Origin of the sequence: Nitrosospira sp. Nsp18 (genome assembly GCF_900103145.1) — a bacterium.
GTDB lineage: Bacteria > Pseudomonadota > Gammaproteobacteria > Burkholderiales > Nitrosomonadaceae > Nitrosospira.
Genome location: NZ_FMWY01000031.1, coordinates 1 through 43622, shown reverse-complemented (window position 1 = coordinate 43622; position 43622 = coordinate 1). Strand labels below are relative to the sequence as shown.

40 protein-coding genes are annotated in these 43622 nt (G+C 51.2%); 12 read left to right on the top strand and 28 right to left on the bottom strand.

Annotated elements, in window-relative coordinates; translation table 11 throughout:
* Positions 1-275: 275 nt before the first annotated feature.
* The 13 genes from BLS94_RS12420 to BLS94_RS12360 all read right to left on the bottom strand — a co-directional run bounded on the left by BLS94_RS12420 (position 276) and on the right by BLS94_RS12360 (position 12193).
* Positions 276-665 carry a hypothetical protein gene (locus BLS94_RS12420; RefSeq protein WP_072768336.1) on the bottom strand — a complete coding sequence of 130 codons (390 nt, stop codon included), beginning with the start codon at positions 663-665 and terminating at the stop codon, positions 276-278.
* Positions 666-727: 62 nt separating this feature from the next.
* Positions 728-1615 (bottom strand): succinate--CoA ligase subunit alpha, encoded by an 888-nt coding sequence (gene sucD, locus BLS94_RS12415; RefSeq protein ID WP_072768337.1) that lies wholly within the window; start codon positions 1613-1615, stop codon positions 728-730.
* Positions 1616-2806 carry a malate--CoA ligase subunit beta gene (locus tag BLS94_RS12410; RefSeq protein ID WP_072768338.1) on the bottom strand — a complete coding sequence of 397 codons (1191 nt, stop codon included), beginning with the start codon at positions 2804-2806 and terminating at the stop codon, positions 1616-1618.
* Positions 2807-3172: 366 nt separating this feature from the next.
* On the bottom strand, positions 3173-4123 hold the full coding sequence (locus BLS94_RS12405; protein ID WP_090961508.1) for an HpcH/HpaI aldolase/citrate lyase family protein: 951 nt from the start codon (positions 4121-4123) through the stop codon (positions 3173-3175).
* Positions 4124-4397: 274 nt separating this feature from the next.
* On the bottom strand, positions 4398-5387 hold the full coding sequence (gene mltG / locus BLS94_RS12400) for an endolytic transglycosylase MltG (protein WP_072768340.1): 990 nt from the start codon (positions 5385-5387) through the stop codon (positions 4398-4400).
* A gap of 378 nt (positions 5388-5765) precedes the next feature.
* Complete coding sequence (gene fabF, locus BLS94_RS12395) at positions 5766-7013, bottom strand: beta-ketoacyl-ACP synthase II (RefSeq protein WP_072768341.1); 1248 nt, start codon at positions 7011-7013, stop codon at positions 5766-5768.
* A gap of 34 nt (positions 7014-7047) precedes the next feature.
* Positions 7048-7284, bottom strand: coding sequence for an acyl carrier protein (acpP, locus tag BLS94_RS12390; protein WP_011380423.1), 237 nt, complete (start codon positions 7282-7284; stop codon positions 7048-7050).
* A gap of 159 nt (positions 7285-7443) precedes the next feature.
* Complete coding sequence (gene fabG, locus BLS94_RS12385; RefSeq protein ID WP_176767872.1) at positions 7444-8184, bottom strand: 3-oxoacyl-ACP reductase FabG; 741 nt, start codon at positions 8182-8184, stop codon at positions 7444-7446.
* An 82-nt stretch (positions 8185-8266) separates the two neighbouring features.
* The gene (gene fabD, locus BLS94_RS12380; RefSeq protein ID WP_072768343.1) at positions 8267-9217 is read right to left on the bottom strand and encodes an ACP S-malonyltransferase; all 951 of its coding nucleotides are present in this window, start codon (positions 9215-9217) and stop codon (positions 8267-8269) included.
* 198 nt (positions 9218-9415) lie between these two features.
* Positions 9416-10375, bottom strand: a complete 960-nt coding sequence (locus BLS94_RS12375) for a beta-ketoacyl-ACP synthase III (protein WP_072768344.1) — start codon at positions 10373-10375, stop codon at positions 9416-9418.
* On the bottom strand, positions 10372-11433 hold the full coding sequence (plsX, locus tag BLS94_RS12370; protein WP_072768345.1) for a phosphate acyltransferase PlsX: 1062 nt from the start codon (positions 11431-11433) through the stop codon (positions 10372-10374). The genes BLS94_RS12375 and plsX overlap by 4 nt, the downstream gene beginning before the upstream one ends.
* 57 nt (positions 11434-11490) lie before the next feature.
* On the bottom strand, positions 11491-11670 hold the full coding sequence (gene rpmF, locus BLS94_RS12365; protein ID WP_072768346.1) for a 50S ribosomal protein L32: 180 nt from the start codon (positions 11668-11670) through the stop codon (positions 11491-11493).
* A 25-nt stretch (positions 11671-11695) separates the two neighbouring features.
* Positions 11696-12193 (bottom strand): YceD family protein, encoded by a 498-nt coding sequence (locus BLS94_RS12360; RefSeq protein WP_072768347.1) that lies wholly within the window; start codon positions 12191-12193, stop codon positions 11696-11698.
* A 227-nt stretch (positions 12194-12420) separates the two neighbouring features.
* Between BLS94_RS12360 and BLS94_RS12355 the strand changes: the two genes are divergently transcribed.
* Both BLS94_RS12355 and BLS94_RS12350 read left to right on the top strand, forming a co-directional pair.
* A complete protein-coding gene (locus BLS94_RS12355) occupies positions 12421-13017 on the top strand; it encodes a Maf family protein (protein ID WP_176767871.1) in 597 nt (198 codons plus the stop codon).
* Complete coding sequence (locus BLS94_RS12350; RefSeq protein WP_090961502.1) at positions 13014-13721, top strand: SAM-dependent methyltransferase; 708 nt, start codon at positions 13014-13016, stop codon at positions 13719-13721. Before BLS94_RS12355 ends, BLS94_RS12350 begins: the two co-directional genes overlap by 4 nt.
* 19 nt (positions 13722-13740) lie before the next feature.
* On the opposite strand, the gene BLS94_RS12345 is transcribed toward BLS94_RS12350, so the two are convergent.
* Complete coding sequence (locus BLS94_RS12345) at positions 13741-14697, bottom strand: S49 family peptidase (RefSeq protein WP_072768349.1); 957 nt, start codon at positions 14695-14697, stop codon at positions 13741-13743.
* Between the two features lie 182 nt (positions 14698-14879).
* Entirely contained in the window at positions 14880-15899 is a 1020-nt protein-coding gene (locus BLS94_RS12340) for an RluA family pseudouridine synthase (protein WP_371130296.1), read from the bottom strand.
* A gap of 416 nt (positions 15900-16315) precedes the next feature.
* Between BLS94_RS12340 and BLS94_RS12335 the strand changes: the two genes are divergently transcribed.
* Positions 16316-19144 carry an Rne/Rng family ribonuclease gene (locus BLS94_RS12335; protein WP_090961496.1) on the top strand — a complete coding sequence of 943 codons (2829 nt, stop codon included), beginning with the start codon at positions 16316-16318 and terminating at the stop codon, positions 19142-19144.
* A 181-nt stretch (positions 19145-19325) separates the two neighbouring features.
* On the opposite strand, the gene BLS94_RS12330 is transcribed toward BLS94_RS12335, so the two are convergent.
* The 5 genes from BLS94_RS12330 to glnE all read right to left on the bottom strand — a co-directional run bounded on the left by BLS94_RS12330 (position 19326) and on the right by glnE (position 25661).
* The gene (locus BLS94_RS12330; protein WP_090961493.1) at positions 19326-19823 is read right to left on the bottom strand and encodes a low molecular weight protein-tyrosine-phosphatase; all 498 of its coding nucleotides are present in this window, start codon (positions 19821-19823) and stop codon (positions 19326-19328) included.
* A 221-nt stretch (positions 19824-20044) separates the two neighbouring features.
* Positions 20045-21421 carry a phosphomannomutase/phosphoglucomutase gene (locus tag BLS94_RS12325; protein ID WP_090961491.1) on the bottom strand — a complete coding sequence of 459 codons (1377 nt, stop codon included), beginning with the start codon at positions 21419-21421 and terminating at the stop codon, positions 20045-20047.
* Positions 21422-21543: 122 nt separating this feature from the next.
* A complete protein-coding gene (locus BLS94_RS12320; protein WP_072768354.1) occupies positions 21544-21750 on the bottom strand; it encodes a zinc-finger domain-containing protein in 207 nt (68 codons plus the stop codon).
* A 38-nt stretch (positions 21751-21788) separates the two neighbouring features.
* Positions 21789-22709, bottom strand: coding sequence for a branched-chain amino acid transaminase (locus BLS94_RS12315; protein ID WP_072768355.1), 921 nt, complete (start codon positions 22707-22709; stop codon positions 21789-21791).
* 162 nt (positions 22710-22871) lie between these two features.
* Positions 22872-25661 carry a bifunctional [glutamate--ammonia ligase]-adenylyl-L-tyrosine phosphorylase/[glutamate--ammonia-ligase] adenylyltransferase gene (gene glnE, locus BLS94_RS12310; protein WP_090961488.1) on the bottom strand — a complete coding sequence of 930 codons (2790 nt, stop codon included), beginning with the start codon at positions 25659-25661 and terminating at the stop codon, positions 22872-22874.
* 219 nt (positions 25662-25880) lie between these two features.
* On the opposite strand from glnE, the gene BLS94_RS12305 reads away from it, so the two are divergent.
* The 3 genes from BLS94_RS12305 (at position 25881) to tldD (ending at position 32560) form a co-directional block, all read left to right on the top strand.
* On the top strand, positions 25881-29714 hold the full coding sequence (locus BLS94_RS12305) for a YhdP family protein (RefSeq protein ID WP_256325423.1): 3834 nt from the start codon (positions 25881-25883) through the stop codon (positions 29712-29714).
* Positions 29715-30201: 487 nt separating this feature from the next.
* Positions 30202-31065 carry a carbon-nitrogen hydrolase family protein gene (locus BLS94_RS12300; protein ID WP_090961485.1) on the top strand — a complete coding sequence of 288 codons (864 nt, stop codon included), beginning with the start codon at positions 30202-30204 and terminating at the stop codon, positions 31063-31065.
* 34 nt (positions 31066-31099) lie between these two features.
* Positions 31100-32560, top strand: coding sequence for a metalloprotease TldD (gene tldD, locus BLS94_RS12295; protein WP_072768359.1), 1461 nt, complete (start codon positions 31100-31102; stop codon positions 32558-32560).
* Between the two features lie 121 nt (positions 32561-32681).
* On the opposite strand, the gene BLS94_RS12290 is transcribed toward tldD, so the two are convergent.
* From BLS94_RS12290 to BLS94_RS12275, 4 genes are all read right to left on the bottom strand, one after another.
* The gene (locus tag BLS94_RS12290; protein WP_256325422.1) at positions 32682-33161 is read right to left on the bottom strand and encodes an RDD family protein; all 480 of its coding nucleotides are present in this window, start codon (positions 33159-33161) and stop codon (positions 32682-32684) included.
* 67 nt (positions 33162-33228) lie between these two features.
* Positions 33229-33615: a DUF3106 domain-containing protein gene (locus BLS94_RS12285; RefSeq protein WP_090961482.1), complete on the bottom strand. Its 387-nt coding sequence runs from the start codon at positions 33613-33615 to the stop codon at positions 33229-33231.
* The gene (locus BLS94_RS12280) at positions 33597-33965 is read right to left on the bottom strand and encodes a DUF3619 family protein (RefSeq protein ID WP_090961479.1); all 369 of its coding nucleotides are present in this window, start codon (positions 33963-33965) and stop codon (positions 33597-33599) included. Before BLS94_RS12280 ends, BLS94_RS12285 begins: the two co-directional genes overlap by 19 nt.
* A complete protein-coding gene (locus BLS94_RS12275) occupies positions 33962-34534 on the bottom strand; it encodes an RNA polymerase sigma factor (RefSeq protein ID WP_090961514.1) in 573 nt (190 codons plus the stop codon). Before BLS94_RS12275 ends, BLS94_RS12280 begins: the two co-directional genes overlap by 4 nt.
* Before the next feature lie 761 nt (positions 34535-35295).
* On the opposite strand from BLS94_RS12275, the gene BLS94_RS12270 reads away from it, so the two are divergent.
* The 6 genes from BLS94_RS12270 (at position 35296) to BLS94_RS12245 (ending at position 39126) form a co-directional block, all read left to right on the top strand.
* Positions 35296-35781, top strand: a complete 486-nt coding sequence (locus BLS94_RS12270) for a thioredoxin domain-containing protein (RefSeq protein WP_090961476.1) — start codon at positions 35296-35298, stop codon at positions 35779-35781.
* 16 nt (positions 35782-35797) lie between these two features.
* Positions 35798-36442 (top strand): energy transducer TonB, encoded by a 645-nt coding sequence (locus BLS94_RS12265; protein WP_090961473.1) that lies wholly within the window; start codon positions 35798-35800, stop codon positions 36440-36442.
* 3 nt (positions 36443-36445) lie between these two features.
* Positions 36446-37210, top strand: coding sequence for a MotA/TolQ/ExbB proton channel family protein (locus BLS94_RS12260; protein WP_072768365.1), 765 nt, complete (start codon positions 36446-36448; stop codon positions 37208-37210).
* Entirely contained in the window at positions 37210-37629 is a 420-nt protein-coding gene (locus BLS94_RS12255; protein WP_072768366.1) for an ExbD/TolR family protein, read from the top strand. The genes BLS94_RS12260 and BLS94_RS12255 overlap by 1 nt, the downstream gene beginning before the upstream one ends.
* Positions 37630-37733: 104 nt before the next feature.
* Positions 37734-38252, top strand: coding sequence for a FecR domain-containing protein (locus BLS94_RS12250; protein WP_072768435.1), 519 nt, complete (start codon positions 37734-37736; stop codon positions 38250-38252).
* Positions 38253-38409: 157 nt separating this feature from the next.
* Positions 38410-39126 (top strand): type 1 glutamine amidotransferase, encoded by a 717-nt coding sequence (locus tag BLS94_RS12245; RefSeq protein ID WP_090961471.1) that lies wholly within the window; start codon positions 38410-38412, stop codon positions 39124-39126.
* A 14-nt stretch (positions 39127-39140) separates the two neighbouring features.
* On the opposite strand, the gene BLS94_RS12240 is transcribed toward BLS94_RS12245, so the two are convergent.
* The 4 genes from BLS94_RS12240 to BLS94_RS12225 form a co-directional block, all read right to left on the bottom strand.
* Positions 39141-39626: a YajQ family cyclic di-GMP-binding protein gene (locus BLS94_RS12240; protein WP_090961468.1), complete on the bottom strand. Its 486-nt coding sequence runs from the start codon at positions 39624-39626 to the stop codon at positions 39141-39143.
* Between the two features lie 76 nt (positions 39627-39702).
* Positions 39703-40944: an argininosuccinate synthase gene (locus tag BLS94_RS12235; protein ID WP_371130293.1), complete on the bottom strand. Its 1242-nt coding sequence runs from the start codon at positions 40942-40944 to the stop codon at positions 39703-39705.
* Positions 40945-41008: 64 nt separating this feature from the next.
* Entirely contained in the window at positions 41009-41932 is a 924-nt protein-coding gene (gene argF / locus BLS94_RS12230; RefSeq protein WP_072768437.1) for an ornithine carbamoyltransferase, read from the bottom strand.
* Positions 41933-42020: 88 nt separating this feature from the next.
* A complete protein-coding gene (locus BLS94_RS12225) occupies positions 42021-43193 on the bottom strand; it encodes an aspartate aminotransferase family protein (protein ID WP_090961465.1) in 1173 nt (390 codons plus the stop codon).
* Between the last annotated feature and the right edge of the window lie 429 nt (positions 43194-43622).

The window sequence follows — 43622 nt, the reverse complement described above, 5'->3', positions numbered from 1 at the left end:
TGTCTTTTCTGTAAAACCCCCAGGACTATCCCCAAGGCCTCCCTAAAACACCGCGTAGCCTAAACGTACAACTACTTCGTGTCAAGAAAATTGAGGGCGACGTAGCGAACAAATAAATTGTCCGCGCCTGTACAAATGATCTGTCCGAGCCTGTCATTCCGAAAAAAAGCGCGAACAAACGGCTGGAGTAGCCGCGAGAGATATGCAATACGAAGTTGGAAAAATCACAGGAGGAAAAAGATGCAGGTTTAGAGGAAACGTTCAAGACCCGGACATTATCTCGTCGCCAGCCAGAATACGAAACCGGCCAGCACGCCAACCAATGAAATACATGCAATCAGCAGAATCTTTACCCGGACCCGAAAAACTTCGATAGCCTCAACGACAAGTGCATTCTGTTCGGCGAGCGATTTGATCAGCTCAGCAGACGACCTCTGTTCATTGCTCAATTCGATGATTTTTGCCTCTAACAGACGAACCCGTTTATCCAGCTTATCCGGATTAACCGACCCGTCGCCCATTGGCGAGCTTGAAGCCTCCGCAAAACTGCCCGGATCGGACTTTGCCGCGGAAAAAACCTGTTTCGCCGCTTTGACGATATGGGGCGCGGATTCCAGCACGCTTCCCCAGGGAATGATTTTTAACGCCGTTATCCAGATTGCCATTTTTAAACCTCGCTCTCAATCACATCTGGCAATACCATGATTCGCCATGATTCGCGTAGAAGTTACATTCTGGACAATACCGCTGCAACTGTTTCACCAATGGCAGAAGGCGTCGGACAGATTGTGACACCAAGGTCTCTCAGCATAGCGACTTTTTCTGCCGCACTTTCGCCCGGAGATGAGATAATCGCGCCGGCATGCCCCATGCGACGACCTTCAGGTGCGGTCAAGCCTGCGATATAGGCAATCACCGGCTTGCTCATATGATCTCTGGCAAAAATACCGGCTTGAACTTCCTGCGGCCCCCCGATTTCGCCAATCATGACGACTACTTCGGTTTCAGGATCTTCTTCAAATTTTTCCAGGATATCACGATGGGAGCTGCCTATAATCGGATCTCCGCCAATGCCTACCGACGTAGATATGCCGATACCCAGAATCCTCATCTGGTCCGCTGCTTCATAACCTAGCGTTCCAGACCGCCCGATAACCCCGACTTTACCTTTCTTATAGATGTGCCCGGGCATGATCCCCAGCATTGACCGGCCTGGGCTGATCGTACCGGCACAATTCGGGCCTGTAAGCACCATCCTATCTTCGATAGAAAAACGCCGCAAAAAGTTCTTGACCGTCATCATATCCTGTGTGGGGATCCCGTCAGTAATAGCCGCACAATATCTGATACCGGCCTCCGCCGCTTCCATGATCGAGTCCGCTGCAAACGCGGGTGGCACAAATACGATGGTGGCGTCGGCGTCGACTTGTTCCACAGCTTCCTTTACCGTATTGAAGACGGGTAGACCCAGGTGTTGCTGTCCGCCCTTGCCGGGGGTTACGCCTCCCACCACGTTTGAACCGTAGTTGATCATGTCCTGCGCATGGAAAGTACCAGTTTTACCTGTAAAGCCCTGAATTATAATGCGCGTGTTTTCATCAATTAAAATAGCCATTTACATTCCTTTACATTCTTTCGCAATCACCTCATTACGGGCCTGGACAACTTTATCCGCAGCTTCCGCCAACGTTTTCGCCGTGATAATGGGGAGGCCGCTCTCAGCAATGATGCGCTGACCTTCCTCAACATTTGTACCTGATAAGCGCACAACCAGCGGGACTTTAATACCAATATTGTTTACGGCATGCACGACGCCTTCCGCGATCCAGTCGCAACGGTTGATCCCGGCAAATATATTGACCAATATTGCCTTAACCCCTTTATCGGCCAATACCAGACGAAAGGCCTTTTCTGTACGCTCAGCAGATGCACCCCCGCCAACGTCAAGAAAATTTGCTGGCTCTCCGCCAGCCAACTGAATCATATCCATGGTAGCCATGGCCAGACCGGCGCCGTTAATCACGCAACCGATGTCGCCATCCAGTCCGATATAACTCAGTCCTTGATCGCCAGCCGCCATCTCCCGCGGGTCTCCCTGAGTTTTATCGCGCAATTCAGCAACTTCATGACGTCGAAACAGGGCATTGTCGTCAAAGCTCATTTTTGCATCCAGCGCGATGAGTTCGCCGCTAGCCGTAACAACCAGGGGGTTGATTTCCAGCATATTCGCGTCGAGATCGCGTAACGCGCGATAACAACCTTTTATCGTTTTGACAGCATGGGTTAATTGCGAAGCTTCCAACCCTAGCGCAAAAGCCATCTCCCGCGCTTGAAAATCCAGGAGACCGACAGAGGGCTCAATGTAAACTTTTTTTATGGCATCAGGATCTGTTTCAGCCAACTCCTCGATTTCCATTCCGCCTCGGGCAGAACCTATCATGACGACCCGCTCTGAACTCCGATCGATCAAAAAGCAAAGATAGATTTCTTTGGCAATTTGCGTCCCTGCTTCAACGTAAACCCTTGAGCAAATTTTACCCATCGGCCCGGTTTGATGAGTTATCAAATATTTTCCCAATAATTCTTCCGCAGCCGCTTTAACTTCATCATGCGTGTTGCAGATCTTGATACCACCGGCTTTACCGCGCGCTCCTGAATGAATTTGTGCTTTTACTACCCAAACATTCCCGTCAATTTCTCTAGCCCGCTGCACGCTTTCATCCGGGCTGTAAGCCAGACCGCCTTCCGCGATCTTAACGCCATATTTCGTCAGAATCTCTTTCGCCTGATATTCGTGTATATCCAAAATGCATCACCTTATTTTATTGTCAAATAGTTTTATCCGGTTATCTCATGAGGCTGTTCAGCAGAACACACTACGCCAATCGATGAGAACCATGCCCGTCTTAACGGTCCCGGTGCTGAATTGATCACTTTTGAAGGCACGAACCACCCCTACGATGCTGCCACAGCCGAAACAAAATAAGATTCACGGGCACCACCCTCTTAACGCGCTATCATACCGGGCAATGATGGCTGGAAACTGGCCATGTACAGATGGGACTTCGGTGCAGCTACTGTTTTCAATAGAAATGGTTTCCCGCAATTCCATAACCTGATAAATCAACGACCAACAAAGAAAAAGGCCGCTAAACGCGGCCTCGAAAGTGCATTACACGCCTTTAGCGCGCATTGCCTCCGCCATTTTGACTACGTTGTTGGCCATCCTTGCGGAAGCGGCGTCGATAAGTCGGCCATCCAATGCAGCTGCGCCTTTACCTTGAGCGGCCGCCTCTTTTAAAGCATCCAGAATTCGTTGTGCTTTTTCGATTTCCGCAGCAGGCGGCGTAAATACATCGTTGGCGAGTGCGACTTGAGAAGGATGGATAGCCCATTTGCCTTCACAACCTAATGCCGCGGCTCTTCTCGCCGCTAATTTGAAGCCATCCGGATCTTTTATATCACCAAACGGGCCATCGATAGGACGTAACCCAAAGGCACGGCACGCCACGGTCATGCGGCTAATGGCGGCATGCCATTGATCACCCGGGTAGTCCGGATTGAGCCCCCCAATATTTGTCGTCCTGGCGCGATTACTGGCAGCATAATCAGCCACCCCGAAATGTAGTGCTTCAAGGCGGCCTGTGGCGCCGTTACGTGCAATATCTTCTACATTTGCCATTCCTAAAGCGGTTTCGATCAACGCCTCAATACCAATTCTGTTTTTTAGCCCTTGTTGCATTTCCAGCTGGTTCAGCATGGCTTCAACCATATAGACATCAGAATAAACTCCTACCTTCGGAATTAATATGGTATCCACCTTATCGCCTGCTTTCTCGACCAGATCCACCACGTCGCGCACCATGAATTGCGTGTCCAGACCATTTATGCGTACCGAGACGGTAATGCCGTGCGCTTTCCAGGCCAGATCATTGAGCGCTTCGATAACGTTTTTGCGCGCGGTCAACTTGTCGTCGGGAGCAACTGCGTCTTCAAGATCGAGGAAGATGAAATCCGCGCCACTTTTCAACGCCTTTTCAAACATGCCGGGGTTCGAACCGGGAACAGCTAATTCGCAGCGTTGGATGCGCAAGACGGACGCTTCATATAATGTATGACTCATTAATCTTCCTGATAGAATTTAATTGATTTGGAGGCGGAGTTGGGGGAGAGCTGCGGTATTTTCAATGTTCAGCCGAGGTTGAACATTGCAACCTGGCCCCATTTTGTTGTTTATTGATAACTCGCCATTCTACTTTTGAAGATGGTAATGTCAATTTACTTTTAATAAATAGAGGAAATCATCGACCGGAGTCCAGGCAAGCATTGGATGGACCGTCAGTTCCACCGTATTTTTTTCCGCGATTAAATACATTATGAATGAGCGCGTTCTGGCGCTATTGTTTTTGATATCTTGATACCGCGCGGTTATGCTCCGCCAAATCATTGGAGAAGTGCGATTCGCCCTTTCCTTTGCCGACAAAATAGAGCGCTTTCGTCGTGGCGGGATTGAATACAGCCTGAATGGAGGCCAGTCCCGGCAAAGCGATGGGCGTTGGCGGTAAGCCGCGGCGAGTATAAGTATTGTATTCCTGATCAGTTAAAAGGTCTTTTTTTCGGAGATTGCCATCAAATTTGTCACCAAGACCATAAATAACGGTGGGATCGGTTTGCAGCAGCATGTTTAGTCTCAACCGGTTGAGGAAAACACCAGCCACCAGGCCGCGATCACTTTCCTTTCCGGTTTCTTTTTCGACGATTGAAGCGAGAATCAAGGCCTCGTAGGGGCTTGCCAGCGGCAGATCTGCCGAGCGCTCGGCCCACGCTTTGGCCATATGGTTCTGCATCACGTGATAGGCGCGTTTCAAAATTGCCACGTCACTGCTGCCACGTGCAAAAAAATAGGTATCGGGAAAAAACAATCCTTCCGCTGCGGTTTCGGTTGCGCCGATCAGTTGCAGAATTTCGCCGCTGGTCAAACCGGCAGTGTCGTGCCGAAGAGCCGGATGCTCATCCAGCGTCTGCCTGAGCTGAGAAAAGGTCCAGCCTTCTATGAATCTGATCTCGGTCTGATTGATGTCACCACTGGTGATACGTTCAAGCAATTGCAGCGGCGAAATACTGCGACCAATCTCATAATCGCCCGCCTTGACCGATGATGCAACTCCCATTACCCGCGACAGCAAGACAAAGGACCACATGTCCGGCAAAATGCCTGCATCGGCTAATTGCTTTGCGATGCTTTTTAAACTGCTGCCCGGCTTGATGGAAAATTCGTAAGGGACCGTAGGGGGCTGAACGGGGACATTAAGTTGGTAAGCGAGCCATCCAGTGAACAGCAAGACTCCGGCAAAGGCAAGAAAGATCAAGCGTTTTAGCGTACGCAAAAGAACCTCTGAATAAGTCCATGAAGCGCTCGGCCGGCAGCTCGGTTGGCAAAATCGGGATGATCGCAAACGCGTGAAGCGAGCGAGGGAGGGCCAGGAGTATGACGGAGTGGATGGACCATTTTACCGTAACCGAAAGACAAGTAACTTACGGACGGCGTTGCCAGCTCGATGCCGAAAGGACACTCCTTGACGCTGCACGAGAGGTCCGCGAAGCACGATAGCAAATCTGGATGCGGTTGCCGGGCTTCTGGAGTTCGCTTTTCCCCCGGGATGGCGCCTGCTTCGAAAGGCATTACTCCGCCTGCACGATCTGGCCCACTTTTATAGATTCCTTCGTTTATAGATTCCCTGGTTTAGATTCCTTAGCCGGGAAAATCAGGCTTTACGGAAAATGAGTGTACCATTTGTGCCGCCAAAGCCAAACGAGTTTGACATTGCCGCGTTAATTTCCATTTTCCGAGCGGTATTGGGAACGCAATCCAGATCACACTGGGGATCCTGATCGAAAATATTAATAGTGGGCGGCGCCACCTGGTGATATAAGGCCAAGGCGCTAAATATGGCTTCGATCCCGCCAGCGGCGCCGAGCAGATGTCCGGTCATCGATTTTGTAGAGTTCACTACAAGTTTTTTCGCGTGTTCGCCAAAGCAGCGCTTCACCGCGACAGTCTCCGCTATATCTCCCAATGGCGTCGAGGTGCCGTGCGCGTTGATATAGTCCACTTCTGTGGAATTCATCCCTGCATTTCTAAGTGCATTATTCATACAGCGCGCGGCACCTTCTCCATCTTCCGAGGGTGCTGTCATATGGTAGGCGTCCGCGCTCATGCCAAAGCCGGCTAGCTCAGCGTAAATTTTGGCGCCGCGACGTTTGGCATGCTCCAGTTCTTCCAGAACCAGGATCCCGGCGCCTTCCCCCAGAACAAAGCCATCCCGACCCTTGTCCCATGGCCGACTGGCGGTAACAGGATCGTCGTTGCGGGTCGACAGCGCCCGCGCCGAGGCAAAGCCGCCAATAGCCAGTGGCGTAACACATGACTCAGCACCACCCGCCACCATCACATCCACATCTCCATACTCGATCAGCCGAGCTGAGTCGCCGATGCAGTGGGTGGCGGTGGTACAGGCAGTGACAATGGCGAGATTCGGTCCTTTGAAGCCAAACATAATGGACAAGTTACCCGCAATCATGTTTATGATGGTGCTGGGAATGAAAAATGGAGAGATCTTGCGCGGACCGCCAGCGTGATAAACATCGTGCGTGGCCTCGATCATCGGTAAACCGCCGATGCCGGAACCGATATTGACACCAACACGCTCGGCATCAAGACGGGTACTGGCTATATCGTCAATACCTGCGTCCCGGACCGCCTGGATTGCTGCCGCCATACCGTAGTGGATGAAGATATCCATACGACGCGCGTCTTTAACGGAAAGATACTCCGTAACGTCAAAATCCTTTACTTCTCCAGCTATCTGAGAAGCAAATGCGGAAGCATCAAAACGAGTAATTCGTGTAATGCCGGATTTTCCAGCGAGAACGTTAGTCCACGCATCTGAGACGGTGTTACCGACAGGCGAAATCATGCCCAGTCCGGTGATAACTACCCTACGCTTGGACAAGGTGGCTCCGATTAGGATGTGCTTGAAGCAAAAATTAATTGCTGTGGGAATTGATGTAGTCGATAGCCTGCTGAACAGTATTGATTTTCTCTGCCTGTTCATCAGGGATTTCGCACTCGAATTCTTCTTCCAGTGCCATAACCAGCTCTACGGTGTCAAGCGAATCGGCACCCAGGTCATCCACAAAAGAAGATTCACTCTTGACGTCGGCCTCATTCACTCCTAACTGCTCAGCCACTATTTTTTTTATACGCTGCTCTACATTTTCCATCTAAATACCTCTTCCGGTAAGAAAAACGCCGTCATTCTAGCAAGTTTTTGGCATTAATAAAATCTGAACGCTTTGAAGCTCAAAAGTAATCAACCTGGTTCATAAAGGGGTTTCCTTGGTAATTTACGGTTGAATGGCAAAAAATTTATGGATGCCCTATTAATCCATATACATTCCGCCATTCACATGAAGAGTTGCGCCGGTAATATACGCTGCGCCTGGCGACGCAATGAAAGCGACTGCAGAAGCGACTTCTTCCGGACGCCCCAATCTGCCCAGAGGGACTTGCTGGAGCAGAAGTTGCTGTTGTTTTTCGGTGAGAGAGCGTGTCATGTCAGTCTCTATGAAACCGGGTGCAATACAATTGACAGTAATATTGCGGCTACCCACTTCACGCGCTAAAGATTTGCTGAAGCCAGATATGCCGGCTTTGGCAGCGGCATAGTTAGCCTGACCCATATTTCCGGTAGAGCCTACTACAGAGGAGATATTGATTATGCGCCCATAACGGGCCCTCATCATGGCTCTAAGCACAGCGCGGCTCAAACGGAATACTGATTTGAGATCCGTTTCCATGATTTCATCCCATTCCTCATCTTTCATTCGAAGAAGTAAGTTGTCGCGAGTGATGCCGGCATTATTCACCAGGATTGCGATATCGCCAAATTCCTCTTGTACAGCTTTAAGAACGCTTTCAATCTGCGCAGCATCGTTTACGTTCAATATCATGCCCGCGCCCTTGAGGCCCGCCTCCTTGAGGTAGCCGCTAATGACCTGAGCCCCTCCCTCAGTGGTGGCGGTGCCTACCACAACGGCATCTTGTCTAGCCAGCTCAAGCGCAATGGCCCGCCCTATGCCCCGGCTGGCACCAGTTACGAAAGCAATTTGATTTTGCAGCATTATTCTCCAGTTCGCCCAGTCAAATCAACAACGATAACCTCTGCGCTATAAAAGCCGCAAGGCTCATCAATGGTATTGCAACCTACAACAATATGTCGGCCGCATGGTGAAGCGCTACGCTATCGGCGAGCGCCAGGCTCTGCAAATTTGCATCTATGCGTTTATTAAGCCCAGACAGCACTTTTCCTGGCCCACACTCCACCACGTGGGTAACGCCGGAGGAAGCAAAAGAACGAACGGTTTCGGTCCAGCGCACCGGGCTGCATAATTGCCGTATCAGAATTTTTTTAATGCCTTCCGTATTTTCGTGCCGCTGCGCATCAGCATTATGCAACAGTGGAGTTTCCGGCGACTGGAGCATGAGCGGTTCTAACCGCTTATGCAGCTTGTCAGCCGCCAGGCTCATCAGGGAACAATGCGACGGTATGCTTACAGGCAACATCAGCGCCCGCTTTGCGCCTTTAGACCGGGCCAGTTCCATCCCGCGCAGCACCGCACTTTTGTGGCCGGCAATCACTATCTGCCCAGGTGAATTAAAATTTGCCGGCTCCAGCAATTCTCCACATGAAGAGTTTGTGATTTCGTCGCAAAGCGCTTCCACCACCTCATCGTCAAGTCCGAGAATTGCCGCCATGGCACCCGTACCTTCCGGTACGGCCTGTTGCATTACGTCAGCTCGAAAACGCACCAAGGGCAGCGCATCCGAAAAAGCCAGGGCGCCCGACGCCACCAGGGCGGTATATTCTCCCAAGCTATGGCCGGCCATGAGTACCGGGTTCACGTTCCCCAGGCTCCGCCAAGCTCGATACACCGCGATCCCGGCCATCAGCATCAGCGGTTGAGTATTAACCGTCAGATTAAGCTCATCGGACGAACCATCATTGACCAGCGTCCAAAAATCCTGCCCGAGCACAGAAGATGCTTCGTCAAAGGTTTCACGCACAACAGGAAAATCAGCATAACCTTTCATCATGCCTATTGATTGCGAGCCCTGCCCAGGAAAAACACATGCAAATTTTACGGAAGCAGTCATTGTTGCCCGCATTCATTTGAACAGAATCGGCTGATAATTCCTTGATATCTTTGGATGGGAGTAAAATCGGGATAATAGTGCCGTATTAAATTAGGGAATAGCATTCTTCTAGTGCCTTATTGCGACAAACAATAAAAGCGAGGGATAATCAGTTGGTAAAAACAAGCTTCTTGTGATTTACGCAGAGGTTAGCAGCTTCTACCATGAAATTAATACCGCTCCCCAGGTAAATCCTCCTCCTACACCCTCCAGCAGTACATGCTGACCGGATTGAATGCGGCCATCTCGGACGGCAACATCCAATGCCAACGGAATGGAGGCGGCTGAAGTATTGCCATGCTTGTCTAGCGTGGCAACCACCTTCTCCATTGGTATACCCAATTTTTTTGCAGTGGAAATAATGATACGGATATTAGCCTGGTGGGGAATCAACCAATCAATATCGGACACCTCCAGATTGTTTTCCGCCAAGGCCTCGCGTACCACATCTTCCAGAACTTTTATAGCAAATTTGAAGACTGCATTGCCTTCCATCATAACAAACGGGCTGCCTTGAATCCTGCCACGAGAAAAACTCCCAGGCGCCGTCAGAATATCTTTATAGCTTCCGTCCGCATGTAAGTGGCTTGAAATTATTCCCGGGCGATCGCTCCGGGTGAGTACAACAGCACCCGCGCCGTCGCCAAATAGCACGCAGGTACTGCGGTCGCTCCAGTCGAGTATGCGTGAGTAGACTTCGGCCCCTACGACCAAAGCCGTACGATATTTTCCTGCACGAATAAACATATCGGCGGTGGCAAGCGCATAGATAAAGCCGCTGCACACCGCCTGTACGTCAAATGCGGCGCAATCCTTCACACCGAGCTTATCCTGCAGAATGCAGGCTGTACTGGGAAAAATTACGTCCGGCGTGGTGGTGGCAACAATAATCAGATCGATCTCTCCAGCATCAACCTTCGCTGCCTTCATTGCTTCACGGCTGGCATTGAGCGCAAGATCGCTCGCCATCTGGTCATCCGTAGCGATGTGCCGCTGCGCGATACCGGTGCGACTGCGTATCCACTCGTCGCTGGTATCCACCATTTGCTCAAGATCACGATTGGTGAGAATTTTTTCGGGCAGATAGCTGCCCGTCCCGATGACCCTGGAGTACATCATGCGCGCTTCTCTTCTGCCAGGGGCCGAGGATATGAGGATGAGTTTTCCGGATGATGTGGCAGTTGCGCAACGCGTTCGCTGATGTGATTCAGCATTCCGCCGCGAACCTCATCCACCGCCCGGGCAATAGCAAAACCAAACGCGTGACTATCAGCCGAGCCATGGCTTTTAATGACGACCCCACGCAATCCCAGCAAGCTGGCGCCATTGTACCGGCGGTGATCCACTCGACGCTTGAATGCATTAATGACTGGCGAGGCAATGAGTCCCGCAAATTTCGTGAACAGATTGCGCCTGAATTCCTCACGTAAGTAAGTGGAAAGCATTTGCGCCACCCCTTCCGACGTTTTCAGGGCCACATTCCCCACGAATCCGTCGCACACAACCACATCGGTTGTTCCTTTATAAATGTCGTTACCCTCGATATTGCCGTAAAAATTAAGTCCGCTGTTACGTAGCAGCTCTGCTGCCCGCTTCACTACCTCGTTGCCCTTGATCTCTTCCTCGCCTATATTCAGCAAGCCGATGCTGGGCTTCTCGTTATTTTCCACGGAAGAAACCAACGTGGCCCCCATCAACCCGAATTGAAGCAGATGCTCCGCGTTACAATCCACATTGGCGCCTAAGTCGAGGACATATGTGTGTCCCTTTATGGTGGGCAATACCACAGCCAGAGCCGGTCGATCGATTCCAGGAAGTGTTTTCAGCACGAACCGGGAAGTTGCTATCAATGCGCCGGTGTTACCCGCGCTGACACACGCCTGTGCTTCACCGCTCTTTACCAGATTGATAGCAACTCGCATCGAGGAGTTTTTCTTGCCGCGTAACGCCAGCGCCGGCGACTCGTCCATGCCCACTACTTCACTTGCGGCCTGAATCCTCAACCGGGGGCCAAGTGCAGCCTTGGCGACGCGCAATTCAGCTTCGATAACGTCGGGCAGCCCTACCAGAATGATGTCACTTCCGGTGTTACGATGGAGATACTCGACGACTGCAGGAACCGTCACATGAGGGCCGTGATCGCCACCCATGCAGTCTACAGCTACGGTGATATTCAATTTTGGGACGCCCTTGAGATGGGGATAAATTTAATATCCCCTGAACGGCGGGGCGATTTAATCTCCTTTTGATTTGACGACCTTTCTGCCCCGGTAATAACCCGTCGGACTGATGTGGTGACGCAAATGTACTTCGCCAGTGCCGGGATCTACCGTCAACGGCGAACTGGTCAGAGAATCATGCGAACGGTGCATGCCGCGCTTGGATGGGGATTTCTTATTCTGTTGGACTGCCATGGTATTCAGCTCCTTAAATATATTTTCAATGCAGGTTTTTCAGTGCCGCCAGTGCAGCAAAAAGAGATCTTTCCCCTGCCGTGTCCTTACTATCCTGCTTGATCGAACATTCACTTTCCCCGTGACGTGGGGAAGTTGGCAAACTCAGGATTATTTCATCCTCAATCAGCGCCACAACATCCATGTCGGGGGTCGCCAGAACACACTCGACTGATTCATCTTCATCAAGGCGACACAGCTCATTTTCATTTTGCGCCAGCAGCAGATACGCCTGCAAATCCAGCACATATCCGTATTCCCCCAGACAACGCTGGCAACGGAGATTTATCGACCCCTGAACATCTATTTTCAGGAGCGGCCTGGCATTTATGTCTAGCGCGCCAGTAATCGCGTACTGCAACTCGCCGCCCCCGGACGTCAGATAATCCTGTAACCGCTCGAACTCGGACAGTGCGATTTTACCATGATGCGCTTCGGCATTACGGGCAAAATCGAGAGCATCAATGATGAGCCGTACCGCCATAAGAGTAGAAATCTTTTTTATAAAATGAAAATGTGAATATTCTCTTTTGCGTATCGCCCGCTACGCTGCTTCAATTTCATCCGTCAATGCTGTTCAATTGATAAATTTGCGTATTTAAGATTAAAATCTCGCGGGCATGTATTTTTGTGTGCATGTATGTATACGGTATACGGCGCGCATAATATATTTTTTGCCTCTGAGTGTCAAAAACCTGATAAAGATAAACTTTGAAAACACAACAAATTGCCCAGCCACTTGTATTGGGATCCAGTTCCATATATCGCCACGAACTGCTTCGGCGCCTGCAAATTCCATTTGAAGTTTATAATCCGGAAATAGATGAAACTCCGCTGGCTGGAGAGAGTCCTGACACTACTGCCTTGCGCTTGGCGGCCGCAAAGACTCGCATGGTTGCCGTAAGTTACCCTGGTGCCTTGATCATAGGCGCTGACCAGGTGGCGGTATTGGGAGGGATTCAACTCGGCAAACCACTCAATCATGCAAATGCCACCCAGCAGTTGCGCCTCATCCGCGGAAAAGAGGTAGTGTTTCATACTGCATTGAGCCTTCTTAATAGCGATAAAGACAATATGCAGATACGGCTCGTCTCGTCCCGCGTCAAATTCCGAAAATTAAGCGACCAGCAAATTGACAACTATCTCGATAGAGAACATCCATATCACTGCGCCGGAAGCGCCAAACTGGAAGGATTGGGGATAGCGCTGATCGAACATATAGTAAGCGAGGATCCCAGTGCACTGATTGGGTTACCGCTGATTGCACTGGTGGAAATGCTGACGCGCGAAGGGATAGAGATAGTGTGAATTCCGGTACTCTCTATCTCATTCCCGCTCCCTTGGGCCCATGTGATATCACCTGGATAATCCCCCCCGCTGTCCGGCAATGCATAGCGGCGCTGGATCATTATATTGTCGAGCATCCAAAAACCGCGAGGCAATTTCTGAAACAAATCGGTTGCGTCCTGCCATTACAGCAAATCAGCATGCAGGTATTGGATGAACACACTCACGCCAGGGAATATGAAAAACTGCTTGCACCCCTCCTCGAAGGTAGCGACATCGGACTTTTGTCTGAAGCGGGTTCTCCGGCGGTAGCGGACCCTGGGGCGGGATTAGTGCGCCTTGCTCATCAAAAAAAAATCCGGGTGATGCCACTGGTAGGACCATCCTCCATACTGCTGGCTTTGATGTCGTCGGGATTGAACGGTCAGCGCTTCACTTTTCACGGTTACCTTCCCGTTGAAAATAACAGGCGCGCCAAAAAAATAGCTGAGCTGGAAAAAGATTCGATAACTGGCGATCAAACCCAGATATTTATCGAAACGCCATATCGCAACCAAAAGTTACTGGAATCCATTCTTTTTAACTGCCGCGATGACACTGCTCTTTGCATCGCCTGCAATCTGACCTTGGCAAATGAATTCATTTCAACCAGAACAGTCAAAGAATGGAAACATACTTTACCCGATATTCATAATAAACCCGCTATCTTTTTGCTGCAGGGTTGACTGACAGGCAAAATTGTAATCACCGCAACCCTCCACCGATTCCCGTGGTAATCAGCGCCTCCGCCGCTACAGCGCCGAAACGGCGAGCGAGGCGCTCGCTGAATCCTTCCCGGGTCGTGTAATCCACAATGCGTTCGGCCTTGATAATTTCCCGCGCGACGTAGTCCGCACTGCCCATTGCGTCGACGAGCCCCAGCTCTATGCTTTTTTCACCCGTCCAGACGATGCCGCTGAATATCTCGGGCGTTTCCTTCAGGCGCACCCCCCTTCCCTCCTTCACCACCTGGATAAATTGTTCGTGGATATCGTTGAGCATTTTTTTGGCGTATTCCTCCTGGCTGGGGTTGGTAGGCGAAAAAGGATCAAGAAAGCCTTTGTTTTCCCCTGCCGTGAGCAACCGCCGTTCGACGCCAAGCTTTTCCATTGCGCCGGTAAAACCGAATCCGTTCATCAGCACGCCGATGGAACCGACCATACTGGCCTTGTCCACGTAAATTTTATCGGCGGCGACGGCGACATAATAACCACCGGATGCGCAGATATCTTCTACCACGGCATAAAGAGGAATTTCAGGATACTCGGCACGCAGACGGCGGATCTCATCATTGATGTAGCCCGCCTGTACCGGACTCCCCCCCGGGCTGTTGATACGCAGAATCACACCCTGCGTTTTTGCATCCTTGAATGCATGTTGCAAGCCGGCATTAATATTATCAGCGCTGCTAACGCTATCGGGGGAGATGACGCCCCGCAACTCGACCAGGGCAGTATGTTTACGGGACATGGACATATCGTCCCCACCGAACCAGCCAGAAAAGATGAATAACAAAATAAACAAATAGATAAATGTAAGCGATTTGAAAAATACGCTCCATTGACGCGCCTTGCGTTGTTCCTGCAAAGAAGACAGCGCTAATTTTTCAAGCACCTGCTTTTCCCAACCTTCGGTGCGATTTTCTGATTCTGAATCTGCCATGTTATTTCAACCCTTCAAATGAAGTGATATAGCGAACTGCGCGGAACCGGGCCTACCAGAAACGTTACGCTTTCTCATCTATTTCCGCAAACCCATACTTTTCCTCTTGCATGAGTCAGCGATAGAATCCTGGCAGGCTCCATCTGTCGAAAAAATCAGGTATATCGCTCCCGCCGAGCCTATTATGGGCACAAAGGGGTGGTATCGGCATCCAGCTCAAGCAAAAACTTGCTTAGATCTTCCGCCAGCGGCGCTTCAATACGAAGCTTTCTCCCGGTTACCGGATGCGTAACTTCGACTGTAAACGCATGCAGGAACATGCGCTTGAGACCTCGTTCGGGACCGCGCTTCATCAACTCCCTGTTCAACGCGAAGTCTCCATACTTATCGTCGCCCGCAATGGGGAAACCCAGATGAGCGAGATGCACGCGAATTTGATGAGTACGGCCCGTTTTTAACTCCGCTTCCAGCAAACTGAAATTCTGCCAGGATTTTTTCAGATTAAAAACGGTGTGAGCGCTCTTTCCCTCTTCGCTTCCCTTCCCCTCGGCAATCACCACCACGCGCCGTTCGCCTGCGGGCGTCACGTATTTCTTGAGAAACAGCTTGACGCTTTGTCTTGTGTTGTGCCACTTGCCTTTTACCAGCGTCAGATATCGCTTTTCCATCATCCCTGCACGGATTACCCGGTGCAGTTCAACGAGCGCAGCCCGATTCTTGGCCAGGAGCAAAATCCCGGAAGTCTCCCTGTCGAGACGATGGACCAGTTCCAGAAATTTCCAGTCGGGATGCTGAGCACGCAATTGCTCGATGACACCGAAACTTACGCCGCTGCCTCCATGTACCGCAACTCCCGCAGGTTTATTGATGACGACAAGGGCTTCATCCTCAAATAAAATTTCGAACGGAATAAACTGGCTTTCAGCTACTTTCTTTTTGAGTGGAGAATTTCTTTCCGCCATCCTCACCGGCGGTATACGTACCATATCGCCCAGTTGAAGATGGCAATCCGCACTGATGCGCTTGCTGTTAAGTCGCACCTGCCCGCTCCGCAATAGCTGGTAGATATGACTTTTAGGCACGTTTCTAAGGCGCTTGATCAAGAAATTATCGATACGCTGGCCTTTACTGTCCTCGCCTATAATTTCTGTAACTGCCGGACTCAGAGGAAATTCTTTGCCTAAATCCTTAGTTCTACTTATACTTGTCAATTCGGGGTTCCAGCCTATCCTTTATCCGGTGCGTGAAGTGGCGCTGTTGATGGGATTTTTTCCGAGGTATAAGAGCCAATCCCGAAATCTGGTTAACGTCGCTCACCACTAAAGTAGCGATAGTAATGGATTTACGCGCTCGAAGCACACGTCGATTTCAGTTTTCAGTTTCGTAGCGCCCGCTTGCGGGCAGCCATAGTCGAAGCCTGATTGAAACTTAATTTCCTGGTTCTGCTTGTCAGAAAAGCAGGGCCACTGTGACAAGCCAGAGAAATAGTCATCTTACACCAGCAGCCCGACATACATGACAAAGTTGCCTGACTAAAAGCTCTCGTATACGCTGCGTCGGGGACTTTCCCCTTTGCGCGTAGGCTATCTACCCGTGACCAGAGCGCGGGGGGCATAAAATGAAACGCATGCTATTTAATGCGACACAGCCGGAAGAACTGCGTGTCGCCATTGTTGATGGTCAAAAGCTTATTGACCTCGACATTGAATCTGCCGGCAAGGAACAACGCAAGAGCAATATCTACAAAGCAGTTATTACCCGCCTTGAGCCGAGCCTCGAAGCCGCTTTTGTCGAGTACGGCGGCGAACGGCATGGCTTTCTGCCATTCAAGGAAATTTCCCGCTCCTATTTCAAGGAAAATGCAGACCCGGCACGCGTTCGCGTCCAGGATGCGCTTCGTGAAGGCCAGGAGCTCATTGTTCAGGTGGACAAGGACGAACGCGGAACCAAGGGAGCTGCACTAACCACCTATATTTCCCTGGCTGGTCGCTATCTGGTCCTGATGCCCAACAATCCTCGCGGCGGAGGCGTATCGCGCCGCATAGAGGGCGAAGACCGCGCGGAACTGCGTGATGTCATGGCGCAACTGAGCATTCCTTCCGGCATGAGCATTATAGCCCGTACTGCTGGAATAGGGCGAAGTGAAGAAGAATTGCAGTGGGATCTTAATTATCTGCTGCAACTGTGGCGTGCCATTGAAGATGCTTCCAGCAGCCAAAGCGGCGCTTTCCTGATTTATCAGGAAAGCAGCCTGGTAATCCGCGCCATACGAGATTACTTTCATCAGGAGATCGGCGAAATCCTGATTGATACTGAAAGTATCTACGAGCAGGCGTGCCAGTTCATGAGCCACGTCATGCCGGCCAATGTCAATCGGGTCAAGCTTTACCGCGACGATGTGCCGCTATTTTCGCGTTTTCAGATTGAGCACCAGATCGAAACCGCTTATTCGCGTCAAGTCACACTACCCTCGGGCGGTGCGATCGTTATTGATCATACAGAAGCGCTGGTATCGGTTGACGTAAACTCGGCGCGCGCCACTCGCGGTTCGGATATCGAACAAACTGCGCTCAACACGAACCTGGAAGCCGCCGAAGAAATCGCTCGGCAACTGCGCCTGCGCGACCTGGGCGGACTCGTAGTCATTGACTTCATCGATATGGAAATCGCTCGTAACCAGCGTGAGGTGGAAAATCGGCTGCACGATGCGTTGCGTTATGACCGCGCACGCGTGCAGATGGGCAAGATTTCCCGTTTTGGTCTGCTTGAATTATCGCGTCAGCGCCTGCGTCCTTCGCTGGGTGAGAGTAGTTATATCTCCTGCCCGCGTTGCCACGGTACCGGACACATCCGCGGCACTGATTCCTCTGCATTGCATATTCTAAGGATAATTCAGGAAGAAGCGATGAAAGAAAATACCGCCGTGCTTCACGCTCAGGTACCAGTTGATGTAGCCACCTATCTACTAAATGAGAAGCGCGCAGAAATTCATGCAATCGAAGCCCGATTAAAGGTAAGCGTAGTACTGATTCCGAACATTCATCTCGAAACGCCAAACTACAACATCACCCGCTTGCGTCATGACGATGTGAAACTGGGTGAAATTCAAACCAGCTATCAAATGGTGGAGAAACCGGCCACCGAAATTGCGTTACCGTCAGCTGCGCAAGAGGCCAAGCCGGCACGGCAACAAGCTGCCGTCCGAGGTATTACTCCGCCGCAACCCGCTCCGATACGTGAGCGTAAATCTCATCATGAACCTGAACAGCTTTCTTTTCTGGATAGAATATTCAGCTGGTTCAAACAGATGGGCGTGGCAGAAAACAATGTGCGGCCAGAACAGATAAAGACCGGCCTGCAACGAGCAGAGCGCGGCCGTGGCCGTCGAGAACGCGGGCGCGAAGCGCGCGATGTTGAGCACGAAAAAACACCGCGAGTCACTCAGCGTGGGCGCGATGATCGTGGTGAGCATGGCAGTGAAGCCGCTAATGCATCGAGTCTTACCCGGGACGCTGCGCCTCAACGTGGGGAACGTAGTGATGGGAAGTTGCAGAGTGAGCGGCCCACTCAAAAAAAGCATCCGCGACCACCACGCGAAGAGAAGATCCGAACCGACCTCAAGCCGCGGCCAGAAGAACAGCCGGTGGCTGAAGAGACTTTGCAGCAGGGCGAAGATGGTGGCCGCCGCAGACGTCGTGGTGGGAGACAGCGTGATCGAGGTGACCGCACCGAGCGGGCGTCCCATGAAAATAAACAGCCAGCGGTAGCAGATTCTCACACCCAGCACGCTGACCTAGCGGCGCGTGAAGAAAGCCCTGTTCCGGAAGCCCTTTCCGCATCAACACAAGAGGCGTCGGCGCTCATCCTTACCCTTCCTCCTCTGCAAGCGGCGGAGGCACCTTCGGAGTCAACGGGCAGTCCTCATCCTGAATCATTGCATGAGGATGAAAACATGCCGGTAAATATGCCCGTGATGGCCCAGCCAGTGTCGGCAGTGCCGACCTCGGCCTTACCTGTTCCGATAGTGCCTGAGCCGGAAACAGAGCAGGATAAACAGCAAACCGTTCAGGTGCCTGCTCATGAGCCTATCAAGGAACTGGCGACCGTAAGCCCACCCGCCTCTATCACAACCATGCGGGAACCGTCTCCGGATGAGATTGAAATTGGCAAAACAAACAATGAAACTGCCGCGGCCGAAATCGAGGTTATGGCTCCTGTATCAGAACGGGAAGAAACCCGATTGCCTCAACGATCGGATGTAATCGAACCGTTGAACCTGGTCGCGAGTGGATTGATCATGATCGAAACACAACCGGAGAAGATAAAAACGGCTGAAGCCGAGGCGGCAACAGAATCAGCGCTACCGCAGCGGCGGCGAAAAAGAACGCCTCCTCCTCCGGTAGTGAACCAGGACGAACCGTTGGTGCAAGTCGAAACGCATAAATAGGAATCGATATTTGCAAAAGATAAAAGGCGGGACAGAACACTCCCGCCTTTTTACTGCACCTGCGAAGTACTGGTTCAGGCGTCATTCTCTAGCCTCTGTCGGACTTTAAGGAAATCGACTACAAAGCGTCTGGCCGGTTCATATTTCGCCGCGATTCTTCAAGCCCGACAGAGGCTGCCAGCTATTTTTCACCACGAACCCGGATGAGCAATCCGCGTCCCGCTTCCTCGACCAAATTCAGTACGTGTTCGAAACCCTGATTTCCTCCAAAATAAGGATCAGGCACCTCCTCCACGCCTTCCGAATACCGCTCACTGTATTGCATCAGCAACCCAAGCTTATGGCTGTATTGGGGCGGACATTCTCGTTCGAGTATGGCCAGATTGGCCTTATCCATCGCCAGAATATAGTCAAAAACCTCAAAATCCGTTTCATCCACCTGACGGGCGCGCAACCCGGTTGCGTCATAGCCTCGCTGCGCCGCCGCTTTCTGAGCGCGCGCGTCCGGCGGTGCACCGATATGATAATCATGCGTACCGGCAGAATCGATGTGGATGGCGTTCTCAAAGCCGGCAGCGGTAACTTGATGTCTGAAGACAGCCTCCGCAGTGGGAGAGCGACAAATATTGCCCATGCAAACAAACAGAACACTAGTCTTGGTATTTTTTCCTCTGTTCATAATAATCAACAATACCTCCTTGTGTCCCTATTCCCTTACCCGCACATAATATTATAATACATCGCAATATCAAGTATTACCGGTGCTGTCGAGCAAGTTGAAGAATCGATATTCTCTATCTCTGCAATAGCGAACTTTCGAACAAGTGCGACGGCGAAGCGTTCCGGTCCACTGACCTGATAACTGAACCGGACAGTGGGAACGCTGTTGTGGAGGGTTATCTAATAGGGCAACTCTGCGTCCGGTTTGACCTGCAAAATAACCTTGCGAAAATCCTTCTGTATACGGTTTAAAGCTGCCTCGCTGTCGGCTTCAAATCGTAGCACGATCACTGGCATCGTATTGGATGAGCGCGCCAATCCAAAACCGTCCTTATATTCGACACGTAGTCCGTCGGTGGTAATCACACGCTCAGGATTATCAAAGCGCGCAGTTTTCTGTAATTGCGCGATAACGCGGTAGTTCTCACCTTCCTGTAATCTTATCTGCAATTCAGGCGTGCTAAGGGCGTCCGGGATTTCATTTAGTGCAAGATTAATATCTGTTTTGGAACTGAGTAGCTCCAGCAGGCGCGCACCTGCATAAAGCCCATCATCAAATCCATACCAGCGTTCATTAAAAAAAATGTGTCCACTCATTTCTCCAGCCAGCAACGCACCGGTTTCTTTCAATTTGCCTTTTATAAACGAATGTCCCGTCTTCCACATGATAGGCTCGCCGCCATGTTGCTTGATCCAGGGAGCAAGATTGCGAGTACATTTCACGTCAAAAATGATCCGCCCGCCCGGATTTCTGGACAATACATCGGCAGCAAACAACATCAACTGTCGATCGGGATAAATGATGGCGCCATTCTTGGTTACAACCCCCACACGATCACCATCACCGTCGAAGGCAAGACCTATTTCCGCATCGGCAGTCTTAAGAGCCTTAATCAGATCTCGCAAGTTCTCGGGAACGGACGGGTCGGGATGATGATTAGGAAAAGTCCCGTCGACCTCACAGAACAGCTCGGTTACCTCGCATCCCAATCTACGATATAGCGTAGGCGCATAGCGGCCGGGTACACCATTACCGCAATCAATGACGATTTTCATCGGACGCGCCAGCTTCACATCGCTGGTTATGCGCTGGAGATATGTTTCCGCAATATCGTGCGTGTGATAGTCGCCACTGCCGTAAAAAAAATCGTTATTTTCAAGCCGCCCACTCAAGGCTTGAATGGATTCGGCGGCCAAGGTTTCACCGCCCAATACCATCTTCAAGCCATTATATTCCGGAGGATTGTGGCTGCCGGTAACCATAACACCCGAATAATTACACAACATATGGGCAGCAAAGTAGAGCATGGGGGTGGCTACCATCCCGACGTCTATCACGTCGATACCGCTTTTTTGCAAACCTTTCGCAAGTGCCTGTGCCAGTTCCGGGCCTGATAATCTGCCATCCCGCCCTATCGCTATCGATGCAAGTCCGCGTGCTCGTGCTTCAGATCCGATAGCCTGACCAATGGCTTCGACGATTTCAGCGGTTAGTGTTTTCCCGACAATACCTCTAATATCGTAAGCCTTGAAAATTTCGTGCGGGAATGTGTCCATTAGAGTAGCGTGAGGTTGAATAGCAATATTTGGGTACAGCTCAACTAATACTTGAAAAAACAGCCATAGTCACCGATCAGGACTATGGCTTTCTGTTTTCAGCAATCAAATACTTGCTTTCGTTAATGATGACCTGACGCCGCACCCCCTTTAAGGGTGTAGCGCGTACCACAGTATGGACATAGTGCTTCGCCTGTGCCTTCTATCGGCAAGAACACGCGAGGATGCGAATTCCATAACAACATTGATGGCATCGGGCAATGAAGCGGTAAATCATCAGTAGTGATTTCTATTTGGCGCTCTTTATTATTGCTGGCGTGATTCTGCATCGTTTCTCTCAGCTCGTATCAAATATAGATCAGCGGAATCAGACATAGGTGAGCCATTCGGCATGATTTTCAGTCTTGCCTCTGGCACAGTCAAAAAACATGGCTTGCAGCCTTTCGGTTATCGGACCACGTTTTCCGCTGCCGATTCTACGATTATCAAGTTCCCGAATCGGGGTCACTTCCGCTGCAGTACCGGTAAAAAAGGCTTCATCAGCACAATAAACTTCATCGCGGGTAATTCGCTTCTCGATTATCGGAATTCCGATTTCTTCGGCAAGCTCCAGAATGGAAGCACGCGTAATACCCTCGAGGCAGGAAGTCATATCCGGCGTATAGAGCTTCCCATGCTTGATGATAAATATATTTTCGCCCGCTCCCTCCGCTACATAGCCGTCCACATCCAGCAGCAGCGCTTCATCATAGCCGTCAGTCGCAACCTCCTGATGAGCCAATATTGAATTTGCGTAGGTCGCGACCGACTTGGCGCGGCACATGTTGACGTTGACATGATGGCGAGAGAATGAGGACGTCTTGACACGAATGCCGTTTTCCAGGCCATCCGTGCCCAAATAAGCGCCCCATGGCCAGGCTGCGATAGCGACATGCACAGAAAGCGTCGTCGCTGCAATACCCATGGCTTCGGAACCGTAGAAAACGATCGGCCGGATATAGCACGATTCCAGCTTGTTCTGCCTGACCATATCGCGCTGCGCCTCCATCAGCGTCGCCTTGTCATAAGGTATTTTCATCATGAAAATATGTGCAGAATTAAACAAACGGTCGGTATGCTCCTGCAAACGAAAAATCGCGGCGCCTCGGGGCGTCTGATAGGCACGCAAACCCTCGAATACGCCTAACCCATAGTGCAGGGTGTGGGTAAGCACATGAGTGGTAGCATCACGCCACGGAATTACTTTTCCATCGCTCCAGATCACGCCGTCGCGGTCAGACATTGACATTCAGGGACTCCGGAGAGAATTGAGAATTGCGTATTCTAACGCATTTTTCCTTGAAAAATGAAAACGCTGGCTGTATGCACCCACTCCACCCTATATCAGCAGTTATCGTTGAAATTCAACAGCGCGTTTGCAAAGAGATAAACACAGATCAAGGATGATCGTCTAAAGACGGGATGTACCAAATACTTCATCCCACAATCGCAATACAGCCAAAGACCCGTCTTTCAAATAGCCTCCTTCAACTCGTGCAAACTTTCGCGATTCGCTTTCCGTTGATGGTATTCCCGCAAAGCCCGAGTCCCCGCTCAATCTTAAACGATGTTGAATTCGCCGGAATTCCCGATAGGCGCTGAGCGCTCGCTCCGCAGTTTCCCTTTGGATAAGCCCAAGTTTTCCAGCCAGCCGCAGCAGCGCGATGTTGCCGATGTTGTTGGTCAATTCCGGATGGTCGCAGGCATGGCCCAGAATCAGGTATTGCACAATGAATTCAACATCAATAATCCCACCGCGGTCGTGCTTGACGTCGAACAACCCGCTGGAATTGGGATGGGCATCAAGCATTTTTTGCCGCATGGCCGACACTTCGCGCTTCAGGCTTTCCAGCTCGCGAGGCTGGCGAAGAACTTCCTTGCGGGTATGCTCGAAAGCTTCCCCTACATGAACATCTCCCGCTACGAACCGCGCCCGTGTTAATGCCTGATGCTCCCAAACCCAAGCATGATTTCGCTGGTATTGATCAAAAGCCTGGACCGAACTTACCAGCAAACCGCTGCTGCCGTTCGGGCGCAAGCGTAAATCGGTCTCATACAACAGGCCGGCTGAAGTGTAACTTGTAAGCCAGGAATTGATGCGCTGACTCAGCCTGGCGTATATTTCGGCTGCATCGGGATGGTTGTCGTCATAAAGAAAAATAATGTCGAGATCCGACGCATAGCCCAATTCTTTCCCTCCCAGCTTGCCATAGCCGATGATGCCAAAAGCAGGCGGTTTATCCCGGTGCTTTCTTCTCAACCCTGACCAAGCCAAGCCCAATACGGCATCCAGTATCAAATCTGCCAGATCGGTCAGGTAATCACTCAGGGTTTCCAGCGGCAGCAATCCTTCTACGTCCTGGGCGAGCAATTGAAATACCTGAGCATGTTGAAAATGCCGCAGTACATCCATTTGCTGTTCGATATCACTGCCTCCGTGTCCACCCGCCTCGTTTAATTGCTGAATCAACCTTGCCCTGGCTCGAGACCAATCCGGCGCGGCCTGAAGATCAGCAGGATTGAGCAATTCATCCAGCAAGATGGGATGCCTGCCCAAGTACTCGCTGGCCCACTGGCTTATGCTGACAAGTTTGGCTACCCGCTCCAAGGCCTGGGGATACTCCAGCAGCAGCGCGAGATAGGCTGCGCGCCGGCTCACGTTTTCCAGTAACTGCAGTAAACGCTCGAGTGTAGTGTCTGCCGAGGGGAACCTGGCAGCCACTTCGATCAGGGCAGGGACGAGCGCATCAACCCGCTTTTTGCTCGCTTGCGGCAATTGGCGATATCGGGTGCTTACATGAAACTCCTGTAAGCGCCGCACAATTTTTTCCGCACTGGAAAATCCCATCGTAACCAGTTGCGTAGTGGCGGCCTCGGCTTCGATCCCGTCATCGTTTCTTTCCGGCCACAACCATGCGAAGGTGTGATGAGTTTGCGGTTTGCGTGGAGCAGCAAATATGTCCTCAAAATGCCGGGTAACATTGCAGCGATGGGTATCGAGTCTCTGCAAAAATTCGCCATAGGAAGAGAAGCCCATGGAAACCGCTATCAACGGCTGATCGGTATGCGTTTCCGGCAACATCTGCGTTTGTTGATCATCAAGATACTGTAAGCGATGTTCAAGATTGCGCAGAAAGTGATAAGCATCCGTGAGCTCTAATACAGTTTTATCTGGCAGTTGCTGTTTTTCACGCAGCAACGCTAATGTGGCGAGTGTAGAACGGATGCGCAAATCGGCGTCCCGCCCGCCGCGGATCAGCTGGAACAACTGGGCAATGAACTCGATCTCACGGATTCCGCCCGGTCCGAGCTTGATATCCCCATGCGTCTCGCGGCGATTTACCTCCCGGCGTATTTGCGCGTGTAAATCCCGCATGGATTCGTAAGCGCCAAAGTCCAGATATTTCCGAAACACGAACGGTTGTGCTATTTGTTCAATAATCACCGCCCTTTGTGCATGCGGGCCCGCTATTGCTCGGCCTTTGATCCAGGCGTAGCGCTCCCACTCGCGACCTTGGCTGATGAAATATTCTTCAAGCATAGCAAAGCTCATCACCAGCGGGCCGCTTTCGCCGTATGGACGTAATCGCATATCCACGCGAAAAACGTAACCGTCTGGCGTGATATCGTTGAGGCTACCAATCAGTTTCCGTCCAAGACGAGCAAAAAAATCATGATTGGATATAGATCTAGGACCGCTGGTTTCGCCGTCTTCCGGATAGACGAAAATCAGGTCTACATCGGACGAAACGTTGAGCTCGCAGCCGCCCAGCTTTCCCATGGCAATCACCAGCATTTCCTGAATTTTGTTTTCGGTATTTCTTGGCTGGCCATAGCGGTCGGTATCAGCCAGCCAAGTCTGTTGACGATCGAGTGCGAAGCCAATAGTGAGCTCCGCCAAATCGGTCATGCTCGTCATCACCTCGGCAAGACTCGCCAGGCCTCCCAGATCCCGTGCTGCCAGCCGCAGCATTACCCGCTTGCGCAGGCTGCGCAAAACCTTATTTAGACATGCCTCGTCATTTACAGCTTTGGCATTCGTGTTCACGAATGCTTGCATATCCTCTCGCAGAAAAGGAGACTGCAAATTTTGCTTGAGCTCAGCCAGTAATTCAGGCTCACTCTCCAGTATCCGGTATGCGTAACGACTGAACGGAAGGATGTGTTCGATTATTTCAGTTGCAGAACGATCGGTATGCATGGTCGAGATTCGGAGTTACAATAAATTATCAAAATATCTTTATTCCATCTGCATGGGTATTATGAGGTCATCAGGCTTGAACAAAGATGGCGCGGATATCTCTAATCTCTCTTTCACGCTTTTGCACCTTATCGCTTAGATCAAGTACAAACATACTTCCCGCTCATCCACGGGTAGAGAAGAACATATCGCCCCACGCAAACAAACCGGATCTATTTATTGAACTTATCAATAACGCCTCCCCCTCCTCCACGGTCCGGCTTGCTGTCCCGGCTGCTGACATGGGCGCTGATCGTGGTTGCAGCCTGTTTTTCCTTGCTGCTGCTATTGCTACGCTACTGGCTGCTTCCTGACATCGAGCAATATCGGGAAAATATCGCTTCTGCCATCAGCCATGCTTCCGGGCAGCACATAACGATAGGCGAGATCAGCGCAAATTGGGACGGACTACGTCCTCATATGATGCTGCGCGCCGTAAAAGTACATGATGAAGAGGGCGACATTACGTTGCTGTTGAATCAACTGTCAGGCACGCTTTCGTGGCGCTCAATATTACACGGCAAATTGTACTTTCGCGAAATCGAGATCGAACAGCCCGATCTAATCGTGCGCCGTGATACCAAAGGTGTGATCCATGTCGCCGGGTTCGCGCTCAGCAAAGAACTGACTGGGAGTGAAAACGATTTTTCCGATTGGCTTTTGAATCAGAATCAAGTCCGGATCAATAACGCCAGCATTCTCTGGCAGGATGACCAGCGTGGCGCGCCAGAGCTGGAGTTACTCGTCAACTTGCGTCTTGAAAACAGGGGTCACCGTCATCGCTTCGGCATACGTGCCACGCCGCCTGCCGAGCTTGCCGCACAGCTGGATATGCGCGGCGATTTTACCGGCGAATCGCTGGCCAACTCCGACCTGTGGCAAGGCCGGCTGTTCATGCAGATAGATAATGCCGATATTGCCGCTTGGGGTGTCTGGCTGCCCTTTCCACAAGAAATCAGGCTAAATCGAGGCGTTGGAGCGCTACGCATGTGGGCCGGAATTGATGGGACTGATATGAAGAAGCTGACCGCGGACATGCGCTTACGTAATGTCAAGGCACAACTGGCGCCCGATTTACCCGAATTAGACCTTATCCGTTTGCAGGGTAGAGTCGGATGGCGAAAGATAAACGGCGGAGGCACTGAAATTTTCGCGCATAAACTGAGTACTTCTGCTCGTGGCAAACGAAAGTGGATATTACAACCGGTAAGTTTTTCGCTGCAGACGATACCTTCTAATGTGACTGAACCTCATAGCACGAAATTGAGTATCGACAATCTGGAACTGGAAGTTTTTAAAGATGCGGCGAACTACTTGCCAATCAGCGCGCCATTGCGAGAGCAGCTCAGCAAGATAGCGCCCCGCGGAGAAATTCGTCATATGAGGGTGAACTGGAGCGGTGAACTGCCAGCGCCTCCCAATTTCAGCGCAAAAGGAGGATTCACCAATTTGGGTATGAGAAAATCCGGAAGGCTGCCCGCGTTCAGTGGCGTTTCCGGTAATATTGACATTACCGAGCGAGGCGGCGCCCTGACCCTGAACTCTCAAAACGTAATCGTGGAATTGCCTGAAGTATTTCGTGCGCCGCTGGCGCTGGAAATCATCACCGGTCAGGCGAGCTGGAATGTTTTAGCCAATAAAGATTCCATTGCATTCAGGTTCAACAACATTGCCTTTTCCAATAAAAATGCTGCGGGGTTGGCTTACGGAACTTATCGTTTTACAGCTGACTCCCCGGGCAAAATCGATCTGGTAGCCCATCTGGCGCGCGCCGATGCACCTTATTTGATGCATTACATGCCGATAGCAGTGAATTATCGAGATTGGCTTGACGACTCGATCGTTGAGGCGGGAACGCTGGAAGCCCGGCTTCATCTCAAGGGAGACCTGAGCCAGTTTCCTTTCGCCCATAGTGAAAACGGTATTTTCAGGTTACAGGCAAAGGTGTCCGGGTTAACGCTGGATCACATCCCCGGATGGCCCCGCATAGAGAATATGTACGGGAATTTGCAATTTCATAACAGCCGCATGGAATTTGACGCTTCTCAAGCTGATATCTTTGGAACAAAATTAAGCCGGGTGAACTTAAACATTGCCGACATGGCTGCATCCGATGCCATCTTAAGAAGCGAAATGCAAGCAAGCGGCTCGACGCGGCAATTCTTGAAATTCGCTAAATCGAGCATGGGCAGTAGTGATAACGGCAGCCTTGTCGATAATATCAGCATAACTGGGGATGGAAGACTGCTGCTCAAGCTCGATATTCCGCTGGATCATCCGGAAGCGGTCAAGCTATCAGGCAACTATCAGTTTATCGATAATCAGATTGATCCAGGCTCTCGCCTGCCCAACCTGAATAACGTCAACGGTGTAGTGGCTTTTACCGGCTCGGGGATAAAGACAGAAAATATAACTGCCCATCTCCTCGGTGGACCGGTGGTTATAAACTCCGCGGATATGCCGGACGGTAGCATACGTTTATCCGCCGCTGGCAAGATCAACCTCAACAAGATGAGCGAAATTCCGCAGGGGTCAGCGCGCGCCGCGCCATTGTGGAGACGCTATTTACGAGGCGATACCGATTGGCTGGCCATCGTCGATATACGCAACAAGTTGGCGGATATATCTATCGAATCATCGCTGGTCGGCATTACCTCCGATTTACCTGAGCCTTTTTCCAAGGCTGCCGCCGACACTGCACTGCTACGTTTCGAAAGGAAAGCCATGGATTCGAATAGCGATGAGCTAAGCTTAAGCTATGGCGATCTGGTAATGGCGAAATTCGAACGCGGCCAGGACGATGCCGGCAATTACCACGTAGAGAGGGGTATAGTAAGTTTTGGCACAGCACCTGCTGTTTTGCCCCAAAACGGTATATCGGCGAGTGGCGAGGTGCCATCCCTGAATCTGGACCGATGGCGCAACATATTGGCGCACGCCGGTAATGAACCTGGGCCGTCTCTCGGCCTGACAAGCATCAATTTCCATATTGGTGCGCTCGACTTTCTGGGCAGACACTTGAAAGACGTCACACTGAACGCCGACCGGGAAGACGGGATATGGTATTCCACCATCACAAGCGAGCACATCAATGGTGGTATCAGCTGGGACCCATCCAGCAACGGTAAAATAGTGGCGCGATTGAACAGGTTGATTATTCCCGCCAATTCCCGCCCATCTAAATCAACCGTACGAGCACAGATCCAGCAGGAGAAAGACTTGCCCGCTCTTGACGTAACGGTAGATAATTTTTTTATTGGCGAGAAACAACTGGGTCAGCTCGAACTGGTAGCCAGCCAGGAGGAGAGGAACTGGCGCATCGAGAAACTGCATATATCCAATTCAGACAGTGCAATAACGGCGCGCGGCATCTGGTACAATCGCGCCGCACAACCCATTATGCGAGCTAATCTTACAGTAGAGGCGAGTGATATTGGCCTGTTTCTGGCGCGCCTCGGCCACCCAGATCGCGTGAAACGCGGCAGTGGCAAGCTTGAGGGCGTCTTGTCGTGGTCTGGCGGCCCTCAATCAGTAGATTATCCTACCCTCTCAGGCAGCTTCAAGGTGGATGCCAAGCGAGGGCAATTTCCTAAATTTGAGCCAGGGATTGGCAGACTGTTCGGTATTTTCGACCTGCGATCGTTACCACGAAGAATCACATTGGACTTCCATGATGTGTTCAGCGAAGGTTTCGGTTTCGATAATATCTCTGGCGGCGTGAAAATCGGCCGTGGGATAGCTGTCACCGATGATCTCAAAATAGAAGGACCCGCAGCAAAGGTTGCCATAAACGGTGAAATAAACCTGGAAGCAGAAACCCAAAAACTGCATATCACAGTTAATCCGTCATTAGGATTGGCGGCTCCGGTGGTCGGCGTGGCCTCTGCAATTGCAAATACGGCAATGCAAAACCCAACCCCATCCAATGAATATGATATTACCGGTACCTGGAGCGATCCGACTGTTATCAAAAAGGCCGGGCGAGCACCCGAATCAAGCGAATATGAACAATAAAATTGGGTGAGGTAGATGGCGTTTAGCGACTTTTATTGAACACGACACGAGTCAGCTTTTTGGGGTGATTCTCCAATGTAAACTGCATCCATGATGCCAGAGGCTCCAAATCAACTACAAATAAACGGAGCGCAGCGGATAGCGCGTCGGTCGAATTCCGAAATTTCCCGAACCAGAACCATGATGGCAAGGGTCGACTGTTTGGACCGCGCGTCTCGTCTCCTCCTCCAACGTGTTGTGTCCTGAACCGCCGCCTTGAACAAAGCCTTTGAGCCCTGCTAAATAGGTATTCGATTGCAACAAGTTCACTTTCGGCGATGTGTTTCACTACATTTCGCTTTAAGCGCGCCCTTTATAAAGATATCGTTTTCAGTTACTCTGTCTCACCTGCCCTACCAGGTTTGATCCGGGGCGCCAAGTATGGGTGAACTCAATATGGGCGAACTGAAGCTTTCTTGTTGCGGTCTATGGAATCTACATCATAACAATGTTTGATAGCTCAGCCGTTCGCGACACGGATACCTCCAGAGAAGTAAAAAGTGGGCCTATCCGTATTGCTGCCATTCAGATGTCGGCGGGACCTAAAATAGCCGGCAACCTGGAAGAGGCCGCCCGGCTACTGGAAATAGCCGCCGCCCAAGGGGCCAAGCTCGCGGCGCTACCTGAATATTTCTGCATTATGGGCATGGAAGATGCCGATAAGGTAGCGGTGCGCGAGCAGGTTGATAGCGGACCGATACAGGAATTCCTGAGCAATATCGCGAAGCGTCTCGGTATCTGGTTGGTGGGTGGCTCTATACCGTTGGTGTCGTCGAGGCCGGATAAGGTTAGAAATAGTTGTCTGGTGTATGATGACCAAGGAAAGCAGGTTGCCCGATACGACAAGATACATCTATTTGGCCTGGAACTCGGGAACGAGCGCTATGCTGAGGAAGAAACCATCGAAGCCGGCTGTGGCGTCGTTGCCCTGAAGACACCGTTTGGCCGGATCGGTCTTTCGATTTGTTACGATCTGCGTTTTCCGGAGCTTTACCGTTCCATGGGACAAGTGGATATCATTTTTGCTCCGGCTGCTTTTACCGCAACTACCGGCAAGGCGCATTGGGAAACATTGATTCGTGCCCGTGCAATTGAAAATCTCGCGTATGTGGTTGCTCCCGCACAGGGGGGTTATCATATCAATGGGCGGGAAACGCATGGAGACAGCATGATCGTCGATCCTTGGGGGGTAATACTCAATCGTCTGCCACGCGGAGCAGGCGTAGTGATTGCGGAGATTAACCCCGAATATCAGGCCAGTTTGCGCAATAGCTTGCCTGCGCTTAATCACCGTATTTTGCATCACTGTTAAGATTACCGATGATTTTTTTGGACCCCTGGATATTATGATCACAGAACCCATCATTCAACCTGGCGATCTATTCGCCACCGCCAACCAATGCCTGCTGGCGCCTCACCAGATAGATACCGCCGGGCTGCAGAAGGTGTTTGGTCAAATGCTTACGCACCATGTCGAATATGCGGACCTGTATTTTCAATATAGTCGTTCCGAAGGCTGGGCTCTGGAAGAAGGCATAGTCAAATCAGGCACCTTTAATATTGATCAGGGAGTGGGTGTGCGCGCCGTGAGCGGCGACAAGACGGCGTTCGCCTATTCCGACGATATCAGCATGCCTGCTCTCGCTTCGGCTGCCGAAGCTACCCGTGCCATTGCGCGTACCGGTGTCGGGCAGTCGGTACAAGCAGTCAGGCGCAGCAAGGGACGCGAACTTTATCTGCCGCAGGACCCTATCGCCAGCCTTAAAGATACCGACAAGGTGGCGTTGCTCGAAAAACTCGAGGGCTACGCGCGCGCAGTTGACAAGCGCATTATCCAGGTTATGGCGTCTCTCGCGGGAGAGTATGAAGTGGTGCTGGTGGCGCGGAGCGACGGCCTGCTGGCAGCTGATGTCCGACCTCTCGTGCGGATCTCGGTGCAAGTCATCGCTGAAGAGAATGGGAAACGGGAACAAGGCGTCGCCGGAGGGGGCGGACGTTTTGATTATGCGTATTTCACCGACGAGGTGTTGCGCGATTATGCCGAGAAAGCCGTACATCAGGCCATCGTCAATTTGAATGCAAGACCTGCGCCGGCTGGAACCATGACGGTAGTATTGGGCGCGGGTTGGCCTGGAATACTGTTGCATGAGGCCATTGGCCATGGCCTGGAAGGAGATTTCAATCGCAAGGGTAGCTCCGCATTTTCTGGCCGCATCGGCGAACGTGTCGCTGCGACGGGCGTTACCGTGGTGGATGATGGCACGCTCGCACGGCGGCGCGGATCGCTTAATATCGATGACGAGGGAAATCCCACGCAGTGCACGGTCTTGATCGAAAACGGCATACTGAAGGGCTACCTTCAGGACAGCTTGAACGCTCGGCTAATGAACGTCCCGGTCACCGGTAATGCCAGACGCGAATCGTTTGCTCATATTCCTATGCCGCGCATGACTAATACGTATATGCTAAACGGGGATAAAAGTCCTGAAGAGATCATTGCGTCGGTGAAACATGGTTTATACGCAGTAAATTTTGGAGGCGGCCAAGTGGACATCACTAGCGGGAAATTCGTATTTTCCGCTGCTGAAGCGTATATGATCGAGGATGGGAAAATTTCTTATCCGGTGAAAGGTGCAACGCTGATAGGCAATGGTCCCGATATACTCACGCGGGTTTCGATGATCGGCAACGATATGTCGTTAGATCCCGGTGTCGGCACCTGCGGTAAAGAGGGCCAAAGTGTGCCGGTGGGCGTCGGTCAGCCTACGCTACGCATAGATGGATTAACGGTAGGCGGAACCGGTTAGAGGCTACAAATACGCAAACAAGCTGGAGTATCTCCGTTAACGCCGCGAACTTCGATAATCAGACACTCCTTGAAGCCGAAACCTGCACAAGAACCGATAATCTTTAGCGGGGCGTAAATAGTTACGGCCCGGCTGTGCTGCTCTTATCCGAAATCCCCTCCGACTTATCCTCAATTCTCATGATTCTGGTACCGGCCAACCTGTCATGCAGAAATTGGCGGTCGCGATCGAATAATGCCCAAACTATTCCGCCGCCAAAGAAAAAAACACCGATCACTGCAAATAAATAGCGTGCGAGGGCCTGTTTCAGATAAACCCGATCCCCGCTGGCGCTAACCACCCGAAGCTTCCAGGTTTGCATGGGCAGCGTTTGTCCGCCATGGGTCCAAAACCAGGTGAAATACATGCCCGCAATTACCAGAAGATAAAGCTGAAGCCCAGGCCGAAAAAATAGGGAACTGGTATCCCGGAACACCAGATGAAAAATAAAGCTGGCAATAAACAGAACAGCAATCAATATGAGAAATTCGTAAAGCATGCTCAGCAGTCGTCGCCCCAGTCCCGGGGCGGAGACTTTTACCGCTTCGGAAAACTCACTCACAGGACGTGCTTGTTATTTTTTGGATGCTGTTCTTGCTCTGATAGAGCGTCGGAAATATTTAGCGCGTTCATCTGCTATTTCCCCTGTGATCTTCGGATGTCTGCTCGTATTCGCGCCATTTTCGCTTTATTTCATGACGCTTCTCCGGTGGCAGCTTTTTAATGGTTTTATATTTCTCCCGGACCAGCTCGCGCTGCTCTGGAGTAAGCGAAAACCAGTCGCGCATCTGCAACTGAGCGCGATGCTGCTCGGCAGGGGTCATGCCCGAGTATCGCTTGGCAATGCCTAGCCACTTCTTTTTTTTTGCGGAGTCCATATTGTTCCACTCCTGCGCAAGTGGAGCCAGGACTTCTCTTTGCTGCGGTTTCAAGTTCTCCCAAGAGGGTTCGGCGGACAAGGCGTCGGCGGAAAGTGAAAAACATAAGCAGAACACTACTAGTGCTGATCTAGCCATGCATCAAACCCGTCGTCTAGATAAGCATTTATCGGCAAGTCGTCGGCAAGTACCAGAATGTCGATTTCCTCGTTTTCGTCGCCTTGCTGCAGGGTCTGCCAGTAGAGAATGCCCGCCAGGGTAAACAACAGCGCAATAATCGATAGCAGCTTTCCAGTCTTGACCTGCCATTCATTCCCATTCCGCGCTGAGGCGCCTTGTCCGACATTAGATACTGACTCGGCCATATGGTAATTTTCGAGGGAAGCTCTGCGTGCAGATTGGAGTTGGTTTAGCGTACTCTGCTTGATATCATCAAGGCCGAGATCCAATAACTTCGTTATCTTCTTACCTACTTCGTGTTCGTTCATAGCTCGATTCCATTTTTTTCCAGCAATGCAGCAAGACGATGGGTTGCACGCGAGCAGTGAGTTTTCACGCTTCCTTCAGAACAACCCATGACCGCTGCCGCTTCTGCGACATCCATCTCTTCCCAGTAACGCAGAAGAAAAGCCTGCCGTTGACGTGCTGGAAGGGTTTCAATCGCTTTTTCCAGTAAATTAAGAAGTTGCGATTGCTCCAATTGCTCATGTGGATCACCAAAATTGGAGGGCCCATCCAGCTGTAAAGTTTCCAGCGGATCGTAATCTTCATTTTCCTTTTCCTGATTGCGGGGAATAAATGATGAAAACAGGGTAGTCCACAAGGAGCGGGTCTTTTGCCGCCGGTAAAAATCCCTTATGGTATTTTGCAGAATACGCTGAAACAGGAGAGGCAATTCTTCCAATGGTTTGGAGGGATACTTTTCAACCAGTTTCGTCATCGAATCCTGAACAACATCCAGCGCCAGATGTTCGTCTCTTACCGCGAACAATGCCTGTTTATACGCGCGCCGTTCGATTTCAGCTAAAAAACCGGAAAGTTCCTGTTGAGTAGCCAGGAGGGTTTGCCTATTGGAAAATGAAAAAACGGGAGATGATCTCACGCCCCGCCGCAATATTAGCAAATTTTTTTGGTTTGCCGAAACGGTTTACCTCTCACAAAGTCAGCTTCATAAGCTTATGATACGGCGGACCTTTAGAAAAGTAACATATTATCAGGCTGGCTTGGTCAGTCCCAGTAGGTACAGCCCATTTATCTGCGGCGCACCAGCGCAAGGATGTGCCATATTTGCGTGTTAGAGCAGTTGCATGCAAAGCACCACAAAAGATTCTGGAGCGCGCTGTCAACTGCGACCCCAGTGTTGTGTTCCAGCCAAATGGGGTATCGAAAGTGCTAATGTCGAGATTCTGCCGGGTTTAGGTTTGCACTCATGCGACAATATGTCGCATTGTGATAATCATATTTCACGCCTATCATGGGCTTGTTTCAATCTGATAGACAACTTCGCGCAGGCCTCTGCACCTAAAAATCTCTGTATTACTCTCCATAATATCTATACGTAGGTATTCACGTTTAGTGGTAAAATTTCAAATACGGATTGCGACTGATTCTTAATTAGATTTACATTACTGATGCTCGATATTTTTGAAGCTCAAATTCTGAAAGTTCGGTGCGAGCCGGGCTTACTGGTAAGAAAGGCTCGCTATCGTTGTATCTGTAATTTTTTCCCCAATCACGAATTATGCAGCTATTTTACCACTGCTCATGGGTAGTCCAAAAGAAGCTGTCTCTTATACTCAGCCCAGCGGAGGACATTCAATGATGCGGCGTTTAGTTCTCATGTTAATGCTAAGTTTTGTAACTGCCGTTGCTGCGGCTGAAAGCGTCCGTCCTTTTACCGCGGGGAGCCTTCAGAAGGTTCTTGCGCCCCGGGAAGGTAAACCTTTCATTCTCGTTTTGTGGTCTCTTGAATGTCAATATTGCCCGACAGAGTTGAAGATGCTAAGCGAGCTCAAACGCAGCCATCCCAAGCTGGACGTCGTATTGATCGCCACCGATACAGTCAGCGATACGCCGCAACTTGCTTCCCGGGCGGAAAGCTACGGTATGAATAATACCGAGCAATGGGTTTTTGCAGAGGACATGCCAGAACGCTTGCGTCTTGAAATTGATAGTCGCTGGTATGGCGAAGTACCCAGGGCGTATTTTTATGATCGCAAGCACCAACGCGAGGTCAAGACCGGCCTCGTCAACAAGAAGTTTGTAGAAGATTGGCTGGCCCGCAATACGACAACCGACTCGTGATATCGAATATAAAGCGATGAAGCATAATCCTGCCTTTTTACCCGGCCTGATGTTTGTCCTCGCCGTCCATGGGGCGCTGCTCTACTATCTATTCAAACAACAATTGATCCCGCCGCCGCAACAGCTGGCGACGTTGATGGTCAACTTTATTCCTTCCTTCCAGCCCAAGGAAGAATCCAAGCCTGAGCCACCTCCCCCCTTGCCCAAGCCTCAACCGCCCAAGAAGCCGAAATCACAGCAACTGGTTGCGGAAAAACCGGTAGTAGCCGAGAGTGAGCGGGTCGCACCCCCTTCCCTCCCCGAACCCGAACCAGAACCAGCACCGGAGCCAGTAGCGGAAGTAGCTCCTCCCCAGATGCCGCCGGGACCCGTTACGCTCTCCTCGGAACTATCTGTCGTGTGCCCCGAACGCAACGCGCCCGCTTATCCCGCGCTTTCGCGGCGGCTCGGCGAAGAGGGCAAGCTGATGCTACAAGTGGAACTGGACGAAAAAGGTCATGTTAATGTATTACAGGTAATCGATAGTAGCGGTTTCAAGCGTCTGGATGAAGCCGCCAAGGCCGCGGTAAAAACCTGGCGATGCAATCCGTACATGCGCGATGGCCAGCCGACCCGTGTCACTGCTCAGCAACACTTCAACTTTATACTCCAAGGAGATTGACCGATGGAAAAAAGTCTCGGCTTTTCAAATTTTCTCACCCAGCTCGATGGCGTGGGTATCAGCGTGCTTGTACTGCTCCTTACGCTTTCGGTGGCGAGCTGGTATTTGATACTCACCAAAGGTATCTCGAATTTTCTGGCCAATCGGCAGGCCGAAGCTTTTCTCAAGCGTTTCTGGAGCGCCGGTTCGCTACAGGAGGTGAACTCGACGCTGCACGAAGGCTCGGGTGATAATGCGTTTGCGCAATTGGCGCAACTTGCGTTGGAGGCTGCAGCTGACTCTGAAAAACACGGCTTGCAAAAACTTGCTGCGGCAGGCGGAGCAAGCGAGTTCATTACACGCGTATTACGTAATGGCCTCGACCAGGAAGCAACCCGCGTCGAAAACGGACTCACAGTAATAGCCTCGGCAGGTTCCGCCGCGCCTTATATCGGGCTTTTCGGCACGGTATGGGGCATCTATCATGCGCTGGTACAAATTGGACTATCCGGTCAGGGTACCTTGGATAAAGTCGCCGGCCCGGTGGGTGAAGCGTTGATTATGACGGCATTGGGACTGGCGGTGGCAATTCCGGCGGTTTTGGCCTATAACACATTCGTGCGGCGCAATCGCATCTGGCTGGCGCGCCTGGATGCCTTTGCTCACGATCTATTTGTACTGATTGCGGTGGGCGCCAAAAATAATAGCTCCGCTGGGGATGAGCGCCTGCTGCGCGTAGTCGCCCCCACAATGAATTCCGCGCTTGCACCCAATGAAAGGAGGTCGTGATGGCTTTTGGCAGCATGGATGGCGGCAACCGTCAGATGCCGATGTCCGAAATCAACGTGGTACCGTTGGTGGACGTGATGTTGGTATTACTTGTGATCTTCATCATCACCGCACCTTTGCTGACCCATTCAGTTAAAGTCGATCTGCCGAAAGCGTCGAGTAGCCCAAATATTACGCAACCGGATCACGTTGAATTTGCGCTTCGGGGCGACGCTAGCCTATACTGGAATGGTGAAGCGGTAACCATGGATCAGTTGGCGCCCCGGTTTGCCGCAGCGGCAAAACAGAATCCCGATATCGAGCTGCATATCCGCGCTGATAAGCATGTCCAGTACGAGCACGTGGCAAGGGTGATGTCTATCGCAGCAAAAGCCGGATTAGTACGAATTGGGTTTGTTACCGATCCGACTACACAATAGTAACGTCTGCCAAAACATAGTTGGGAAAACGGGATGCTAATGGCCAGAACTTTGAGCATATACATGCCATGTGGCAGACGCCTTGCCTCAGCGGTCAGGATTATATGGCTCTAGCTGCTCGCACCCGATGGCGAAGCCTCCTGCTGCACGGTTCCATTGCTACCACGGCTCTCGGTCTGGGTTTGATGTCATGGTTCATCGCCAAGCCGATGGCCACCCGAATCCACCAAACTGTACCAGGAGAACGGGTGACCATTACAGCCACACCGGATATTGACATCAGTCTGGATGCCGACAGCAGTGTAACTGTCAGCAACGCAAAGCCTCCCCAGATCGAATTGCTGCGAGGCAACGCTTATTTTGACGCCAAAGGCGGGGGGGCGGGCAAATTGCAAGTGAAAGTCGGTACAACGTATATCAACGATATCGGTACCCGTTTTAGCGTTAGTAAACGAGTAAATGGCGGTACTATTGCAGTGGCTGACGGTCAGGTAGAGATTCTGGTAGAGAATGGAACATATCTGGTCGGTGCCCACGAACAGGCGGATTTCGACGGCATAAGAGTCACCGGCCAGAGAGTGATCGCGGATGCGGACATAGCGGCGTGGCGCCAAAATCAATAAGAATCCGGCACAGCGTCACGTGGACCAACTTGCCAATGCGCTACCGATACCGCTATATGATTTAATCATTCCCCTCAGCACTGCACCCACACCGGAAGCAGAGCAATGTTCGCCTCGGCGCCAACCTCAGGTGCATCAACTTTAAATAGCGCGTTTCATGAAACCCGTTGCAATCTTCAGGCACTTTCCAATAGAGGGCCCAGGTTATCTTGCCCCGTTTCTGGATTCCCATTCCATTCCTTACCAGCTCGTCAAGGTCGACTCCAATGAGGCATTACCCACCCGTGCCAACTATTTTAGCGGGCTGGTATTCATGGGTGGGCCCATGAGCGTAAACGATGATCTCCCATGGATTGCGCCCGCGCTTGCATTAATCCGGCAGGCGGTAACACACAATATTCCGGTTTTGGGCCATTGTCTTGGTGGGCAATTGATGGCGAAGGCGCTGGGGGGAGTGGTAAGCAGAAGCCCGGTCAGCGAAATCGGCTGGGGTAGAGTAAACGTCGCGGACAATCCTATTGCACGTGATTGGTTTGGAGAATTGTCGAGCTTTGAGGCGTTCCACTGGCATGGAGAAGGTTTTACCATTCCGGAGGGAGCGGCTCTCCTGCTTTCGAGTCCCCATTGCGAAAATCAGGCATTCGCAATGGGCACGCATCTGGCATTACAATGTCATGTCGAGATGACTGAGGAAATGGTGAAAGCCTGGTGCAAAGCAGGCGCTGAGGAAATTTACAACAACCCTGGACCATCGGTGCAATCGGCAGAGGCAATACAGACGGGCCTGACCGAGCGAGTATCGGTACTGAATCAGGTCGCTTGCCGCTTATATGAGCGTTGGATTTCCGGCCTTATGAATACAACAACCGGTTGAGATAATACGGCGAATCATTCGCGGAAATTCTGGAATTGCAGCGGAAATTCGGTAATCGATTTCTTGACGAGCTGTATCGCCTCTTGCAAGGTATCACGCTTTGCGCCTGAAATACGCACCGCGTCACCCTGGATACTGGCCTGAACCTTGAGCTTGCTATCCTTGATGAGCCTGATAATCTTTTTTGCAAGCTCGCTTTCCACCCCTGTTTTAACCGTGACTTGCTGTTTGACTTTATTGCCACTGATTTTTTCCGGCTTCCCTTCGTCCAGGCAACGCACATCGACACCACGCTTGGCGAGCTTGGCCATCAGAATATCCAGAACCTGGCTCAGCTTGAAGTCGTCATCTGCGTAAACGGTAAGCGTGTAATCCGCTTGCTCCACGCGCGCATCCGATCCCTTGAAATCAAAGCGCGTGGTCACCTCCTTGTTCACCTGGTCAATTGCATTTCTGACTTCCTGCTTGTCAACTTCGGAAACAATGTCGAATGATGGCACGATAGTCTCTTCCTGGTTTACGGACTAGGGCTGCGGCAAGTTTAACCGATGGAAAACATGAAGTGCAGCCCTGTAATTATTGCCTGTTTTTTAAATTTGCGGCGATACGCATTCGTAACGCGTTGAGCTTGATGAATCCGGCCGCATCCGTTTGATTATATGCGCCTTGATCTTCCTCAAAAGTGGCAATGTGCGAATCGAACAGAGAGTCTGTTTTAGAGTCTCGTCCGACTATGATCACGTTCCCTTTATAGAGCTTTATTCGCACCCAGCCGTTTACCGGCGTTTGGGATGCATCAATCATCGTTTGCATCATTCTGCGCTCCGGGCTCCACCAATAACCATTATAAATAAGTTCGGCATAGCGCGGCATCAGTTCATCTTTAAGGTGGGCAACCTCACGGTCGAGGGTAATGGATTCGATGGCCCGATGCGCACGCAACATGATGGTGCCGCCGGGGGTCTCATAGCATCCACGGGATTTCATGCCCACGTAACGATTTTCCACCAGATCCAGGCGCCCGATACCGTGCTTGCCACCTAACTGATTAAGTTCGGCAAGTACGTCCGCCGGGGAGAGTTTCCGGCTGTTTATGGCGATGATGTCGCCTTGCCTGAATTCCAGTTCGATATATTCTGCCTTATCCGGTGCGTTCTCGGGCGACACGCTCCATCGCCACATGGATTCCTCCGGCTCATGCGCAGGATCTTCAAGGATTCGACCTTCATAGGAAATATGCAACAGATTGGCGTCCATGCTGTAAGGGGACCCGCCCTTTTTCTTCATCTCCACCGGGATGCCATGCGTTTCCGCATATTTTAAAAGGCTTTCCCTGGAAGTAAGGTCCCATTCGCGCCATGGCGCAATCACCTGAATATCGGGCTGAAGCGCATAGTAGCCGAGCTCAAACCGCACCTGGTCATTACCTTTCCCTGTCGCGCCATGGGAAACCGCATTTGCTCCGGTTATCTGCGCTATCTCGATTTGCCGTTTGGCGATCAGCGGACGGGCGATACTGGTGCCAAGCAGATATTCGCCCTCATATACCGCATTGGCACGAAACATGGGAAAAACGAAATCACGCACGAATTCTTCACGCAGATCTTCGATGAAGATCTCCTTCACTCCCAATTGCGTCGCCTTTGCGCGCGCCGGCTCTACTTCCTCCCCTTGCCCGATGTCCGCAGTGAAGGTTACTACCTCACACTGATAGGTATCCTGCAACCACTTTAAAATTACCGATGTATCCAAGCCCCCGGAAAATGCAAGAACAACCTTATTAATTTTAGACACATCAACCTGCTTTATTTTTTTCATGCTTGGCTCGTCAATAGAAATGCGAATTGCGTTCTTGCAATATAACAGTTGAAAATTCGAGTTATCAGATTTCCGCCAACCTTCCCAACAGCAGATATTCTATCAATGCTTTTTGGGTATGCAGACGATTCTCGGCCTCTTCCCATACGATGGATTGAGGACCGTCGATAACCTCCGCCGCCACCTCTTCGCCGCGATGGGCAGGCAGGCAGTGCATGAACAGCGTTTCTTTCTTGGCGCAGGACATCATTTCCGCATCTACGCGAAAATCCGCAAAGTCTTTTTTCCGTTCCTCGGTTTCCGCTTCAAAGCCCATGCTGGTCCATACATCCGTCGTAACCAGATCCGCATCTCTCACTGCGTCATGCGGATCGGCAAATTCCTCATAGTGGTCAGTGCCGTAGAGGCCGGCTCGTTCCGGCTCCACTTCGTAACCGCGAGGCGTCGAGACATGCACGTTAAAATCGAACACCTCAGCTGCCTGGAGCCAGGTGTTGCAGACGTTATTTGAATCTCCGATCCACGCCACCGTCTTGCCGGAGATACTGCCGAACTGCTCAATAAAAGTAAAAATATCGCCCATGATCTGGCAGGGATGATATTCATCGGTCAGTCCGTTGATAACGGGTACTCGCGAGTGCGCCGCAAAACGCCTGATGATGTCGTGTTCATAGGTACGGATCATGACGATATCCACCATACGCGAAATCACGCGCGCTGCATCTTCTACAGGTTCGCCTCGGCCCAACTGGGTATCCCGGGTGGATAAATAAATCGCCGCACCGCCCAACTGATGCATACCGGCTTCAAACGAAAGTCGGGTACGAGTTGAATGCTTATCAAAAATCATGGCGAGAGTGCGATCCTGCAACGGCCAGTAGCGCCGGTATTGCTTGAACTCATGCTTGATCCAGCGTGCACGTTCGAACAGATATTCGAACTCCTCCCGGGAAAAATCGTTGAACTGTAAAAAATGCTTGATCTGCATGATATGCTGAACCATAGATTGAGCCGATTTGGAAAAACATGAGCTGGCCGTGTTTTTCAAGGCTCATTTTTTGAGATTTACTATCTTGTCATGCCGCCAAAAATTCTTTCACCAGACCGGACAAGATGGTTACCACCCGTTCGGCCTCGTTCCGTTTAATCACTAGCGGCGGCAGGAGACGCACTACTTTATCCGAGGTTACGTTGATCAACAGTCCTTTCTTCAAGGCTGCCATTACGAGTTCGCCACAAGGTCTGGAGAGCTCGATGCCGATCATCAATCCCTGACCACGAATTTGTTTTACATCGGGCAAGTCGGCGAGCTGTGCCTTGAACATACTGCGCATGAAGTCGCCCACCTCCATCGCGTTCCTTAGCAAATCCGCTTCTTCGATTACCTTGAGCGTGGTCAGCGCAGCAGTACAGGCCAGCGGGTTGCCACCAAAAGTAGAGGCGTGGTTGCCGGGCTTGAATACTTCCGATGCCAAACCTTTTGCCAGACAGGCACCAATGGGTACGCCCGAACCCAAGCCCTTGGCAAGTGTCACCACATCAGGAACGATGCCACTGTGCTGGAAAGCGAACCAGTTGCCGCTGCGGCCGATTCCACACTGCACCTCATCCAGCATCAGCAGCCAGCCGTTCTGATCGCACAAGTGGCGCAATCCTTGCAGGTAGCTTGCCTGCGGTACATTCACGCCGCCTTCGCCCTGATAGGGCTCAACCAATATGGCGACAACGTTCTTGTTGTGCACGCCCACCTGCGCCACTGCTTCCAGATCATTGTATGGAACCCGCGCAAAACCGGTGAGCAATGGTTCGAAACCTGCCTGCACCTTGCGATTGCCACTTGCAGTCAAGGTGGCCATAGTTCGGCCGTGAAAGGATTTCTCCATTACGATAATGGTGGGCAGATCTATATTTTTACCATGCCCATACAGTCTTGCCAGTTTGATCGCGGCTTCGTTTGCTTCGGCGCCCGAATTGCAGAAAAATGCGTTATCCATACCCGACAGTATGGCAAGCTGGCTGGCTAGCTGTTCCTGCTTTCCAATATGGTAAAGATTGGAAGTATGAATAAGCGTCCCGACCTGATGACAAAGCGCCTTCACAATCTCTGGATGGCAATGCCCCAAGCCGCATACGGCAACGCCTGCGAGGGCGTCGAGATAGCGGTTGCCCTCCTCATCCCACAGCCATACCCCCTCCCCCCTCGCAAATGTAACGGGCAGCGGCAGGTAGGTGTTCATCAAATTGGACATTTAAGAGGCCTCTGAATAAATTCTCTGTGAAGTAAACTGCCGGCAAAATCGGAATGATTGTATAGCGCGGGGCGAATATAGGGGCCGACTATAAAAAGCCAAAGCCGGGAAAGGCGCCGAGGTAGAGATATCTTCTGGCTGAGGCTCGCATGGGGCAGTGCTGCCGTCGGGCCCGCGTAGGACTTGTTCAGGGATTCCATAAGTGGGTATCAATGTTTGCCAAGTCTGAAAGCGGCACGGCGGCCAAAGCCGCCGTGCGCCGCAAGAATAATTTTTAGGTGCAACCCATTATCTTTACCTATTTAACCAGCTTTTTCAAGCCCTTTTCCTCAGCCGAATTGCGCCGAATTAAATGTAACCGAAAGGTATTCTGAGAAATAACGTTGCGCCATATTGAAGGTTACCGAAAAGGAGACCTTGATATGGTAA

Coding starts and splice junctions, on each gene's coding strand:
- BLS94_RS12420 (WP_072768336.1), bottom strand. CDS start 665: ATGGCAATCTGGATAACGGCGTTAAAAATCATTCCCTGGGGAAGCGTG.
- sucD (WP_072768337.1), bottom strand. CDS start 1,615: ATGGCTATTTTAATTGATGAAAACACGCGCATTATAATTCAGGGCTTT.
- BLS94_RS12405 (WP_090961508.1), bottom strand. CDS start 4,123: ATGAGTCATACATTATATGAAGCGTCCGTCTTGCGCATCCAACGCTGC.
- acpP (WP_011380423.1), bottom strand. CDS start 7,284: ATGGAAAATGTAGAGCAGCGTATAAAAAAAATAGTGGCTGAGCAGTTA.
- fabG (WP_176767872.1), bottom strand. CDS start 8,184: ATGCTGCAAAATCAAATTGCTTTCGTAACTGGTGCCAGCCGGGGCATA.
- fabD (WP_072768343.1), bottom strand. CDS start 9,217: ATGACTGCTTCCGTAAAATTTGCATGTGTTTTTCCTGGGCAGGGCTCG.
- BLS94_RS12375 (WP_072768344.1), bottom strand. CDS start 10,375: ATGATGTACTCCAGGGTCATCGGGACGGGCAGCTATCTGCCCGAAAAA.
- rpmF (WP_072768346.1), bottom strand. CDS start 11,670: ATGGCAGTCCAACAGAATAAGAAATCCCCATCCAAGCGCGGCATGCAC.
- BLS94_RS12360 (WP_072768347.1), bottom strand. CDS start 12,193: ATGGCGGTACGGCTCATCATTGATGCTCTCGATTTTGCCCGTAATGCC.
- BLS94_RS12345 (WP_072768349.1), bottom strand. CDS start 14,697: ATGGCAGATTCAGAATCAGAAAATCGCACCGAAGGTTGGGAAAAGCAG.
- BLS94_RS12335 (WP_090961496.1), top strand. CDS start 16,316: ATGAAACGCATGCTATTTAATGCGACACAGCCGGAAGAACTGCGTGTC.
- BLS94_RS12330 (WP_090961493.1), bottom strand. CDS start 19,823: ATGAACAGAGGAAAAAATACCAAGACTAGTGTTCTGTTTGTTTGCATG.
- BLS94_RS12325 (WP_090961491.1), bottom strand. CDS start 21,421: ATGGACACATTCCCGCACGAAATTTTCAAGGCTTACGATATTAGAGGT.
- BLS94_RS12320 (WP_072768354.1), bottom strand. CDS start 21,750: ATGCAGAATCACGCCAGCAATAATAAAGAGCGCCAAATAGAAATCACT.
- BLS94_RS12315 (WP_072768355.1), bottom strand. CDS start 22,709: ATGTCAATGTCTGACCGCGACGGCGTGATCTGGAGCGATGGAAAAGTA.
- glnE (WP_090961488.1), bottom strand. CDS start 25,661: ATGCATACCGATCGTTCTGCAACTGAAATAATCGAACACATCCTTCCG.
- BLS94_RS12300 (WP_090961485.1), top strand. CDS start 30,202: ATGTTTGATAGCTCAGCCGTTCGCGACACGGATACCTCCAGAGAAGTA.
- tldD (WP_072768359.1), top strand. CDS start 31,100: ATGATCACAGAACCCATCATTCAACCTGGCGATCTATTCGCCACCGCC.
- BLS94_RS12285 (WP_090961482.1), bottom strand. CDS start 33,615: ATGGCTAGATCAGCACTAGTAGTGTTCTGCTTATGTTTTTCACTTTCC.
- BLS94_RS12280 (WP_090961479.1), bottom strand. CDS start 33,965: ATGAACGAACACGAAGTAGGTAAGAAGATAACGAAGTTATTGGATCTC.
- BLS94_RS12270 (WP_090961476.1), top strand. CDS start 35,296: ATGATGCGGCGTTTAGTTCTCATGTTAATGCTAAGTTTTGTAACTGCC.
- BLS94_RS12265 (WP_090961473.1), top strand. CDS start 35,798: ATGAAGCATAATCCTGCCTTTTTACCCGGCCTGATGTTTGTCCTCGCC.
- BLS94_RS12260 (WP_072768365.1), top strand. CDS start 36,446: ATGGAAAAAAGTCTCGGCTTTTCAAATTTTCTCACCCAGCTCGATGGC.
- BLS94_RS12255 (WP_072768366.1), top strand. CDS start 37,210: ATGGCTTTTGGCAGCATGGATGGCGGCAACCGTCAGATGCCGATGTCC.
- BLS94_RS12250 (WP_072768435.1), top strand. CDS start 37,734: ATGGCTCTAGCTGCTCGCACCCGATGGCGAAGCCTCCTGCTGCACGGT.
- BLS94_RS12245 (WP_090961471.1), top strand. CDS start 38,410: ATGAAACCCGTTGCAATCTTCAGGCACTTTCCAATAGAGGGCCCAGGT.
- BLS94_RS12235 (WP_371130293.1), bottom strand. CDS start 40,944: ATGAAAAAAATAAAGCAGGTTGATGTGTCTAAAATTAATAAGGTTGTT.
- argF (WP_072768437.1), bottom strand. CDS start 41,932: ATGCAGATCAAGCATTTTTTACAGTTCAACGATTTTTCCCGGGAGGAG.
- BLS94_RS12225 (WP_090961465.1), bottom strand. CDS start 43,193: ATGTCCAATTTGATGAACACCTACCTGCCGCTGCCCGTTACATTTGCG.